The 45,402-nt window shown below is 60.9% G+C and carries 41 protein-coding genes and 4 pseudogenes (1 of these 45 running past the window's edge); 19 read left to right on the forward strand and 26 right to left on the reverse strand.

Annotated features, from left to right (window positions below; all coding sequences use genetic code 11):
* The 5 genes from ACTV8E_RS12220 to ACTV8E_RS12240 form a co-directional block, all read right to left on the reverse strand.
* Positions 1 to 336: the 5' portion of a CHAD domain-containing protein gene (locus tag ACTV8E_RS12220; RefSeq protein WP_443199674.1), read on the reverse strand. 429 nt of this gene lie to the left of the window's left edge; 336 of the gene's 765 nt are visible here — the first part of the coding sequence; its start codon is at positions 334 to 336; its stop codon lies off the left edge, out of view.
* Positions 323 to 2,344, reverse strand: a complete 2,022-nt coding sequence (locus ACTV8E_RS12225; RefSeq protein ID WP_443199675.1) for a transglutaminase TgpA family protein — start codon at positions 2,342 to 2,344, stop codon at positions 323 to 325. Before ACTV8E_RS12225 ends, ACTV8E_RS12220 begins: the two co-directional genes overlap by 14 nt.
* Positions 2,341 to 3,318, reverse strand: a complete 978-nt coding sequence (locus ACTV8E_RS12230; RefSeq protein ID WP_443199676.1) for a DUF58 domain-containing protein — start codon at positions 3,316 to 3,318, stop codon at positions 2,341 to 2,343. Before ACTV8E_RS12230 ends, ACTV8E_RS12225 begins: the two co-directional genes overlap by 4 nt.
* The gene (locus ACTV8E_RS12235; RefSeq protein ID WP_443199677.1) at positions 3,318 to 4,235 is read right to left on the reverse strand and encodes an AAA family ATPase; all 918 of its coding nucleotides are present in this window, start codon (positions 4,233 to 4,235) and stop codon (positions 3,318 to 3,320) included. Before ACTV8E_RS12235 ends, ACTV8E_RS12230 begins: the two co-directional genes overlap by 1 nt.
* Before the next feature lie 104 nt (positions 4,236 to 4,339).
* Positions 4,340 to 4,618: a hypothetical protein gene (locus ACTV8E_RS12240; RefSeq protein WP_251836274.1), complete on the reverse strand. Its 279-nt coding sequence runs from the start codon at positions 4,616 to 4,618 to the stop codon at positions 4,340 to 4,342.
* Between the two features lie 185 nt (positions 4,619 to 4,803).
* Here ACTV8E_RS12240 and ACTV8E_RS12245 point away from each other — a divergent pair, with 185 nt between their 5' ends.
* Entirely contained in the window at positions 4,804 to 5,814 is a 1,011-nt protein-coding gene (locus ACTV8E_RS12245) for a patatin-like phospholipase family protein (protein ID WP_443199678.1), read from the forward strand.
* 1 nt (position 5,815) lies between these two features.
* On the opposite strand, the gene ACTV8E_RS12250 is transcribed toward ACTV8E_RS12245, so the two are convergent.
* The 10 genes and pseudogenes from ACTV8E_RS12250 to ACTV8E_RS12295 all read right to left on the reverse strand — a co-directional run bounded on the left by ACTV8E_RS12250 (position 5,816) and on the right by ACTV8E_RS12295 (position 14,608).
* Positions 5,816 to 6,874 carry an AI-2E family transporter gene (locus ACTV8E_RS12250; RefSeq protein WP_251836276.1) on the reverse strand — a complete coding sequence of 353 codons (1,059 nt, stop codon included), beginning with the start codon at positions 6,872 to 6,874 and terminating at the stop codon, positions 5,816 to 5,818.
* 203 nt (positions 6,875 to 7,077) lie between these two features.
* Positions 7,078 to 7,881, reverse strand: coding sequence for a DUF4892 domain-containing protein (locus ACTV8E_RS12255; protein WP_273534964.1), 804 nt, complete (start codon positions 7,879 to 7,881; stop codon positions 7,078 to 7,080).
* A 7-nt stretch (positions 7,882 to 7,888) separates the two neighbouring features.
* Entirely contained in the window at positions 7,889 to 8,557 is a 669-nt protein-coding gene (locus tag ACTV8E_RS12260) for a glutathione S-transferase family protein (RefSeq protein WP_443199679.1), read from the reverse strand.
* A 51-nt stretch (positions 8,558 to 8,608) separates the two neighbouring features.
* On the reverse strand, positions 8,609 to 9,472 hold the full coding sequence (locus ACTV8E_RS12265) for an alpha/beta fold hydrolase (protein ID WP_273534962.1): 864 nt from the start codon (positions 9,470 to 9,472) through the stop codon (positions 8,609 to 8,611).
* Positions 9,469 to 10,269 carry an alpha/beta fold hydrolase gene (locus ACTV8E_RS12270; RefSeq protein ID WP_273534961.1) on the reverse strand — a complete coding sequence of 267 codons (801 nt, stop codon included), beginning with the start codon at positions 10,267 to 10,269 and terminating at the stop codon, positions 9,469 to 9,471. The genes ACTV8E_RS12265 and ACTV8E_RS12270 overlap by 4 nt, the downstream gene beginning before the upstream one ends.
* Positions 10,270 to 10,451: 182 nt before the next feature.
* A complete protein-coding gene (locus tag ACTV8E_RS12275; protein WP_251836281.1) occupies positions 10,452 to 10,895 on the reverse strand; it encodes a hotdog fold thioesterase in 444 nt (147 codons plus the stop codon).
* A 34-nt stretch (positions 10,896 to 10,929) separates the two neighbouring features.
* Positions 10,930 to 12,582: pseudogene (locus ACTV8E_RS12280) on the reverse strand (AMP-binding protein); the annotation flags it as partial.
* A 109-nt stretch (positions 12,583 to 12,691) separates the two neighbouring features.
* Positions 12,692 to 13,153: a phosphohistidine phosphatase SixA gene (gene sixA / locus ACTV8E_RS12285; RefSeq protein ID WP_273534960.1), complete on the reverse strand. Its 462-nt coding sequence runs from the start codon at positions 13,151 to 13,153 to the stop codon at positions 12,692 to 12,694.
* Positions 13,150 to 13,497 carry a DUF4389 domain-containing protein gene (locus tag ACTV8E_RS12290; RefSeq protein WP_273534959.1) on the reverse strand — a complete coding sequence of 116 codons (348 nt, stop codon included), beginning with the start codon at positions 13,495 to 13,497 and terminating at the stop codon, positions 13,150 to 13,152. The genes sixA and ACTV8E_RS12290 overlap by 4 nt, the downstream gene beginning before the upstream one ends.
* Positions 13,498 to 13,585: 88 nt before the next feature.
* Positions 13,586 to 14,608 (reverse strand): NAD(P)H-dependent glycerol-3-phosphate dehydrogenase, encoded by a 1,023-nt coding sequence (locus ACTV8E_RS12295; RefSeq protein ID WP_273534958.1) that lies wholly within the window; start codon positions 14,606 to 14,608, stop codon positions 13,586 to 13,588.
* 140 nt (positions 14,609 to 14,748) lie between these two features.
* On the opposite strand from ACTV8E_RS12295, the gene ACTV8E_RS12300 reads away from it, so the two are divergent.
* The 5 genes from ACTV8E_RS12300 (at position 14,749) to fabB (ending at position 21,518) form a co-directional block, all read left to right on the forward strand.
* Positions 14,749 to 16,752 (forward strand): TonB-dependent receptor plug domain-containing protein, encoded by a 2,004-nt coding sequence (locus tag ACTV8E_RS12300; RefSeq protein ID WP_273534957.1) that lies wholly within the window; start codon positions 14,749 to 14,751, stop codon positions 16,750 to 16,752.
* Between the two features lie 5 nt (positions 16,753 to 16,757).
* On the forward strand, positions 16,758 to 17,669 hold the full coding sequence (locus ACTV8E_RS12305; protein WP_273534956.1) for an ABC transporter substrate binding protein: 912 nt from the start codon (positions 16,758 to 16,760) through the stop codon (positions 17,667 to 17,669).
* Complete coding sequence (locus ACTV8E_RS12310; protein WP_273534955.1) at positions 17,666 to 19,594, forward strand: response regulator; 1,929 nt, start codon at positions 17,666 to 17,668, stop codon at positions 19,592 to 19,594. Before ACTV8E_RS12305 ends, ACTV8E_RS12310 begins: the two co-directional genes overlap by 4 nt.
* 176 nt (positions 19,595 to 19,770) lie before the next feature.
* A complete protein-coding gene (gene fabA, locus ACTV8E_RS12315; protein WP_273534954.1) occupies positions 19,771 to 20,286 on the forward strand; it encodes a 3-hydroxyacyl-[acyl-carrier-protein] dehydratase FabA in 516 nt (171 codons plus the stop codon).
* An 11-nt stretch (positions 20,287 to 20,297) separates the two neighbouring features.
* Complete coding sequence (gene fabB, locus ACTV8E_RS12320) at positions 20,298 to 21,518, forward strand: beta-ketoacyl-ACP synthase I (protein WP_251836289.1); 1,221 nt, start codon at positions 20,298 to 20,300, stop codon at positions 21,516 to 21,518.
* Between the two features lie 78 nt (positions 21,519 to 21,596).
* On the opposite strand, the gene ACTV8E_RS12325 is transcribed toward fabB, so the two are convergent.
* Positions 21,597 to 22,034 (reverse strand): DUF6306 domain-containing protein, encoded by a 438-nt coding sequence (locus ACTV8E_RS12325; RefSeq protein ID WP_273534953.1) that lies wholly within the window; start codon positions 22,032 to 22,034, stop codon positions 21,597 to 21,599.
* A gap of 15 nt (positions 22,035 to 22,049) precedes the next feature.
* A complete protein-coding gene (locus tag ACTV8E_RS12330; protein ID WP_443199680.1) occupies positions 22,050 to 23,048 on the reverse strand; it encodes an NAD(P)H-dependent flavin oxidoreductase in 999 nt (332 codons plus the stop codon).
* Between the two features lie 362 nt (positions 23,049 to 23,410).
* Between ACTV8E_RS12330 and ccoN (ACTV8E_RS12335) the strand changes: the two genes are divergently transcribed.
* From ccoN (ACTV8E_RS12335) to ACTV8E_RS12345, 3 genes are all read left to right on the forward strand, one after another.
* Complete coding sequence (gene ccoN, locus ACTV8E_RS12335; protein WP_443199681.1) at positions 23,411 to 24,847, forward strand: cytochrome-c oxidase, cbb3-type subunit I; 1,437 nt, start codon at positions 23,411 to 23,413, stop codon at positions 24,845 to 24,847.
* Between the two features lie 4 nt (positions 24,848 to 24,851).
* A complete protein-coding gene (locus ACTV8E_RS12340) occupies positions 24,852 to 25,058 on the forward strand; it encodes a hypothetical protein (RefSeq protein WP_251836293.1) in 207 nt (68 codons plus the stop codon).
* Positions 25,059 to 25,163: 105 nt separating this feature from the next.
* A complete protein-coding gene (locus ACTV8E_RS12345; RefSeq protein WP_443199682.1) occupies positions 25,164 to 26,348 on the forward strand; it encodes an HPP family protein in 1,185 nt (394 codons plus the stop codon).
* 1 nt (position 26,349) lies between these two features.
* Here ACTV8E_RS12345 and ACTV8E_RS12350 read toward each other — a convergent pair whose 3' ends face one another.
* The 4 genes and pseudogenes from ACTV8E_RS12350 to ACTV8E_RS12365 form a co-directional block, all read right to left on the reverse strand.
* Complete coding sequence (locus ACTV8E_RS12350; protein ID WP_251836295.1) at positions 26,350 to 27,213, reverse strand: LysR family transcriptional regulator; 864 nt, start codon at positions 27,211 to 27,213, stop codon at positions 26,350 to 26,352.
* 149 nt (positions 27,214 to 27,362) lie between these two features.
* On the reverse strand, positions 27,363 to 28,424 hold the full coding sequence (locus ACTV8E_RS12355) for a methyl-accepting chemotaxis protein (RefSeq protein WP_443199695.1): 1,062 nt from the start codon (positions 28,422 to 28,424) through the stop codon (positions 27,363 to 27,365).
* A gap of 30 nt (positions 28,425 to 28,454) precedes the next feature.
* Positions 28,455 to 28,988, reverse strand: a pseudogene (locus tag ACTV8E_RS12360) (MCP four helix bundle domain-containing protein); the annotation flags it as partial.
* A 92-nt stretch (positions 28,989 to 29,080) separates the two neighbouring features.
* Positions 29,081 to 30,055 (reverse strand): amidohydrolase family protein, encoded by a 975-nt coding sequence (locus ACTV8E_RS12365; protein ID WP_443199696.1) that lies wholly within the window; start codon positions 30,053 to 30,055, stop codon positions 29,081 to 29,083.
* Between the two features lie 178 nt (positions 30,056 to 30,233).
* On the opposite strand from ACTV8E_RS12365, the gene ACTV8E_RS12370 reads away from it, so the two are divergent.
* Positions 30,234 to 31,163: an AEC family transporter gene (locus ACTV8E_RS12370; protein WP_443199683.1), complete on the forward strand. Its 930-nt coding sequence runs from the start codon at positions 30,234 to 30,236 to the stop codon at positions 31,161 to 31,163.
* 76 nt (positions 31,164 to 31,239) lie between these two features.
* Here the strand turns inward: ACTV8E_RS12370 and ACTV8E_RS12375 are convergent.
* Positions 31,240 to 32,947: pseudogene (locus tag ACTV8E_RS12375) on the reverse strand (DEAD/DEAH box helicase).
* Between the two features lie 466 nt (positions 32,948 to 33,413).
* On the opposite strand from ACTV8E_RS12375, the gene ppnP reads away from it, so the two are divergent.
* Positions 33,414 to 33,695, forward strand: coding sequence for a pyrimidine/purine nucleoside phosphorylase (gene ppnP, locus ACTV8E_RS12380; protein ID WP_251836299.1), 282 nt, complete (start codon positions 33,414 to 33,416; stop codon positions 33,693 to 33,695).
* Between the two features lie 135 nt (positions 33,696 to 33,830).
* Positions 33,831 to 34,010: a PA1571 family protein gene (locus ACTV8E_RS12385; RefSeq protein ID WP_273534945.1), complete on the forward strand. Its 180-nt coding sequence runs from the start codon at positions 33,831 to 33,833 to the stop codon at positions 34,008 to 34,010.
* A gap of 140 nt (positions 34,011 to 34,150) precedes the next feature.
* Here the strand turns inward: ACTV8E_RS12385 and pdxB are convergent, their stop codons facing one another.
* The gene (gene pdxB, locus ACTV8E_RS12390) at positions 34,151 to 35,296 is read right to left on the reverse strand and encodes a 4-phosphoerythronate dehydrogenase PdxB (protein ID WP_443199684.1); all 1,146 of its coding nucleotides are present in this window, start codon (positions 35,294 to 35,296) and stop codon (positions 34,151 to 34,153) included.
* Positions 35,297 to 35,453: 157 nt separating this feature from the next.
* On the opposite strand from pdxB, the gene ACTV8E_RS12395 reads away from it, so the two are divergent.
* Complete coding sequence (locus ACTV8E_RS12395) at positions 35,454 to 36,866, forward strand: MATE family efflux transporter (RefSeq protein ID WP_443199685.1); 1,413 nt, start codon at positions 35,454 to 35,456, stop codon at positions 36,864 to 36,866.
* 35 nt (positions 36,867 to 36,901) lie between these two features.
* On the opposite strand, the gene tusA is transcribed toward ACTV8E_RS12395, so the two are convergent.
* Complete coding sequence (gene tusA / locus ACTV8E_RS12400; protein WP_251836303.1) at positions 36,902 to 37,144, reverse strand: sulfurtransferase TusA; 243 nt, start codon at positions 37,142 to 37,144, stop codon at positions 36,902 to 36,904.
* 70 nt (positions 37,145 to 37,214) lie between these two features.
* Between tusA and ACTV8E_RS12405 the strand changes: the two genes are divergently transcribed.
* Positions 37,215 to 37,388: a hypothetical protein gene (locus ACTV8E_RS12405; RefSeq protein ID WP_443199686.1), complete on the forward strand. Its 174-nt coding sequence runs from the start codon at positions 37,215 to 37,217 to the stop codon at positions 37,386 to 37,388.
* On the opposite strand, the gene rlmM is transcribed toward ACTV8E_RS12405, so the two are convergent.
* Positions 37,363 to 38,412, reverse strand: coding sequence for a 23S rRNA (cytidine(2498)-2'-O)-methyltransferase RlmM (gene rlmM, locus ACTV8E_RS12410; protein WP_443199687.1), 1,050 nt, complete (start codon positions 38,410 to 38,412; stop codon positions 37,363 to 37,365). The genes ACTV8E_RS12405 and rlmM overlap by 26 nt on opposite strands.
* A 120-nt stretch (positions 38,413 to 38,532) precedes the next feature.
* Between rlmM and acnA the strand changes: the two genes are divergently transcribed.
* From acnA to ACTV8E_RS12425, 3 genes and pseudogenes are all read left to right on the forward strand, one after another.
* Positions 38,533 to 41,208, forward strand: coding sequence for an aconitate hydratase AcnA (gene acnA, locus ACTV8E_RS12415; protein WP_443199688.1), 2,676 nt, complete (start codon positions 38,533 to 38,535; stop codon positions 41,206 to 41,208).
* Positions 41,209 to 41,357: 149 nt separating this feature from the next.
* Positions 41,358 to 41,681: pseudogene (locus ACTV8E_RS12420) on the forward strand (PAS domain-containing protein); the annotation flags it as partial.
* Positions 41,682 to 41,852: 171 nt separating this feature from the next.
* Positions 41,853 to 42,926, forward strand: coding sequence for a methyl-accepting chemotaxis protein (locus ACTV8E_RS12425; RefSeq protein ID WP_443199697.1), 1,074 nt, complete (start codon positions 41,853 to 41,855; stop codon positions 42,924 to 42,926).
* On the opposite strand, the gene ACTV8E_RS12430 is transcribed toward ACTV8E_RS12425, so the two are convergent.
* On the reverse strand, positions 42,916 to 43,635 hold the full coding sequence (locus ACTV8E_RS12430; protein ID WP_443199689.1) for an alpha/beta family hydrolase: 720 nt from the start codon (positions 43,633 to 43,635) through the stop codon (positions 42,916 to 42,918). The genes ACTV8E_RS12425 and ACTV8E_RS12430 overlap by 11 nt on opposite strands.
* 92 nt (positions 43,636 to 43,727) lie before the next feature.
* Here ACTV8E_RS12430 and ccoN (ACTV8E_RS12435) point away from each other — a divergent pair, with 92 nt between their 5' ends.
* Together ccoN (ACTV8E_RS12435) and ACTV8E_RS12440 are read left to right on the forward strand one after the other, a co-directional pair.
* Positions 43,728 to 45,167: a cytochrome-c oxidase, cbb3-type subunit I gene (gene ccoN, locus ACTV8E_RS12435; protein ID WP_443199690.1), complete on the forward strand. Its 1,440-nt coding sequence runs from the start codon at positions 43,728 to 43,730 to the stop codon at positions 45,165 to 45,167.
* Positions 45,167 to 45,402, forward strand: a 236-nt coding sequence (locus tag ACTV8E_RS12440) for a cbb3-type cytochrome c oxidase subunit II (protein WP_443199691.1), incomplete at its 3' end; no start/stop codon positions are given. The genes ccoN (ACTV8E_RS12435) and ACTV8E_RS12440, both read left to right, overlap by 1 nt.

Raw genomic sequence — 45,402 nt, forward strand, 5'->3', positions numbered from 1 at the left:
CTCACCACGCAAGAGCCGGCGATAGCCTTTTTCCAGCTCGGCTCGGCGCCAGTGGACCGCCTCGTGATGCGCCCACTTGTCCAGCTCGACCAGCAAGACTTCCCGCTCACGCAGCGGGCCACTCACCTCACCCAGCGCCTTGGCAGCTTGTTCCAGCACCTCGACACCGGGCAAGCCACGAAGCGGGCGCAGCCGACTGCGCAACTTGCGCAAGGCAATGCGCACATCATGCAGTGCCTCGTCATCAGTACCTGCCGCCAGACGTGCTTGGCACGCCTGCAGTCGAACCTGGGTTCGGATCACTTCGGCGATCAGGTCATCGCTAAAGGACGCCATGGTTCTTTCTCCGCCATTCACGTCGGCCCGCCCCGACATGCCAGGGCAGGCTACGCCGTACCCGGCGCAGGGCCATGCGCATTTGGTCGACCGCTACCTGCTCGCCGGCATACCGCTGAGCCTCGAACACCGCCATGAAGGCCAGAATCGCTTCCGCCTGCTCCGGCAGCGCCGCGGCTGCACGCTGAGCATAGGTGCGCACGCCTTCCCCCGGTTGCCTGGCCACACCCCACCGGGCGAGCAGCCGTTCGAAGCGGATCAGCAGGCGCAACGATACATCCGCTTTGCGCTGCCACGGTTTGAACAAGCCGAGCGCCAGCAGCCCCAGCAACAACGCGCCGCCGCCCAACAACGGCCAACCGATCTGATGCAATTCGAAACCGCCGAACCAGCGCTGCAACAAGCGCAACTGCAGCTCAGCCTGGTAGCCCAGCACCCAGCGTTGCCAGCCATAGTTGGCCCGGTCCCAATTCAGCCGCAATCCATTGAGCCAGCCGACATCGCGGTAGCGCAGCAGGCTTAGCGGGGCGTCCTCCAGAAAACTCTGCTCCTCGGCCAGCGCCTCTTCCAGCCCGTACTCGATACGTTCCGGCGCTACCTGAAACGTTGGGTCGATACTCAGCCAACCCTGCCCCGGCCGCCAATATTCAACCCAGGCATGAGCATCGAACTGGCGAACGGCCAGGTAGTTGCCCGCCGCGTTGTACTCGCCACCGTGATAACCGGCGACCATACGCGCGGGAATGCCAGCGGCGCGCAGAACGAACGTCATGGCCCCGGCGAAATGCAGACAAAAACCCTGGCGGCTGGCGAACAGGAAGTCATCAATGATGTGCACACCCACCGGTGGCGGACGCAGCGTGTAGCCGTAAGGCTCTCGGTTGAAGTGCACCAGCAAGGCCTCAACCAGCGCCGCGGGGTCGGGATGATCCCGGCGCAATTGCTCGGCCCAGGCTCGTGTCTGCGGATTGCCTGACAGCGGCAATTGCAAGGTGCGTTGCTGCATGGCAGGCGACAGCGTCGGCTCTCGCAAGGCCGCAGGCCAGGACGTCACGTCGTACAACAGCGCCTGTTCCACGGGTCGATAGTGCTCAAGACGAAAATCCTCATACATGCGCACGCGCGGCAGCGGTGACTGCGGCACATCCAGGGCGAACAGCCAGGGCTTGCCGCTGGGCTGCATCACAATGCTGTATTGCAGAGCCTCGCCACGCTTGCTCCAGCCCGGTTCAGCGGCCGAAAACCCCAAAGGCGTCTTGCTCCACTCACGGCCATCGAACTGGTCCAGGGTTAGCGCCCGCCAGTACAACTGGTCACGCGCCGGCACCGCACCCTCGAAACGGGCCCGAAATACCAGGGCATCGGAACGGCCGAGCTCAACGATATCCCCCGGCGCCATACGGTCCGACAATCCGGTCAAGCCTTGCTGGCTCGCCTGGGGCAGTGACCAGATCGGCCCAAGGCGGGGAAAGAACACAAACAGCAAAAGCATCAAGGGCAAGGCCTGCAGCAACAGGCTCCCCGCCAGGCGCAGCGTGGCCCAAGGCCGTTCGCCGTCGCCTTCGTGCAAGCCGATCAAGGCCGCCAGCAGGGCGGTGACCGGCAACAGACTATACAGCGCGGCAAACATGCTGCTCTGGAATAGATAACCGGTGACTACGGCGAAAAATCCGAGGTAAATGACAATCAGCGCATCACGCCGGCTGTGCATCTCCACAAGTTTGAGAATAAAGGCGGCAATCAGCAGCGCGCTGGCCACTTCCATGCCGATACGGCCTCCGCTGAACAGATAGACCCCAACAGCCGAGCCCAGCAGCAATACGAGCTTGATTCGGGCCGTAGGAAAGGTGGCGCGCATGCGAAAGATTTGCACGCGCCACGCCGCGCAGCCCAGCCATAGCGCCGCCAGCCAGACCGGCAACTGAGTCAGAAAAGGGGCAAGGACCAGCAGTTGCGCAACCAACAGCCACACCAGGCTGATGCGCGGGATGCCGCCCGCCCCGCTCATGGCCTGTCCTCTCTGCTGCCATACAGCGCCAACGCGCGCAAACACACCTCACGATGCCCTTCACCACGGTCCGGGCCGAGCGTCACGCCCGGCAACCGCAAACAGAAGCGCAATCCTTGTTCAGACAGTTCCAGCACGCCCTGGCACAAACGCGACAAGCACTCCTCCAGCGGCCCGCTGAGGGTTTGTAAATCCAACAGCCATTCTTCGCCCGTTTCCTCGGCGAAGGCTTTTACCAGCAGGCCCTGACCGCGGGAAAACGCTTTCCAGTGCAAGCGCCGCTGGCCATCGCCGGGCTGATAAGTATGCAATCCCTGGAAGTCGTCACAGCCTTCGGCCTGCAACTGGCTGCCCTGGCTTCCCTCGCCAGCGCCCCGCCTGCCGGGTAAGACGCCAACCACGGGCTGCGGATACACCAGCACCCGCTGTTGCAGATCAACCCAGCTCCAGGCCACCAGCAAGCCCAGCGGAAAACGGCTCTCCACCCGTATTCGCGGTGCGACCAGCCAGCCCCGGCGTGACGCGGGCAAGCGCAGATCGCAGTCCGTCTGCCCGAGGGCAGGGACATGCCAGGTTCCTTGCCTGGCGTGGCTCCAGCCCAGACTCACCGCTCGATGGCTACGTGCCCCAGCCTGCAGTACGACCCGTATACGTGCCTGTGTCCCTGCAAACACGGCCGGGGCCGATCCGGCGCTCAACTGCAGGCCAGACAGGTTGCGGTAGGTGTGCAGGATGGCCACGACAAACACCGAGGCGAGCAGAAAGGTGAGCGCATACGCCAGACTGTGCTGGTAGTTGATCGCCAGCAGCAGCATCAACAGCAGCACGCCGGCAAAGGCCACGCCGGCACGACTGGGCAGGATGAAAATGCGCCGCTGGTTCAGGCGCACCTGTCGGGCTGCTGGAATACGTCGCGCCAACCAGCGATCGCCGCGTATGCGCACCTGTTCTGCAAAGGTGGATTCGCCGGCCATCAGACGGCCGGGACGTGATCAAGCAGCCAGCGCACCAGCCCGCCACCATCCTGTTCGCCCTGCTGCGCACGCTCCCGCAGACGATGCCCCGCCACAGCCGGCAGAACCGCCTGGACATCCTCGGGAATCACATAGTCACGCCCGGCCAGGTAGGCCCAGGCGCGCGCGGCGCCGAGCAAGGCCAGGCTACCGCGCGGCGACAGTCCGCAGGCGAACTGCGACTCGCGGCGGGTCGCCTCGGCCAGACGCAGCACATAGTCCACCAGGGCATCGCTGACCCGCACCAGGGCCACGCTTTCCTGGACGCGGGCCAGCTCGGCATGGTCCAGCAACGCTTGCAGGCGTGGCAGCAAATCGCGTCGTGCGGTGCCGAGCAGTAAGGCCCGCTCTGCAGAGCGGGCCGGATAGCCCAGCGACAAGCGCATCAGAAAGCGATCGAGCTGCGATTCAGGCAAGGCGAACGTGCCGCCTTGGTTCGCGGGGTTTTGCGTGGCGATGACAAAGAACGGCTGCGGCAATGCGCGAGTCGCCCCTTCAATGGTCACCTGGCCTTCTTCCATCGCCTCGAGCAAGGCGCTCTGGCTTTTTGGCGTGGCGCGGTTGATTTCATCGGCCAGAACCAGCTCAGCGAAAATCGGTCCCGGATGGAAGATGAATCCCCCACTGGTCTTGTCGAATACCGAGGTGCCGAGAATATCGCCGGGCAGCAGATCGGAGGTGAACTGGATACGCTGGAATTCCAGGCCCAGAACCCGCGCGAGCGCGTGGCTAAGCGTGGTTTTGCCCATGCCGGGCAGGTCCTCGATCAGCAGATGCCCACGAGCCAGTATGCAGGCCAGAGCCAGGCGCACCTGTGGCTCCTTGCCCAATATCACCTCATTGATCGCCGCCAGGCAGCTTTCCAATTGTGCGCGCATGCAGCCTCCTCAGTGAACGACCGATGCTACTGGCCGCTGGAAGCCGCGCAAAGCGCCCCGGGCTGCTACCGGCCATTCCTGTGAACCAGGTTGCGCTTCGCTTACTAGCGCCCCTCGCGGGATTCGCGAATATAGAACCGGGCTTTTTCAGCTTTCTCGGCACACCCCTGGAAGGCTTCGAACTGCTGCTGGGTTTTCGCCGCTGTCAGCAAGGACACCGCCTTGGAATAGCTGACGCTGCCCGCGAAGCCTTCTACCTTAGCGATATCCAGCTCCTTCCAGGCGGCATCCAGATGATTGGCGCAACTGTCACGATACGAGGTTTTCGCTGCGCAACCACCCAGGGCAACGGCGAACAGTGCCACACTGATCCAGACGTTCATTGGTCATGTCTCCGCGCTCAGGTACCACGCTGAGTCTAGGTCTGTTCCCCATTTCGGCGCGAATGTCCTTTGCGCAGCCGTAAGCAAAACGGGAACCGACCCTAGCCCTCGCCCATAACTCTCAGTGCCCTGCTTGGCGCGATACGTTCGGACGCGTATCGTCTTTTTGAAATAAGGAGGTAAGCATGTCGAAACGAGTTGCCCTGGTACTGGGCTCAGGTGGGGCAAGGGGTTATGCGCATATCGGCGTGATCGAGGAACTGGAGTCGCGGGGCTATGAGATTGGCTGCATTGCCGGGTGCTCGATGGGCGCCGTGGTCGGCGGCATCTATGCTGCTGGAAAATTGCCCGAATACCGGGCCTGGACCGAAAGCCTGGATTACCTCGATGTGCTGCGCCTGATGGACGTGAGCTTTTCACTGGGCGCCCTGCGTGGCGACAAGGTCTTCGGCAAGATCCACAGCATGCTCGGCGAAATCAATATCGAAGATCTGCCGATCCCCTATACCGCGGTGGCCACCGACCTCACCAACCAGCAGGAGCTGTGGTTTCAAGAAGGCAGCCTACACCAGGCGATGCGCGCCTCGGCAGCCATTCCCAGCCTGTTCACGCCGGTGATGCAGGGCAATCGCATGCTGGTGGACGGTGGCCTGCTCAATCCGTTGCCTATCGTGCCGGTGGTCTCGAGCCATTGCGACCTCATCGTGGCCGTCAACCTCAACGCCTCGGGGCAAGCCCGCTATAACTTGCCAGTCATCGAACGTCCTCCCGCCATGACCAAACGGATGGATGCCGTGCTCAGGCGCTTGCCCTTCCTACGCGGCAATGGACTCAACGGCAATGGCCATCATGGAGCAGCAGAGCTGTCCTCTGCGACGCCCCCCGAGGACGCGCACCCCGAAGCCCAGCAGCCTGCCGCCGCGCCAGAGCGCGCCGGCGCACCCAAGTCGGCCAGCGGCTCGCGCATCGTCGACCAGGTGGGGCCGGCTTCATTATTGGACTTGATCAACCAGAGCTTCGAGGTCATGCAGACCTCCCTCGCCCAGTACAAGATCGCGGGCTATCCCCCGGATGTGCTGATCAACATTCCCAAGCGGGTGTGTCGCTTCTTCGAGTTCTACAAAGCCCAGGAGTTGATTGTCCTGGGCCGGCAGATCGCCAGCGATACGCTGGATCGTTATGAGGCGAAGCACTGACTTACGGCCGCGGGTTCTGCGACTCCGGCTCTGCCTTGCTCACCCAGTCGTGCAACAGGCTGTAAGCGACCGCCAACAGGGTCGGCCCCAGGAACAATCCCATGAAGCCAAAGGCCAGAAGACCGCCGAAGACCCCGAGCAACACCACCACCAATGGCAGGTTGCCGCCTCGGCTGATCAGATAAGGCTTGAGCACGTTGTCCACGCCGCTGATTACGAAGGTGCCCCAGATGGCCAAGAAGAGTGCCATGCCATACGCCTCCTGACTGACCAGCCAGGCTGCCGCCGGAATCCACACCAGCGGCGGCCCCATGGGAATCAGGCTGAACACAAAAGTGAGCACGCCGAGAATCAGGACACCCGGCACCCCGGCAATCCAGAAGCCGATCGCCGCCAGCGTACCCTGCGCCGCAGCCGTGCCGATCACACCATTGACCACCCGCTGCACGGTGCCGGCGACAAGATCCAAGTAGTGGTCAGCCCGTGCGCCAATCAACCGTTCCAGCATGCTATGGATGAATGCCGCCAGGCGCGGGCCATCGCGATAGAAGAAGAACACCAGAACCAGGCTCAATGCCAATTCCAGCACGCCGCCGGCGATTTGCGCGCTGCGCGCCAACAGCCAGTTGCCGACTCGACCGACATATGGACGCACAGTGTCGAACAACGCCGCCCCTTGGGCGTCCAGGTCGAGCCAGGTTTCCGCCAGCCAGTCGCCAATGAGCGGCACATCCACCAGCCAGGTCGGCATGGTGGGCAATCCGGCACCCTTCAGGTCATTGATCAGGCCCGTGACATCACGAATGTGATCGGCCAGGTTGAACCCCAGCATGACCAGGGGGACCGCTACCAGCAGCATCCAGCCGGCAGTAAGTAACCCGGCGGCAGCGGTTTCCCGGCCCGGCAGCAAGCGGGTGAGCAGGCGCATCAACGGCCAGCTGGCAAATGCCAGGACCGCAGCCCAGAACAAAGCCGACCAGAACGGCGTCAGGACCCAGATGCAGGCGCCCAGCAAACCCAGGAGAAGAATTTGTACCAACAAGCGGTCATTGTTCAGCATCGCATAGGGGACCTGCGCACGTGGGCGTCAACGGCAATAAGGGAAGAATCGCGGACGGCCAGGAAGGCCGCCCATGACAAGATACGGAGTCTACACAGTGTGCTCGGCTATTTTCCGGACCTCTTGCCAGGCCGTTGAAAAATATGCCAAAGCGGCTGCTCGGCGTTTGACAAGCCTGTTGGGTTGCCGAGGATTTCAGCCCATCAACGCAACAACTCGACGTGCAGGCCATCGCCGGAGGTTTTGCCCACTTCCAAGCGGGTAGTCAGAACGCCCCGAGCCACCAGCGCATCGCGCCAGGCCGCTGAATTACTGCCGGACAGTCGGACGCGAGCGGTGGTATCCAGGTTGAGCATCCGCACCAGCACCTCTACCCAGGTCTGGTTCGGCTCCCCTTCAAGCAACCCCAGATCCAGCTCACCCACTTCGCGCAGCTGCAATTGCAACGTGGCCGGTGTCGGCAACAACACACCCAGCTCGGCTTGTGCGTCCAGTCGTTCGGCATGCAGGTAGGCGCGGCGGTTGCCACGGGTGATCGCATAGAGCGCTATAAGGCTGTCCTCCTTGGGCTCGGCCTGCCGCAACAGCGCATAGGCTTGCTGCCCATCAGGGCCATACAAGGTGGCATTGCCGAAGACCGAATTGGCCCACAGGCTGCTGGAGCCGCAGTCGCGCGCCTCGCACCAGTAGAGCAAATGCGCGCCCTGCTCCATCAAAGCCAGTCGGGCAGCTGTGAAGGCCTCTTTCGAAGCGCCCTCCGTGGGCAAGCGATAGGTGACTCTGGTCAAGTCGCCCTGGGCTATCACGGCACGCTCGTAACGCAAGCGGCCACTGATACGGCTGATCGAGCTTTGCGGGTATAGCCGCTCTTCGCTGGCCTGGTGGGTGAAATCGACGATTTCCGCGCGGGGATACCGCGGCAGTTCATCCAGATCGTGACTGCCCGGTACGTCGGCCAGCAGGGAAACGCTATACAAGGCCGAAGCCATCACTAGGAAAAGACGCATTCGGCCCTCAGCGCATCAGCATGGTTTGGGCAGATTTCACCTGCTCGTCTTCATTGCCGCGATCACTGCGCGGGGGAATTTCCAGGCCGCGTTGAACCGCCGGGCGAGCCGCCATAGCGCTCATCCAGCGCTGCAGATGATCGAGGCCATCGACCGGCACGCCGGCCCACTCATGCACGCTCACCCAGGGATAGGTGGCAATATCGGCAATGCTGTAGTCACCGGCCAGGTAGTCGACCTGAGCCAGCCGCCCATCCAGCACCTGGTACAAACGTCGTGTCTCGTGCTGGTAACGCTCGATGGCGCTCGGCAGTTTTTCCGGAAAGTAGCGGTAAAACACGTTGGCCTGGCCCTGCATGGGACCGACCCCGCCCATCTGGAACATCAGCCATTGGATGACCGTCGAGCGGCCTTTCACATCTGCAGGCAAAAGTCGTCCGGTTTTCTCCGCCAGGTAGAGCAGAATCGCGCCGGATTCAAAAACTGCAAAATTATCGTTGTCACGGTCAACAATGGCCGGGATCCGGCCATTGGGGTTGATCTTCAGGAATTCAGGGGACTTTTGTTCCTGCTTGTCGAAACTCAGCACATGAGTTTCATAATCCAGCCCCAGTTCCTCCAGGGCGATGGAAATCTTGTGGCCATTGGGCGTGGCGGCGGTGTACAGATCGATCATAGGAGCTCTCCCGTGGCAATGTGCCCAGCCTCGCCACTTGCCACGGGCAAGTCAAGGCGTCTGGAAAGCACGATTGAAACAGTCTGCTACCAATTGCGCGCCGGCCTCGTCATCCAAATGCAGATGATGCCCTCCGGCCAGACGATGCACCTTGAGTGGCAGATGATCCAGCCAAGCACGCAACAACGGCTCGCCGTTCAACATACCCTGCTCGGCCAGGACGAGATCGACCGGGCATTGCAGCGCTTCGACAAACGCCTTCGCATGGGCACGGGTCAGCCGCACCGGGCTGGGCAGGGTCAGTCGCGCATCGGTGCGCCAGGTGTAACCGCCCGCAGTTGGCATCAACCCGCGACCGGCCAGCAGCTCGGCGGCTTCACGACTGACTGCGCCGACACCCTGCATGCGGGCATCCACGGCACGTTCGATTTGGGCATACACCGGTTTACGCTTGGCGCGCAGGTCGAGCTGCGCCTGCAAGGCTTCGCCAAGCTTTTCGGGGGAGCGATCCGCTTCGCCAACATAGGGCACCAGGCCATCGATCAACGCCAGGCGCTCGATGCGCTGAGGCATGGCGGCCGCCAGCAGCACGGATACGATAGCGCCCATGGAGTGACCGAGCAGGGAAAAACGCTGCCAGCCCAATTGCTCAGCAACCATCAAGACATCGAGGGCGTAATCCCAGAGCAGGTAGCTCGCGCCGGGCGCGCGGTGTCCGGAATGGCCGTGTCCGGCAAAATCCAGCGCCACGATGCGCAACCCCTCCAGCTTCGGCGCCAGACGGCTGAAGCTGGCGGCGTTATCCAGCCAGCCATGCAGGGCCAGCACTGGTTTGCCGTCTTCCGGGCCATAAAGATGAGCCGCCAGCTCGATATGCGGCAGGTTTAAACGAATTTCCTCGACCTTGGCACTCATGGAATTGCTCTCTCGTTCGTCCAACGTTGGAACAGGCCGCGAATCAGCTCGGCGGTTGCCTGCGGTTGTTCAAGGGGAAACATATGCCCGCCCGGCAATGACAGCGACTCGCCCCTTGGCATACGCCGCACCTGGCGGATCTGATGAGGCAGCACGGTACGGCTATGTTGCCCGCGGACCATGGCCAGCGGCACAGCCAAGTGCGGTGCGCGGCCAGGATTGCTATGGGGCACGCTGCGGTAGATACCGATTTCAGTGGCAGGATCAAATTTCAAGCGCAGTCCCTGCTCGCAGGGAGTCAGGCCATGGCGAACGTAGTCGTCCAAGCAGTCGGGATCGAAACGCCTGAACAAACGCTTGCCGGCAAAATAAGCCTGCGCCTCGGCGTGATCAGCAAAGGCTTCGCGCCGGCCCAGGGTACGCCCTGCCGGCGTCAGTCGATCAATGAAGCCAAAACGCTTGGCCGCGCGCACCAGCCAACGGTCAGGCAGGGTCAGCAATGGTGAATCAAGCAGCACCAGGCCCCGATAGAGCTCCGGGCGGCGTAACGCTGCATGATAGTGCAGCACGCCCCCCAGCGAATGACCAACGCCCCACACAGGCTCATCCAAGGTTTCCAGGTGATAGAGCAGCTCGGCAACCAGATTTTCCCAATTGTCATTCACCGGGAAGCGTGGATCGTGAGCGTGCTGCTCCAGATGATGGACGCGATAGTCCGGTTCCAGGGCGGCAAACAGCTTGCCGTAGGTGGCTGAGGGAAAACCGTTGGCATGGGCAAAGAACAGGGTGTCAGACATGAGGAATGGCCACTGGCAGTCGAAGGCGAATTGTCAGCAGTGACGTTCGACGCAACAATGACCATAAGCGCCCATCAGCAGGGCTCTATGGCCAAAATGCGCCGGCAAGGCCATCACTGGCTGCCAACCCAGCGTCAACCACCGGGTTACATGTGCACCTTCGGCCAAATCCCCCTTCCACATCATGTCTTTGGCGGCGCTTCTCCATGGGGGACTACAGCAACAGTAAGCCGAGAAATACAGCTGGCTTTGCGGTCCTCGCCGCTCAGACGAATATCCCACACATGGGTCGTACGGCCCAGATGCACCGCCCGCGCCACGGCCGTCACCCGACCGCTGCGCAGGCCGCGTAGGTGATTGGCATTCACCTCCAGGCCGACGCAGTAAAAGCGCTCGGGATCGATACACAGGTAACTGGCCATCGAGCCTACCGTTTCCGCCAGCACGACCGAGGCGCCGCCATGCAGCAGGCCATAAGGTTGATGGGTGCGCTTATCCACCGCCATGCTGGCGGTGAGGGTCTCGTCATCGAACGCCTCGAAACGGATATCCAGCACTTCACCTATGGTGTTTTCTAACGCCGCAGTGAGTTGCTCAGGATTGGGGGTTTGACGCCAAATTGCCATGGGAACGCTCCTGTGTGTGCGACTTATCGGATTCATCATGCCAATGAACCGGCGTGCCGTACTCCATCCATTCGTGGAAACGTGGCCCGTAGACGCCTTCAATGACGGCCCGCTTGATTTTCAGGGTGGGAGTAAGAAAGCCGTTCTCCACCGCCCATACGTCATCGATCACGATAAGCGCACGCAATCTCTCATGCTTGTCGAGGCTGTCGTTGATCCTTTCCAGCAACTCCACCAAGCTGCCCTGCAACGACTCTCGCAGCTCCTTGCGCCCGGCCTCGGACAATACGCACAACGCGATCGGCTGCGGCAGGCCATCACCCACCACGCACACCTGTTCGATCTCCGAATGTGCCGCCAGGCGATTCTCGATGGGCGCCGGCGCGACGTACTTACCCTTGCTGGTCTTGAAAATTTCCTTGATTCGTCCGGTCAGGCGCAGGTAACCGTCGCCGTCCTGTTCGCCCTTGTCGCCGGTGCGTAGGAAGCCATCCTCGGTGATGGTTTCTGCAGTCAGTTGCGGTTGCTTGTAATAACCTTGGGTGACGGAGCCGCTGCGCACCTGAACTTCACCCTGCTCACTGATGCGTACGTCCACACCGGGATTGCTCTGGCCGATCCAGCCGGATTTACGGCTCCCCGGCCGACCTACGTGGGAATAACCGCAGTTTTCGGTCATGCCATAGACTTCGAGGATTTCCAGGCCCAATCGCTGATACCAGTCCACCAGCGCATCCGGCACCGGCGCCCCGCCGGACATGGCATAGCGCACCGCATCAAGGCCCAAACCGGCCAGCACTTTGCGCGCCATCACCCGTCCCAGGAACGGGATCTTCAGCAGCCGATCAAGTTTCTTGGGCGGCAACTTGCTGAACACACCCATCTGGAATTTGCCCCAAATACGGGGAACACCGAAAAACACTGTGGGCCGAGCGCGGCGAATATCGTGAACGAAGGTGTCCAGGCTTTCGGCAAAGAAAATCGATTGCCCTGCGTAGATCGATACCATTTGTACGAACATGCGTTCGGCCACATGGCATAGCGGCAGATAGGACAACACCCGGTCATCGGCGCCTACATCGAATAGTTCCACGGCCTGGCTGCCGGTGTAGCCGAAGTTGGCGAAGGTGTGCATCACCCCTTTGGGCATGCCGGTGGTGCCAGACGTATAGATGATCGTGGCTAATTGGTCGGCCGCTGGCTGCGGGTTGTCGCTGATGGGCTCAAACGCTTGCAGATCGCTCCACAGGCTGTCGAAACGACCCGCTGGGCGCAACGGCAGACCTACCGTGGGCACACCTTCCGGAACGCCGCCGGACATGGCTGGCCAATCATCCAGCTTGCCGATAAAAGCCAGCACGCTTTCCGAATGCTCAAGTATCTGACGGACCGATTCGGCCGTGAGGTTGGGGTACAACGGCACCGACACATGCCCCGCCATCCAGATCGCCAGGTCGGCAATAATCCAGTGTGCGCAGTTTTTCGAGATGATTGCGATGCGACTGCCCGGCTCCAGCTCCTGGGCGCGCAACCAGGCTGCGGCACGTCGAGCCTGATTTCCGACCTGGGCCCAGCTCAATTCTTCGATCTGCCCTCCGACTTGCGGCTGGACCATGTAGCGTTTATGGGGATGAGTGGTTTCACGCTGATAAAACGCGTCGAGCGGCAATCGTTGCACCATAGCCACGAGGATTCCTCCTTTTTTATTTTTATAAGCAACCAAGCACTTGCTTGGTCGAATATTCCACGCAGGAGGCGTTTGTGCAAGCGGCACGCAACAAGGTTGCTGCCGTCGATCAGCAGTGAGGGTGATGCAGATGGCTCAGAATCAGCCCTCCGGCCAGTATCATTTCTCCTTCCAACCCAGCCAGACTTCCCGTTTGCATGGGCAGTGGCGCTTGGCGATGCCCATGCATCAGAAGACCGGCCAACGCGCCCACCAACGGCTGATGGCTGACCAGCAGAAGTTCGTCTTCTTGGCGTTCGGCCAACCTATCCAGCGCATGCCTGACGTCGCTGTCGGGCGCCAGCCAGTCATGGATTTCAATGATGCCGCGATAATCCAGCGCCTGGCAGACCCTATCCGCTGTTTGTCGGGCGCGCACAAAAGGGCTCACCAGTATGGCCTGCAAGGGTCGACCCAACAGCTGACCGGCACTGTCGAGAGCCTCCTGACATCCATGCTGCGTCAGTGCACGCAACGCATCGCGCGGCGCCTGTTGTACCGCCTGGCCATGGCGCATCAACCAAAGCTTCATGGCTTGGGCTGCGCCTCGGCAGCCTGTGCAGGAGCAGAAGTCACGGCTGGCTCGGTTTCGCACTGCGGTTCACGGGGAGCAGGCCAGTCGGCAAAGGGCCACGGCTTGATCTCGCTGTGGAAGGTCCCGAAGCGGCCAATTTGCGCCAGGTACTGGCTCAGGCTGTCGCCAAAATCCATGACGCTGCGCTTGGGCGCGCCCTTTACCAGCCTGAAACCCAACTGGACCAGCACCACGCCGAGTAGCAGCAGTTCAGCCAGCTGCCAGACAATCATGAAAAACACCATCCAGAGGATGCGCAGCAGCAGCGCTTCGCGCTGCAGTTCGGCTTTGGGGTCTTGCATGGAAAAAACTCCTAATAGATGACTGTCAGCACATTGCACGCTCCGGCAGGCACTTTGTGTGAACTACCCGCCGAGCTTCTACGGCCGGCTAAAAACCGCTGGCTGAAATGAAATCCACATCCGTTTTGGGTTCACCACTCATCAGAGCCTCGATGACCTGTTCCAGTGTACGTCCCTCGAACAAAATGGCATGCAGGCCGGTCACCAGCGGCATATAGACCTGCAACTCATCGGCCTTGGCCTTGAGGACCTTTATGGTATTTACCCCTTCGGCCACTTCGCCGATACGCCCAACCGCGTTTTCCAGGCTCAAGCCTTCGCCTAGCGCATGGCCCACTTGATAATTGCGGCTCTTTGGCGAGGAACAGGTGACAATCAGGTCACCCACGCCGGCCAGGCCCAGGAAGGTCATCGGGTTAGCGCCCAGGTTCACGGCGAAGCGGGTCATCTCCGCCAAGGCGCGGGTGATCAGCATGCTTTTGGTGTTTTCACCCATACCCAGTGCCGCAGCCATGCCGGACATGATCGCGTAGACGTTTTTCAATGCGCCACCCAGCTCGACACCGAAGCGGTCTCGGCTGGCGTAGACGCGAAACGTCCGCCCGTGCAGGGTTTCCTGCACCTTACGACACAGTGCCTCGTCTTCGCTGGCAATCACCGAAGCAGTCAGCGCATGCTCGGCCACTTCGCGCGCCAGATTCGGGCCCGATAGCACGCCGATGCGCGCATCCGGGGCGATTTCCTCAAGGATCTGGCTCATCAGCTTGAAGCTCTGCGCCTCGATGCCCTTAGTGGTACTCACCAGCATTTTCCCGGTCAACGCTGCGCAAACCGGCTGCAGGGCCTGGCGCAAGGCACTGGACGGCAGCGCCACAAATACCAGCTCGCAGGCGGCGAGCGTGGCTGGCAGATCACTGGTCGGTTGAACGCCGTCGAGAATCCTTACCCCTTTCAGATAACGCGGGTTCTCGCGGTTGCTACGAATCGCCTCGGCCTGCTCAGGATCGCGCATCCACAGATGCACAGCCTGGCCGTTTTCCGCCAGCAGATTGGCTATGGCCGTTCCAAAGCTGCCGCCGCCGATCACTGCTATGGGTTGTTGTACTGTCATTCGTTTCCATCTCCAGCCACCGGGTGGCAATACCGGGCATTATACGGTGACAACCTGCCACGACCAGCCACTGGCCTACCGGAAAAAACCATCGGACTCGGTTAACATGCCCGCCTGTTTTTTTGGCCTGAGCTCTCCCCTTGCCCAACCACGCATTGCGCCTCGCTTCCCTTGTGTTCGGCCTGTCAGCAAGCAGTCTGGCTGGCGCCTATGAATTGTTTCTCGATAACCCGCCGCTTCCCGAGGTTCTCACCGCCACTCGTCTGCATCAGGCCCCAGCGGCGGTGCCGGGCAGTATCAGCGTAATCGATCGACAGTTGATCCAGGCCAGCGGCGCGCGGGAGCTGACCGAACTGCTGCGTCTGGTGCCGGGGATGCTTGTTATTCCGGAAGGCAGTGCCACTAATGTTAACTACCACGGAGGCCTGGGCGCGGGCGCGCGGCGCCTGCAAGTTCTGGTGGATGGTCGCTCGGTGTATCGCCCGGCGCTGGCGCAGGTCGACTGGGTGGACATTCCCGTGGCGCTGGAAGATATCGAGCGCATCGAGGTGTTTCGTGGCCCCAACACGGTCAGCTATGGAGCCAACGCCCTGCTGGGCGTGATTAATATCATTACTCAGAAACCGAGCGACAGTCAGGGTAGCCGGCTGTCCTACACCACCGGTAAGCGGGGCATCGAAGACTGGTACGCCCGGCAGGGTTTCGGCTGGGAAAACGGCGCCATGCGCGTCTCACTCTCGGGATTCGATCATGATCGCTTCGACTTGGATCGTCGTGGCAATGACTTTCCCGATAGTCAGCGCCTGTCGCGCTTTAATCTACGTGCCAATCATGAGCTGAATAGCCAACATTCCTTTGACTGGCAACTGGCGTTGAAGGACGGTATTAATCAAGAGCCCAACTATGAACTCATCACGGGCGATGCTCTTTTCAAAAATCACGCAACCCATGAGGACGCAGCCATAGTTGCTGCGCAGGCACCACGAACTGAAATCCAAGCCCGCGACTACGCCGCCAGCCTACGCTGGAATCTCGACTTGTCTCCCCATCACAGCCTGTCTGTACTTGGCGCGGCGCAACATTGGGAACGCCTTCAGGAATGGCGTGCTTGCTTCGAAACGGGCCTGTCTGCCCCTGCATATTCCTGCGGCTTAATTAACAAAAACAGCCGGGAAACCCGCTACGACCTGGAAATCCAAGACATTCTCAGCCTATCGGACAACCTGCGTATTATCAGCGGTGCAGGCTATCGTCACGACGCAGTTGACTCGGAAACATTTTTCAACGGCTCACGCAGCAAGGACATTGTCAGATTATTCGGCCAGTTCGAGTGGTACATGAATCGTCACTGGCTACTGCAGGGCGGCGCCATGTACGAAGATGACAGCATGATCGGCGACTCGCTATCGCCGCGCCTGGCTCTCAACTACTTGTTCTATCCAGGCCATGGCATTCGTGTGGTTTACTCCGAGGCGGTACGCTCGCCGGACATGTTTGAGGAAGCGGCCGATTGGCAGTTCTACATACGCGACCTCACTCCAGCCATCATGGGCCAGACAGCGATGTATTACCCGGCGCGCAGCAAAGTTTCTGGCGGCTTGGTGCAAGAACGGATCATTTCTCGGGAACTGGGTTACAACGGCCACTTTTCCAGCTTGGGCCTGCACCTTGATTTGCGCCTGTTTAACGAAGACATCACTGACCTGATCACCCACTGGCCTGAAATTGGCAATTTCAGCCCTGGCAATGACGACCGTCTGAGCTTCAAGGGCTGGGAAGCTGAAGGCGACTGGCGACTCGGTTTACGTGACCGCCTCCGGTTGAGCTACGCCTATATCGAATTCGAGGCTACCCATCACTACGATAGCGAGCTGACCCCGCGACACAGCGGTTCTTTGAGCTGGCTGCGTGACTGGAGCCGGGGCTGGAACAGCGGCCTGACTTACCTGGGAGCCAACAGCCTCAATACCCTGCGTTTCGAGCGAGTCGATTTATATGTTTCCAAACGCCTGCAGGTCGGTTCGACCCAGACGACGCTAAGCGGTACCTGGCAGCAACGCCTCGACGACAACCACCTCGGAGGAAGAAACACCAATTACAGGCAGCGACATGTCTTCTGGCTGTCAGCGGGACTGGAAATCTAGTCGACATGCCAACATTTTCAGGGAAGAAACAAGTCAATCTATGCCTGCTTCTGGGGCTGATGCTCTGGCTAGCAACGGCCAGAGCGCTCGATATAACGGTTGCGGCCTATAGCAACGGCCCGGCCATGCAGGCGTTCATCGACAGCCTGACCGTAGCCAGGCCCCAGGACCGGGTGCGCTTTATCGCCACCCACGAACTGCCTCCCAGCGCGCAAATGAATCACGACAGCCGTCTGATCCTTATCGGTCCGCAATTACTCGACTGGAGGCAACGCTCCGTTCAAGGCCCTCCCACCATCGTGCTGCAAGTCAGCCGAGTACAGGCACGCAAGATTCTCGACAAGCGCGAACCGCCTGGCATCATTCTGCTCTGGAGCGATCCACCGCTTGCTCGCCAATTGAACCTGATTCGTGAAGCGCTGCCCCACGGCCAGCGAATCGGCGTGCTCTATGGCAATGACAGTGGCTTTTTGGTCAATGAGCTTCGCCAGGCCGCATCGGATCATGGACTCCAGATCAATGCCCAGTTCTGGCCCAACAGCAACGACACACGTCCGTTGCACCGCGTGCTCGATCACAGCGATGTGCTGTTCGGCCTGGATGACGCCCAACTGTACAATTCCTCTACCATCAAGACCCTGCTCCTGAGCAGTTATGGCCGGCGCATTCCCCTGATTGGCCCAACCGCCGCTTTTATCCGCGCAGGAAGCCTGGCCAGCACCTACAGCAATCAGGAAGACTGGCTGAAAAGCATCAATCAGTTGCTTGATCGCGATCCGCTAAGCTGGCCCGCCAGCATTTATCCCGAATCCTTCCAGATTATGCGCAACCTGCAAGTTGGCCGGTCGCTCGGCATTTCGCTCGGCGATAAACACGCTCTGGTCAACCGCCTGCAACACTTGGAGATCACCCCATGAAAAGTTGGGGAAAGGGTTGGTATCACAGCAATATTCACACTCATACTTTATTGGTCAGCTTGGTCCCGGCCCTGTTGTTGGGCGTGATGCTGACCTTGTATTTCACCTTTACCCGGCTGCATGAGCTGCGCATTGAGCTTAATGACACTGGCCAACTGATCGCTAACCAGTTGGCCCCGGCAGTAGAATATGGCGTCATCACCGGCAACGTGGCGGTACTCGACGGCCTTCTCAAGGCCACTCTGAGTACGCCTCATGTGCGCTATGTGGAAGTGCTCAATCGCCAGGAAAGACTGCTGGCTCATGCGGGCACGCCCCCCACCGAAACGGTGGATCGTCAGCTGTTTTTTCGGGCGCCAATCCGCCGACAAAAAATCCTCTTGCACGACCCCTTTCTGTTCCAGCCTGCTGCCAAGGCATCCAGCAGCGACGATCAAGTGGGCTGGGTGAACGTCTACATGACCACCGATGCCGTTTCCCAACGCCAGCAACACCTGCTCCTGCGCGCCGGCCTGTTGGCCATATTCGCGCTGGCCTGCACGTTATGGCTGGCCCGGCGCTTGGCAAGCAGCCTGTCCAAACCGATCAGTGCAATGGGCCGTGCGTTGCAAGCCATCGAGAAAGGCGACTATGCGACGCCCTTGGCTGAGCCTCGCCAGCGGGAACTCGGCGACCTGAGTCGGCACATAAACCAGTTGGCTTCAGCCCTTGATCAGGCCAGCCAAGATCAGCGGCAGATCATTGGTGAGCTGGTCGAGGCGCGAGAAGAGGCTGAAGCAGCCAACCGCACCAAGTCAGAATTTCTGGCCATGATGAGCCACGAACTGCGAACCCCGATGAATGGCGTGCTGGGCATGTTGCAGCTGCTGGAAACCACTGACATGAACTGTGAACAGGCTGAATACACAGCGCTGGCCAACCAGTCCACCGAACATCTGCTCAGAGTGATCAACGATATCCTCGACTTTTCACGCCTCGAGCGCGGCGCTCTGCACTTTGAATCCATTCCTTTCAAGCTGGAAGAGTTGCTTCAAGACACGCTACAAGCCTTCCGGCACTCCGCCTACAAACAACAGCTGAGCCTGGCGCTCACTGCGCAACCGAGCTTGCAAGGCCTGGAAGTCTACGGAGACCCAACGCGCATTCGGCAAATTCTGGTCAACCTGCTGGGTAATGCGTTGAAGTTCACCGAGAGTGGCGGCGTACAAGTGGACGTTCGCTGGCATGCGCTAAACGAGCAACAGTTGTACCTTCGTTGCGCGGTGCATGACACAGGTATCGGCATTTCCAGTGAACGCCTGGAAAACATGTTCGATCCATTTCAACAAGCGGACAATTCGATCTCCCGTCGGTATGGCGGGACCGGGTTGGGACTGTCCATTGCACGCACGTTGGCAGAGGGAATGGCAGGCCGGCTATATGCGCAGAGTCAGCCGGAACAGGGCTCTACCTTCATCCTTGAACTGGAGTTGGCATTTGCGCAATCAGCGCAGCCGACACCCCCGCCCAGCACCCTGGAGCCACTGGGGCATGGCCAATCCGTACTGCTGGTGGAAGACAACCCGGTCAATCAGACCGTCATCGAGGCCATGCTGCGCAGCCTCGGTTATCAGGTGACAATGGCAGGCGATGGCTTGCAGGCCCTGCACTTGGCCAAGCATGGCCGATTTGCGGTCATCTTGATGGACTGCCAGCTACCCGACCTGGACGGCTATGCAACAACCCGACGCATACGTCAGTTGAGAGAACATTTCGCCACACCAATTATCGCCCTGACTGCCAGCGCCCAGCATGAAGACCGGGAGCGCTGCCTGGCTGCGGGGATGAACGATTATCTGGCCAAACCCTTCAAACGGACCGATTTGCATAAAATACTGCTGCACTGGCTTCCTTGCCCAACCAAAGCCGTTAGCGAGGAATGCTAAAGTAAGCCAAATACAAACAAGCTTGTGCACAGTTAAAGTGAACAACTGTACTCTGTTCGCTGTGACTTTCATCCCAAGCTGGATGTCTCTAAGGCTAAGCCGCCCAAGGGACTGCGCCGGCAGAACGCTTGACCCAGCACAGACTAGGTGCCAGGGGATTTTTTTGAGGAGCACGCATGACACAACAGAACGCATTCACTCGGGAAGAGTTGCTGCTTTGCAGCCGCGGTGAGCTGTTTGGCCCGGGTAATGCTCAACTGCCCGCTCCGAACATGCTGATGATCGATCGAATCACTCATATCAGTGAGAATGGCGGCAAATACGGCAAGGGTGAAATTGTTGCCGAGCTCGATATTCATCCTGACTTGTGGTTCTTCGGTTGCCATTTTGAAGGCGACCCGGTCATGCCAGGCTGCTTGGGCCTGGATGCCATGTGGCAACTGGTCGGATTTTTCCTCGGCTGGCAGGGCAACCCTGGGCGAGGCCGTGCGCTGGGCTCGGGCGAAGTGAAATTCTTCGGCCAAGTACTGCCTACCGCCAAGAAAGTTACCTACAACCTGCACATCAAGCGCACCATCAATCGCTCGCTGATCCTCGCCATCGCCGATGGTACTGTCAGCGTCGATGGCCGCGAAATCTACAGTGCCGAAGGCCTGCGCGTCGGTCTGTTCACCTCCACTGACAATTTTTGAAGGGTATCCGCATGCGTCGCGTCGTGATTACCGGTCTGGGCATCGTTTCCTGCCTGGGCACTGACAAAGCCTCTGTTTCCGCCAGCCTGCGCGAAAGCCGTCCGGGCATCCGTTTCAACCCGTCCTATGCCGAAATGGGCTTGCGCAGCCAGGTTTCCGGCTCGGTGGACCTGAACCTGGAAGAGCTGATCGACCGCAAGGTCTACCGGTTCATGGGCGACGCGGCGGCCTATGCCTATCTGTCCATGCAACAGGCCATTGCAGATGCCGGTCTGAGCGAAGAGCTGGTATCCAATACGCGTACCGGCCTGATCGCCGGCTCCGGCGGCGCATCCACCTTCAACCAGATGGAAGCCATGGACATCCTGCGCGAGAAAGGCGTCAAGCGCGTCGGCCCATACCGTGTACCGCGCACCATGGGCAGCACCGTTTCCGCCTGCCTGGCCACGCCCTTCAAGATCAAAGGCGTGAACTACTCGATCTCCTCTGCCTGCGCCACCAGTGCCCACTGCATCGGTAACGCCGTGGAACAAATCCAGCTGGGCAAGCAGGACATCGTCTTTGCCGGCGGCGGTGAAGAAGAGCACTGGAGCCAGAGCTTCCTGTTCGACGCCATGGGTGCACTGTCCACCCAGTACAACGAGACGCCGGAAAAGGCCTCCCGCGCCTATGACGCCAAGCGTGACGGTTTCGTCATCGCCGGCGGCGGCGGCATGGTGGTGGTCGAGGAGCTCGAGCACGCTCTGGCACGCGGCGCCAAGATCTACGCCGAGATCGTCGGCTACGGCGCCACCTCCGATGGCTACGACATGGTTGCCCCGAGCGGCGAAGGCGCGGTGCGCTGCATGCAGCAGGCACTCGCCACTGTCGACACACCAATCGACTACCTGAACACCCATGGCACTTCGACCCCGGTTGGCGACAGCGCCGAAGGCCGCGCGGTGCGTGAAGTGTTTGGCGACAAGGCACCGGCCATCAGCTCCACCAAGAGCCTGTCGGGTCACTCGCTGGGGGCAGCCGGTGTGCAGGAAGCCATCTACTGCATGTTGATGATGGAAGGTAACTTCATCGCCGGCTCGGCCAACATCGACGAACTGGACCCGGAAGTCGCCGACCTGCCGATCCAGCGCAAGACCGTCGAAAATGCCAAGATCGACACCATCATGAGCAACAGCTTCGGCTTTGGCGGTACCAATGCCACGCTGGTACTCAAGCGCTGGCAGGGCAAGTAAGCCCACCACGCCATGAACGTAAAAAGGCGCCTTGCAGGGCGCCTTTTTACGTTCAGAATGTGCAACCTACAGGAGTAGTTACCGCAGTTGCTCGAGCTGGGCCGCATAGTCGTCGCTATTTATTTCATGCGTATCCAGCACGGCTTGCAACTCCTGACGAATCTGCGGATGGGTAATCTCCACCAGCAACGCCTCCACTTTGCGAATGACCCATTTCTGCCCGCGATCTACCAGGGCCAGGCGTTCGCCCAGATCAGCAATCGCCATGCATTTCTCATAGAAAGCACCCCGTTCCCGGCTCGGCTCGGCGCCCAGCAGCAGCACACAATCGCGCAACCGCCTGCAGCTGTCTGCCTCACCGCGATGCACCTGCTGCAGCACGCTGCGCTGTCGGTCTTTAGTGGCTTCCTTGAGGCTGGCGGCGGCGACCTGCGCACCGGCCCGCTCCGCGCTCAGCAATTCATTGAGTGCCTCGATCAACGTGTCACGCTCGATTCCCAGCGTTTGCGTCTGCATAACCTGCTCCTTGTGTCAGAACTGGTCAAAACGCCCCAGTACACATTCAGCTTGATGAACCAGTTGCTCCAGTCGCTCGGCGGCGCTGCAGATCTGGTGAATCTGCCCACAGGATTGGCCAGCATAAATCGGCATATCAGCCAATTTTCCTTGGGCACCCTTCAAGGGTGAATCGGTGGAGAACAGGTGGACCGGCTGGCCGTCCTGCTCACCGATCACAGGTGTTTCCCGCTTGGCGTACAAGACATCGTATTCGCCACGGGTTACCGCGTTGGGCAGTACCCGCACCGGCGCAGTCATCGGCCAATTGCGAAAGAAACGCTCGCTGAGCACGGTGTCCTCAGCGCCCGCCTTCACCAGCTGCTGCTTGTGGTAGTCGTGGGCATTGGCCTCATGGGTGGCCAGGAATGCCGAACCGCAGCACACTCCCTGGGCACCCAGCGCCAAGGCGGCCACCAGCGCCTCGCCACTGGCGATCCCGCCACAGGCCACAACGGGAACCGAGCTAAAGCTAACGATTTCACCCAGCAACGCCAAGCTGCCCGTCGTGCCCCAAACATGCCCGCCGGCCTCGCTGCCCTGCGCGATCAGCGCATCCACGCCAGCCTCCAAGGCCTGTTCGGCATGGGCCCGAGCGGCAATCTGTTGCATGACCAGAACACCCTCGGCCTTGAGGAGGCGAATCAAGGCACTGTCTACATCCCAGAACAGCACGACGGCCGGCACCTTCAGCTCCAGGCAGGCGTGCACCTGGGCGCGCAGCAGCTCGGCCGGTGTCGCGGCGGGAATCAAGTTGACTGCAAAAGGCCGTTCGCTGAGCTGGCGATAGGCAGCCACTTCTGCGCGGATTCGGGCGACTGGCTCGCGCACCATACCCAGACAACCGAAGCCGCCGGCGTTACTGACGGCGGCCGCCAATTGATGACGAGCCACGCCGCCCATTCCGGCGCACAAGACAGGCACGTCACAGCCCAATAGATCAATCAGGGCAGTGTGCAAGGCAGGATGGCTCATATCGCTCAGGCTTCATGAGTGGGCAGGCAGTCATCCTAACCGTCAGTCAGGCACAGGTGACAATGAAATTTACTGCTGCTTAAGTTCAGATTTATTGCATCGCCCCTGCTAGACCATCCCGCGGTAGAGGGTACTAACAGGACATTTAAACGTTTGTATCAAAAATAATGAACTAATCGCTCATTATTATTAGTTTGTTGCGGCACTCCGGGAAGCTCAGACTTACCACCCCGCCAAACAGACACTCTCGACGAGTGCATTGACGCTTACGATCCACCGAGGTCCCCCGTAGAGGAGATCCACGGACCGGGAGCGAGCGGCGAACCTTGCATCCCCCCCTTGCGTGCATCTGGTATTTTCCCATGTTCAAAGAGACTCCACTTGATTCAGCGGACACCTACAACTATACGGTGGTCCGCCAGTTCACTCTGATGACTCTGATCTGGGGCATCGTCGGTATGGGCATGGGCGTATTCATCGCCGCCCAGTTGGTATGGCCGCAACTCAACTTCGACCTGTCGTGGACCAGTTTCGGTCGCCTGCGCCCCATTCATACCAATCTGGTGATCTTTGCCTTTGGCGGCAGTGCGCTGTTCGCCACCTCGTTCTATGTGGTGCAGCGCACCAGCAACGTACGATTGGTATCGGACAGCCTGGCCCGGTTGGTATTCTGGGGCTGGCAAGCAGCCATTCTGGCCATGCTGGTTACTTATCCATTGGGTTACACCACCTCCAAGGAATACGCGGAAATGGAGTGGCCTATCGCCTTGTTGGTCACGGTGGTCTGGCTCGCCTACGCCTATTTATTCTTTGCCACCATTGCCCGACGCCGGGTCAAGCACATCTATGTCGGCAATTGGTTTTATGGCGCCTTCATCGTGGTGACCGCGATGGTGCACATCGTCAACCATGTGCTTATTCCGGTGACTGCGCTTAAGTCCTATCCGCTGTACTCTGGCGCCACCGATGCGATGATTCAGTGGTGGTATGGCCACAGCGTGGTTGGCTTCATTCTCTCGGTCGGCTTTCTGGGAATGATGTACTACTTCGTGCCCAAGCAGGCCGAGCGCCCGATCTATTCCTACCGCCTGTCCATCGTGCACTTCTGGGCGATCATCTCGCTGTACATCTGGGCCGGCCCGCACCATCTGCACTACACCGCGCTCCCGGACTGGGCGCAGTCCCTGGGCATGGTGATGTCGATCATCCTGCTGGCGCCCAGCTGGGGCGGCATGATCAACGGTATGATGACCCTGTCGGGCGCCTGGCATAAGCTGCGCACCGACCCGATCCTGCGTTTCCTGGTCGTGTCCCTGGCGTTCTACGGCATGTCCACCTTCGAAGGTCCGATGATGGCCATCAAGACCGTCAACGCCCTGTCCCACTACACCGACTGGACCATCGGCCACGTACACGCCGGCGCCCTCGGCTGGGTGGCGATGATCAGCATCGGCACGCTGTATCACATGATCCCCCGCCTCTGGGGCCGTGAACGCATGCACAGCGTGGCATCGATCAATACCCACTTCTGGCTGGCCACCATCGGCACCGTGTTGTACATCGCCTCCATGTGGGTCAACGGCATCACGCAGGGCCTGATGTGGCGCGCAGTCAACCAAGACGGTACCCTCACCTATTCCTTCGTTGAAGCGTTGGAAGCCAGCCATTTCGGTTACCTGGTCCGCCTCGGCGGCGGCGGGATCTTCGCCTCAGGTATGCTGCTGATGGCCTGGAATACCTGGAAAACCGTCCGCACCAGCGAACGCGCCCCGTCGTCGCTCGTCGCCGCAGTGAGCTAAGCCCATGTGGTCGCTGATTTTTCTCACTGGCATGCTGATGTACTGCGCAGCTCTTAGCCTGTTGCGCCTGTCGGGTCACGATGAAGAGCAAGCCGCGTTGCTGCCCTTCGCCGACGATCCCGAGGCGGCCCGACTGATGACTGCCGAGACCGGGAGAATCTGCGAGCGGGTGGAATCCCACCCGCAGGCCGACGGGCATTTCGACGCCTAAAAGAGGCCTCGCAACGCCTCTCCTTAGGAGTTTCCGGCACGCTCCACGCACCGCCTTTTCAGGGCACCTCGGTGCCCTCTGTGTTTTATTTCTTACTTAGTGACCATGACTCGACCCACTTCTTCGCTACGCACCTGGCTCGGCGGTTTTCTTCCGGCCCCCACCACAACCCGCCCACGTGAATGGCTGCGCGCCTCCTTAGGCGCAGCACTGGCCATCCTGTGCAGCGCTGAAATCTGTCGCCAGTTGTTCGGCGAGGCGATCACCCTGCAACTGATCGGGCCGCTGGGCGCCTCGGCGATTTTGCTGTTTGCGGTGTCATCTGGTGCCCTGGCACAGCCCTGGTCCATCGTTGGCAGTTATCTGACGGCCTCGCTGGTCGCCAGCGTGACCGTGCATGTGGCCGGCCAAACCCTGTATGCCGCAAGCCTTGCGATTGGCGCATCGTTGCTGCTGATGTACCTGCTGCGCTGCCTGCATCCGCCAGGTGGCGCGGTGGCACTGTGCGTAACGCTGGGCAGCCCCGCTAGCGAGCAGACCTTTTTTGCGCTGCTGCCCGTGCTGGTGAACGCCGCGTGCCTGCTCTCCTGCGCATTGCTGTACAACAACCTGACCCGGGTGCGTTATCCCAAGGCGCCCACGGTGGCTGCCGACCTGCACCACACCTTGGACCCCGACCCACAAACCCGCGCGGGCATTTCCAGTGAAGACCTGCAGCAGGCACTGGAGGACTTTGGCGAATTCGTCGACGTCACCCGCGAGGATCTCGAAGAGATCATGCGCAGCACACAGCGTCACGCGCTGCGGCGCAGCATGGGTGAAATCCGCGTGAGCCAGATCATGTCCCGCGATTTGCGCTGCGGCACGGTGAACACCACCGTCGACCAGGCACTGGCCACGCTCAAGCAGCACCGCTTGCGCAACCTGCCGGTGCTGGACGAGGCCGGACATCTGGCTGGCATCATCAGCATCGTCGACCTGATCGGAAAATCCTCAGGCAGCGGCCGTTTCAGTTTGCTGGGCCGGCTGAGACGCCGACGGGAAACGCTGCTGGGCGAAGTGATGAGCAGCCCGGTGACCACCATCGACAGCAATGCACACGTTGTCGAGCTGATTCCATTGCTGTCCGGCCAGGGCCTGCATTGCCTGCCGGTACTGGAACAGGGACGCCTGGTGGGCATGCTTACCCAGACCGACCTGATTGCCGGCTTGCAGCAGCACCTGTTGCGTAACCTGGACTTTCGCTTTCCGTTGGAAAGCGACCACAGGCAGAAACTAGCAAGCGCCTGAACTAAATGACCGGGTCCCAGCGCTGGGACCAGTCCTGGTCGCGCTGCACCACCTCTCGGAGGACTCGCAGGGCCTGCTGCAACACGTCCGAGTCGCGCTCGCGCGAATACACCAGCCAAGTGGGATAACTGAACTCTGGCGCGGCGGGAACCCGCGCCAGTACGCCACTCTCCAGATAGCTCTCCACCACCCGGCGGCGAAAATAGCCTGAGCCGCCACTGTCGAGGATGTACTGCAAGGCCAACGGGCCAAGATTGAAACTGATCGCCGCCCTGGCCTTGTCCGGCAAGGCCGCATTGTGCTGGTGTCGAAAGCCTTCGCCCCAGTCGACATACACATAAGGCTCCGGCATCGCCGGCTGGCACACCTGGATCAGTTTTTCCTCCAGGATCTGCTCGACCTGCAACTCTGGCCAATAGGCCGGCTGGTAAACCAGCGCAGCGTCCAGCATGCCCTGCTCGATCTGTCGCAACAGGGTCGGGCCATCGGCTATTTCAGCGCGAGTCGCATGGGAAGGAATCGCCGTGCGCAACGCGCGCACCCAGTCGAGCATCAACGGATTACACAGACTGATTTCGCCCCCCACCCGCAGGATGGTGTGAAACCCCTGGGGCAACGGCAAGTCTCGCTGGGCGGCTTCCCAGGTTTGCACCAGTTGCCTGGCATAGACAATGAACTTGTCGCCATTGGCGGTCAGGCGGGCACCTGCCCGATTGCGTACGAACAGCGTGCAGCCTAGATGGCTCTCAAGTTTCTGCACCCGCGCAGTGATAGCCGTCTGGGTGACGTGCAAACGCTCGGCGGCAGCGATGAAGCTGCCACAGCGGGCAATTTCAATGAAGGTACGGGCAAGCTCAATATCCATTCATACCCCAGGCGCAGAAAGAACGCGCCATTGTAGGCGAGCCTCCTTCTGCGGGGTGAGTCGAATGGCGATGTGGCCCAAGTCTGGAACGGCCAACGGGTTGGCCGGTTTCCGGCACGCCTTATTCAACCAAAGGCGCACCGGTCAGTTTACAACCGGAAACGTGTCACCAGACCATTGAGGTCCACGGCCAGGCGCGAAAGCTCTTGGCTGGCAGCGCTGGTCTGATTGGCGCCCGCGGCGCTTTGCAGTGACAGATCGCGGATATTCACCAGGTTGCGGTCCACCTCCCGCGCCACATGGGCCTGCTCTTCGGCGGCGCTGGCGATCACCAGGTTGCGCTCGTTAATGCCCATGATGGCCGAGGCAATGCGCTCCAGCGCTGCGCCGGCAGCCTGGGCCACTTCCAGACTGCCACGCGCACGCTGGGTGCTGTTCTGCATGGAACTGACCGCCTGGTCGGTTTCGGCATGGATACCCCCGATCATCTGTTCGATTTCCTGGGTGGACTGTTGGGTACGGTGTGCCAAAGCACGCACCTCGTCGGCCACCACCGCAAAACCCCGCCCGTGTTCGCCGGCCCGTGCAGCCTCGATGGCCGCATTGAGCGCCAGCAGGTTGGTCTGGTCGGCAATGGAACGAATTACTTCGAGCACCTGAGCGATGTCTCGCACATTGGCGGCCAGCTTCTCCACCTGGCTGGCGGTGCCGTTCACATCGGCGGCCAGTTGACCGATCGAATCCACCGTCTGCAGCACCTGCTCGCGACCCTGCAGCGCCGTGGTATTGGTTTCGCTGGAGGCTTCAGAGGTGCTAACCGCATTGCGCGCTACCTCCTCTACCGCGCTGGTCATTTCGTTGACAGCGGTAGCCGCCTGCTCGATCTGCTCGTTCTGCTGGTGCAGGCCGCGTGAAGAGTCTTCGGTAACAGCGTTGAGCTCTTCTGCGGCAGAAGCCAGCTGATTGGACGAATCGGAAATCTGTTGCACAGTCGCGCGCAGCTTTTCCTGCATGGTCTGCAGCGCCTGCAGCAGGCGGGCGGGCTCGTCACGTCCCTCTACTTGAATGCTTTGGCTCAGGTCGCCATCAGCAACGCTGCCAGCCACACGCACGGCCTGGTTAAGGGGCTGGACGATGCTGCGGGTAAACAACACGGCAAGCAACACGGTGAGCAAAGCGGCCACTATGATCGCCACAATCACGCCCAGCACCGCGCTTTCGTAGACTTCGGTGGAATAGTTAGCCGCGGCTCTGGCGCCTTGAACATTCATTGTTCTCAGGCTGTCTAGCGCCGAAGTAATGGCATCGGCGTGATTGTTGATCACGCCAGCACCCACTACAGCGGCGCCCTGGACGTCGCCTACCTGCAAACGGGCGATGATTTTCTGCTGCTCGCCGAAATATCTTTGCTGGGCATCCTGAAATCGCGCGAAAGCAGCCTGCTCATTTGGCGAAGAAATGAGGTCATCGAACGTTGCCTGCAGAACATCCAATCCACTGCGAATCTCCTGTAACTGGGCCAGCGTCGTGCGTGTGGTAGCGTCATCACGCTGAACCGACAGACGCAACGTCAACGTCCGGATGCGCTGCATGGACTGCTCCAGTTCACCCAGGGTCACAACGCTCGGCAACCAGAGCTCGTCCACTTCTTTGGCCTGAGTGCGCATGCCCGCCATCTGATTGAGGGCATACAGCCCCATCAACAATACGATGAAGGCAATCAGCCCGAACCCTAGTGCGGCACGAGGGGCGATATTGAGATTTCGAAGCGACATGACAACGTCCTAAAATGATTCACGCCTAGATATCGACCGTGCCCAGCCAACCTGAAAGATAATGACCTACCGTTCGTCAGATGAATTATCAGTCACAGACCCTGTTTACCCGGGAGAATCGCCAGGAAATTATCCCGCGCCACCCGCTGCGCCACCTTGGCGGGCAATGCATCAAGGAACGGCTCGAAGGCTCTCAGGTGTTCCCCCAGATTGCCGAAGCTGCCCACCAAGTCGGAACCGAGCATGAAACGCTCGGGATAGCGCTCTACCAGCGCCAGCCAGTGCGGATCGGGCGTGCCCTCTTCGTCGAGCAAATAGGGCCGCAACAGGGTCCAGGACAGATCGATATACAGGTTGGGATAGTCCGCCAGCAGGCGCTCGAGTGTTGGCCTTAGAAAGGCCAGCTTTTCCTGGTGGCGGTGCAATTCCATGCTGGTGCCAGCGTGGGCCCAGATGAAACGCACATGGGGATGGTTGCGCAGAGGCGCTTCGATTTCCGCCAGGTACAGCGGATTGCGCTCGCGCTTGGAGGTGATATTGGAATGCACCATCACCGGTAAATCATACTCGGCAGCCAGGTGATAGATACGTGTCATCGCCTCGTTGTTGGCCCGGGGAATGTCTCCATAGGTCAAGGCGGTCAGATCGTCGTGGCGGGTGAAGACTTCTCCCAGGCCCTGCCAGAGGCCCGGGTCCAATTCCAGCATGCGCCGCACATGGGCATCGGCATTCTTGTCTGCCGGGTTGAACCCGGAGAGAAAAGGATGCACGCGGCGACGGCGCTCAGGCGGCAACTGCTTCACCGCGGCGGCAACCAGCACATCGGTGGCGCTGTACCAATAAACCCCCGCGTCATCCCCGGCGTAGTAACGCGGCCGTTTCGGCTCGTCTTCGTGCCATTTCTTCGCCACCGGAATACCGGCCAGCATCACATGCTCGGCCCCCGCCGCGTTCATCGCCTTGAACAGGCGGTCCATGCCCTCGCTCTCCTGGAAGAAATCCACATAGTGCAGATGGGCGTCGCTGTAGCGGTAGTCACGGGCCTGCATAGCGGCGCTGCAAGTCATCAGCCAGACGATCAATAACAGACGGAGCACAGGGCTTCTCCTAGGGGATTCGGGGAATAGACAGGGTGCCCAGGCTCCGGTTCGACCAAAACCGTGATGGCTCCGGCAGCATGGCAATTGGCCTTGTCTCCGCGGTCGGGTAGCCTGCAGCTTTCACTGTCAGGTCAATGCCGCCCCTATGTCCTCGGTCATCAATGTCATCCTGCCGATTTTTGCGCTGATTCTGATCGGCTATGTGTGCCGCAAAACCAACCGCCTCGGCCCGCACGCCGCCTCGGAAATCAACCGCTTCGTGGTTTGGCTGGCGCTGCCGGCACTGCTGTTCAGCGTCACGGCCAATTCCAGCTGGGAGAGTCTATGGCAACCAGGCTTTCTGCTCGCCTTCGGCGGAGGCAGCCTCGCGGTATTCATTTTGACTTTGCTCTATCGCCTCAAACGCTCCGCACCGTTGGCCGACGCCAATATCGATGGGCTCAGCGCGGCCTACGCCAATACCGGTTACGTCGGCATTCCGCTGTGCATTCTGGTGTTTGGCGAAGGCGGACTGGAGCCGGCGTTGATCGCCACCCTGGTGGTGGTCTGTGGACTTTTTGCGATCGCCGTGGTGGGCATTGAAGTGGCGCTGCAAGGCGAAAAATCCCTGGGCGCGGCGGTGCGCAAGGTCAGCCTGGCGCTGCTGAAGAATCCGCTGGTGATCTCGCCGATACTCGGCGCGCTCTGGGCCGCAGGCGGCCAGCCGCTGCCCCAGGCTTTGGCCGAACTGCTGCGCCTGCTCGGCGCGGCCACCACGCCCTGCGCACTGGTCTCACTGGGCCTGTTTCTAGCTCACGAGCAACGCGGGGACAGTGAAGGCAGCCTGGCTCTGACGGGCATGAAACTCATTATTCAGCCGCTGATTACCTGGTACGTTGCCTTTCAGCTGCTTGAACTGCCGTCCCTGTGGGCGCACGCCGCCCTGCTGCTCAGCGCCCTGCCCACCGGCACCGGCCCCTATATGCTGGCCGAGTACTACCAGCGCACCGCGACGCGGGTGTCCCGCGCCGTGCTGTATTCGACGCTGGGCTCGCTGGTCACCTTGTCGCTGTGCCTGTACTGGCTGGGTTATTGAAGGGTCCGTAACACCGTCAGCAGCAAATTCCCATAAAAAAACCCCGCAAATGCGGGGTTTTTCGTTCAGCCGAGGATCAATCCTCGCGATAGCGACGCAGCTTGAGAGCCTTGCCAGCAACGCGGGTGTCCTTGAGCTTACCGAGCAGACGGTCCAAACCGTCTTCCGGCAGTTCGATCAGGCTGAAGGTTTCGCGAATCTGGATGCGGCCGATGGCTTCGCGAGCCAGGCCACCTTCGTTGAGAATCGCGCCAAGCAGGTTCTTCGCGGCGATGCCGTCGCGGGTCCCCAGCGAGGTGCGGCAACGTGCGCGACCCTCAGTCAGCTGTACAGGAGCGCGACGCTCACGGTATTCGCTGCGCTCACTGCTGCGATCGCCATCACGTTCGCGACGTTCACGCGTTGCGGACGGCACCAGTGGCTGCTCGCTCTGCACTTCAGCCAGGCTCAGCGCCTGACCATTAGTGGCCTTGCGCAGCATGGCCGCGGCAAGAGCACGCGGACTGCAGTCGAGGTCAGCAACCAGGCGGTCAAACAGCTCGCCGTGACTGACTTCAGCATCAGCAATCAGCGGACGCAGGCTGTTGGTCAGTTTCTTGATACGTGCATCCAGCACCTGCTGCGCGTTGGGCAGCTGGGCTTCGACAACCTTCTGGCCGGTGACACGCTCAATGACCTGCAACATGCGACGCTCACGCGGGGTAACCAGCAGCAGCGCGCGACCTTCGCGACCGGCACGACCGGTACGACCGATACGGTGTACATAGGACTCCGGGTCGTAGGGCATGTCAACGTTGAGCACGTGAGTGATGCGCGGCACGTCAAGGCCACGGGCCGCCACGTCGGTGGCAACGACGATGTCCAGACGGCCATCCTTGAGCGAGTCGATGACGCGCTCACGCTGGTTCTGGGCGATATCGCCATTCAGCGCGGCAGCCTTGTAACCCTTGGCTTCCAGCGCGGCGGCTAGATCCAGAGTGGCTTGCTTGGTACGCACGAAGGCGATCAGCGCATCGAAGTCCTCGACTTCCAGCAGACGGCACACAGCCGAGATCTTCTGGTCGGCGTGAATCATCAGGTGCGCCTGATCAATGCGCGCCACGGTCTGGGTCTTGGCGGCGATCTTGATGTGCTTCGGCTCGCGCAAGTGCTTTTCGGCGATGGCACGGATCGAGTGCGGCAGAGTGGCGGAGAACAGCACGCTCTGACGGCTTTCCGGCATGGCCTCGAAGATCACCTCCAGGTCATCCATAAAGCCCAGCTTGAGCATTTCGTCGGCTTCGTCGAGCACCAGATACTGGATGGTCGAGAGCAGTTTGTCGTTACGGCTCAGGTGATCGACCAGACGGCCCGGCGTCGCCACCAGCACCTGAGCGCCTTGACGAATGGCCTTGAGCTGCGGGCCCATGGGCGCGCCGCCGTAGACGGCAACCACGCCGAGGCCGGGCATCTGGGTGGAATAGGTTTCAAACGCGGTGGCCACCTGCAGGGCCAGCTCGCGGGTCGGCGCGAGGATCAGCGCCTGGGGTTCACGCTTGGCCGGGTCGATCTTGGACAGGATCGGCAGGGCAAACGCGGCGGTCTTGCCGGTCCCGGTCTGCGCCTGGCCGATCATGTCGTGGCCTTCAAGGATCATCGGGATCGCTTGAGCCTGGATCGGAGACGGCTCTTCGTAGCCTGCGGCGATGACTGCAGCGAGAACGGAAGGATTAATACCGAGCGCGGCGAAGCCGACGGTTTCTTGGGTCATGGAGTTTGCCTCAAATGCATCCGCAAACACCCATGAGCCAAAGCTGCGCATGCCATGTACTGACCTTTTGGGTCACCCTGGCAGCCTTGTCGGCGAGGATTTGCGAGAACGCGTGATGATTATGAATGTAACGTCAAGGACGTCCGAAGGGCGGACATACAGCGGAAGCGGCGCTTCGTGGAATTGCCTACCTGAACGGGGCCGAATGATCGACCGGCGAGCACTATACCGGAAACGTTTACGCTTTGCGCCAGCTTTTTGGCTTTTGCACACAACATTTTACGTTTCTAACGCACCAGGTAGCCCGTGGGCAGCCAGTGATCGACTCTTGTTCAAGCACAGCCATTGCATTGCCGGTGCGAGCGCGGGATCTGATTTTAGTCATATCCATACGCTCTAACCCGTGACACACAAGCATATCGCAGCACTGTAAAGCAGATGACGCCGCACGGGCGGCTGGGCATACTGGCGAGCGTTTTTTACCTCAAGGAAGCCTTCCCATGTTCAAAGTCAACGAGTATTTCGACGGCACCGTCAAGTCCATCGCTTTCGGCCTGAATCAAGGCACCGCCACCATCGGCGTCATGGCCCCCGGCGAATACGAATTCGGCACCGGCAAGAGCGAGATCATGCACGTGGTCGCCGGCGCCCTGACCGTCAAGCTGCCGGGCAGCGACAGCTGGGAAACCTACCAGGCTGGTAGCCAGTTCAACGTACCAGCCGATAGCAAGTTCCAGCTGCGCGTCGCCGTGGACACTGCTTACCTGTGCGAATACCACTGAAATAGTAGCTCCGGGGTCGGCCATGCCCGCCCCGGCCGTTGCTGATAACTGTGACTTGCTGTCATGACAGCTTCATCTAAAGTTCCTAGTCTGTATCTGACGTCGATCGATGTGGAACACTGATAAGGAGCCGCCATGAATCCACAAACCAGCACCTCCCAGCGCCCGGATCTCGCTCTGGATCTGCAATCCGTCGCCTTTGGCGCCATCATCGACGAATTGGGGCGTGAAGTTCCGATCACCGAGTCGATGATCCAGCAAGCCTGTCGCGAACTCGACGAAAGCCAGCAACGACAACAGCCCCCAAAAGACTGAACTACCCAGCGTGACCCCTCCAGGTCACCCGCGAAATGATCAAGGCCGGCAGCCTCATAGGTGCCGGCCTTTTCGTATATTCCTATGAATCGCGCCGCCGCGCCCAACCGCAGCCAATGTGGGCCTCGCCCGTTCAGGTATCAGAGCAGTTCTGCCCCCAAGGCCCTCACCAGTCCAGCCAGTTCTGGCGCATCGCCTTGCAGCCGAACCTGCAGCCCGTCGATTTCACGGCGAGGTGGATAATGTTTGCGCAACGCATCGAATCCCAGCCGCCGAGCCTGTGCGTTCCCCACCAACGAGCGACGGAAACTCGCATCGTCGCGCCGTGGGTCATAAACCACACGACACAGCGCAGCCAGTGCCCACTCCAGATCCGCACCCGCCTGCAAGCTCAGCTGCGGCAACCAGGCAGGCGGCAGCAAGGTTTCCAGACTCACCGTGGGCGCCACGCCCAGATGCTCACAGAACGCGCGGTAAATCTGCGCGGTGCCGCGCGCCTTGCCTTCCAGGCTGTAACCGGCGATATGCGGCGTAGCGATACGGCAACGCTGAGCCAGAACGACATCCACCTGCGGCTCACCCTCCCAGACATCCAGCACCGCCTCCAGATCGGGGCGTTGCTGCAGCACGTCAAGCAGCGCCGCGTTATCGACCACCTCGCCACGGCTGGCGTTGATCAGCCAGGCGCCGGGCTTGAGACGCGCGAGCTGTTCAACACCAAACAGATGACGGGTTGGCCACTGCCCCTCGCCGGTCAGCGGCGTATGCAGGCTGATCACATCGCACTCCGCCAAAATGGTTGGCAAGTCGACAAAGTCACCCCCCTCTTCACGCGCTGCCCGGGGCGGATCGCAGACCAGCACGCGCCACCCCAGACCACGCAGCACCTCGACCAGCCGCCCGCCCACCTGCCCGGCGCCGACCACGCCGTAGCAGCGCTCGCTTAACGGCACGCCCTGCGCCTCGGCCAGCGCCAGCAGGCTGCCGAGAACATAATCCACCACACCGCGCGCATTGCAGCCTGGCGCGCTGGCCCAGGCAATGTCGGCGTCCGCCAGGTAATCCAGATCCAGGTGATCGGTGCCAATGGTGCAGGTGCCGACAAAACGCACTGGACTGCCCGCCAGCAACCGAGCATCGACCTGGGTTACCGAACGCACCAGCAGCACATCGGCACGAGCCAACGCCTCGGCCGTGAAGGCGCGTCCCGGCTGGCGCTGGATGCTGCCAAACGACGCGAAGAACGCCTCAACCAGAGGAATATTTTCATCGGCAAGAATATGCATGGCATGGGTCTCCGAAAACGAGGCCGACATTCTAGGCGCAAAACGCGACAGGCGTTGTCAGAGGTCATCGGCTCCCACGCTGCGGCGAAACCGCGCGCAGCTTCCTGCGGCACTCTCCAACGCGTAGAATCGGCGTTTTTCCGCAGTTTGCTCCCACATGCCCGCCCAGTCTCGCAGTACCCGAGTGCGTCGCGAAGTTCGTGCCCTGCTCACCCTCGCCACGCCGATTATCATTGCTCAGCTGTCCACTACCGCCATGGGCTTCGTCGACACGGTGATGGCCGGTCGCGTCAGCCCCCATGACCTGGCTGCCGTGGCGCTGGGCAATTCGATCTGGATGCCGGTCTTTCTGCTGATGACCGGTATTCTGCTGGCCACCACGCCCAAAGTGGCGCGGCGCTTCGGCGCCGGCCAGGAGGCCGAGATCGGCCCGCTGGTGCGCCAGGCACTGTGGCTGGGGCTGTCGATCGGCTGCGCAGCCGCCGTATTGTTGTGGAACGCCGAGCCGGTTTTGCACTGGATGAACGTGGAGGCCGAACTGGTCGAGTTATCCATGGGCTACCTGCGCGGGGTGGCCTGCGGCTTCCCCTTTGTGGCCCTGTATCACGTGCTGCGCTGCTTCAGTGATGCCCTAGGGCATACCCGCCCGAGCATGGTGATAGGCCTGCTGGGCCTTCTACTGAACATTCCCCTCAACTACATCTTCATCTACGGCAAGCTCGGCGTGCCGGCCATGGGCGGAGTGGGCTGCGGCTGGGCCACGGCCATCGTCATGGCCGCCATGCTGTTGGGCATGCTCGTCTGGGTGAAGTGGGCACCGTATTACAAATCCTGCGGGCTGTTCCTGCGCTTCGACCGCCCCCATTGGCCGAGCATTCGCCGCTTGCTGACCATTGGTGTACCCATTGGCATCGCGGTATTCGCCGAAGCGAGCATCTTCTCGGTAATCGCCCTGCTGATTGGCAGCCTGGGTGCCAGCGTGGTGGCCGGGCATCAGATCGCCCTGAACATTTCGTCGATGATTTTCATGGTGCCCTACTCCCTGGGCATGGCGGTAACCGTTCGGGTCGGCCAGGCCCTGGGGCGTCAGGAGCCTCGCGAAGCACGCTTCTCAGCAGGCGTAGGGATTGCCGTGGCGCTGTGCTACGCCTGTTTCTCCTGCAGCCTGGTGTTGCTGTTTACCGAGGAAATCGCGCGCATCTATACCCCTGACCCGGCCGTACTCGCCGTGGCCACCTCGTTGCTGATTTATGCTGCGCTGTTCCAGTTCTCCGACAGCATCCAGGTCACTTCTGCTGGCGCGCTGCGCGGCTATCAGGATACCCGCGCGACCATGCTGATTACCCTGTTCTGCTACTGGGGCATTGGCTTGAGCATGGGCTACAGCCTGGGGCTCACCGATATCTGGGGCGAGCCCAGCGGTCCGCGCGGGCTTTGGCAGGGGCTGATCATCGGCCTGAGCTGCGCCGCGCTACTGCTTGGTTGGCGCTTGGCACGCAGCGCGCGACGAGTGATTCGCGAGGCTCGGAGCAAGGGAGAGGCAAAAGCCGCCATGCTGAGCGCCCAATAAGCGCCCAGGTCGGTGGCTCGGCGCACCACGCCCTTTCAGTCCACCTTCTTGCGAATCCAATACAGGTACTGGCCGTCCTGTTCTGCCTGCTCCAGCAGCTCATGACCGAGGAACACGCAGAACTTGGGAATGTCGCGGCGAGTGGACGGGTCGGTGGCGATCACCTTGAGCAGGTCACCGCCGTGCAGATCGCGCACCTTGTTGTGCAGCATCATCACCGGTTCCGGGCAATTGAGCCCGCTGGCGTCGAGAATGGCGTCGGGTTGCAAAGAAGTCATGGGCTACTCCAGAAACAGGCCGCTATTGTGGCGCAAAGCCCGTTGCGAGCCCAGACAGGAAAGCAACGCCATGGACACATCCTGGTGCGTCAAACGCCTGGACGACAACGGCAACGAATTCGTCCTGCAAGCCAACCTGAGCCGCGAACAGGCTGAGCGCCTTGCTCGCGACTACCAGTCACGCGGCCACAAACAGAGCTACTGGGCGTGCCGACAGGTTACAAACGGCGCAGGTGGCAGGTAACCTCCTCGCGGTCGTGATACAGCTGCTTGCACGCGATGGAGACTTTCACACCACGCGCCTTGAGCCCCTCCGCAATGCGCGCCAGCAGGCGCTGCACTTCCACGTAACGCTGCTTCATGGGCAACTTTAAATTCACCACCGCCTCGCGGCACCGCCCTTCGCCGATCCAGGTTTCCAGCAAGGCGGCATTACGCGCCGGCTTCTCGACGATATCGCAGACCATCCAATCCACCGGATGGCGCGGCTTGAACTGAAAGCCATCGGCCTGCAAATGTTCGACCAGGCCGCTGTCCATCAGGCTCTCGTCCATCGGACCATTGTCCACGGCGATGACACTCATCTGCCGCTTGACCAGTTGCCAGGTCCAACCGCCCGGCGCGGCGCCCAGGTCCACGGCCGTCATCTCAGAAGACAAGCGCTCCGGCCATTGCTCGTGCGGAATGAACTGGTGCCAGGCTTCTTCCAGCTTGAGGGTCGAACGGCTCGGTGCTTCGCGAGGAAATTTCAGACGCGGAATGCCCATGGGCCAGAGGGCTGCATTTCCCGCCTCGGCCAGCCCCACGAAGACTTCCCGCCCGCTCTTGAACGTCAGCTGCAGGCGCGGCTTGCGCGCATCCTCGACCAGCCGACCAGACTTGCTCAAGGCCTTGCGCAATGGCCCTTCGAACCGCTTGCAGAAGGTCGACAATTCCTTGCCGTCGTTGGTGTCCAGCACCTCCAGCCACAGGCTGCCGCACACCGGGTAGGCAATCAGATAATCCAATAACACACTGATGCGGTCGCTTTCCGGCAATTGCAGCCAGCTACCGCGCGCCCACTGGCGGGCAAAGATCAGGTCAGAAAAACGCAGTTTGCGCATCAGGCGCTCGCTGTCACCGTTGCCCTGGCAGATAAACTCGGTAAAGCCGCCGCCCGCCTTGCCCTTGGCATAACATGGGACTTCCAGACGGGCGGCGTGGTGGGAGATTTCAGCGCAGACCTCGCCCTCGAAACCGGGGCGGCAATGGAAAAGCAGGGTATTCATGGAATGTCTCCTTGGAGGGGAGCGCATGATAAAACGGCAGGGGAACCCTTGACGCGCACTTCCGGTCAAGTGCAGAGCAAGCCTGTCGACAGTGTCGCCACCCAGCCAGGAGCCCTCCTCATGCCGTCAAAGGACAGCCTGAACTGCCGCCGCAGCCTTGAAATCAGCGGCCAGACCTATCACTACTTCAGCTTGCCGGAAGCGTCAAAAAGCCTGGGCGATATCAGCCGCCTGCCCCTTTCGCTCAAGGTCTTGCTGGAAAACCTGCTGCGCTGGGAAGACGGAACGACCGTACAGGCCGAGGATTGCCAGGCCATCGCCGACTGGTTGCAACGTCGCTGCTCGGACCATGAGATTGGCTACCGCCCAGCCCGCGTGCTGATGCAGGATTTCACCGGTGTACCCGCCATCGTCGATCTGGCCGCCATGCGCGATGCCATGGCCAAGGCCGGCGCCGACCCGCAGCGCATCAATCCGCTAACCCCAGTGGACCTGGTCATCGACCACTCGGTGATGGTCGATCGCTTCGCCGATCCCAGCGCCTTCGCCGACAACGTCGCCATCGAAATGCAACGCAATGCCGAGCGCTATGCCTTCCTGCGCTGGGGCCAGCAGGCCTTCGCCAATTTCCGCGTGGTGCCGCCCGGCACTGGCATCTGCCACCAGGTCAATCTCGAATACCTGGCCCAGGTAGTGTGGACCCGTGAAGAAGAGGGCCTGACGTACGCCTACCCCGACACCCTGGTCGGCACCGACTCGCATACCACCATGGTCAACGGCCTCGGCGTGCTTGGCTGGGGCGTGGGCGGTATCGAGGCCGAAGCCGCCATGCTCGGCCAGCCGGTGTCGATGCTGATTCCTGAAGTGGTCGGTTTCCGCCTCACCGGCCAATTGCGCGAAGGCGTAACGGCAACCGACCTGGTACTGACCGTCACCCAGCAGTTGCGCAAGCACGGGGTAGTGGGCAAGTTCGTCGAATTCTACGGCCCTGGCCTGGATAGCCTGCCCCTGGCCGATCGCGCCACCATTGCCAACATGGCACCGGAATACGGTGCCACCTGCGGCTTTTTCCCGGTGGACCAGATCACCCTCGACTACCTGCGCCTCTCTGGTCGCGACGAACAGCGCATCGCCCTGGTTGAGGCCTATTGCAAAGCCCAGGGTCTGTGGCGCGATGCAACGGCTCCGGAACCGCTGTTCAGCGAAGCACTGAGACTCGAACTGGACAGCGTGCAACCCTCGCTGGCCGGCCCCAAACGACCGCAAGATCGTGTGTCGCTTCCCGACATTGGCCGCAACTTCGATTTGCTATTGGAAACCAGCGGGCGTATCCGGCAAGCCGAAAGTGCCTTCCCCGTCGCGGGTGAAGAGTTCGCCCTCAAACACGGCTCAGTGGTGATCGCGGCGATCACGTCCTGCACCAACACCTCCAACCCCAGCGTGTTGATGGCTGCCGGCCTGGTGGCGAAAAAAGCCGTCGAACGCGGCCTGCAACGCAAACCCTGGGTCAAATCCTCGCTGGCACCCGGCTCCAAGGTGGTCACCGACTACCTGGACAAGGCGGGCCTGACGCCCTACCTGAACAGCCTGGGTTTCAACCTGGTAGGCTACGGCTGCACCACCTGCATCGGCAACTCCGGACCGCTGGACGAGCCGATTGGCCAAGCGATCATCGACAACGACCTGATTGTTTCCTCGGTACTGTCCGGCAACCGCAACTTCGAAGGCCGCGTGCACCCGATGGTCAAGGCCAACTGGCTGGCCTCGCCCCCGCTGGTGGTGGCCTTTGCGCTGGCCGGGACCACGCGCATCGACATGACCCAGGAACCGCTAGGCTTCGATCCACAGGGCCAGCCGGTGTTCCTGCGCGACCTCTGGCCCAGCAATGCCGAAGTCGCCTCCGCAGTCAGCGCCGTGGACGGCGCCATGTTCCGCAAGCAATACGCCGACGTGTTCAGCGGCGATGCCCACTGGCAGTCCATGCCAGTGAGCGGCGGCGCCACCTACCAATGGGCTGCCGATTCCACCTACGTGCAGAATCCGCCGTATTTCACCGAAATTGGCCAGCCCGCCCGCGAACCGACGGATATCCTCGGCGCGCGCATCCTGGCCCTGTTCGGCGATTCGATCACCACCGACCATATTTCGCCAGCTGGCAATATCAAGGCCAGCTCTCCTGCCGGGCTTTACCTGCAATCCTTGGGCGTTCCGCCACAGGACTTCAACTCCTATGGCTCCCGGCGCGGCAACCATGAGGTCATGATGCGCGGCACCTTCGCCAACATCCGCATCAAGAACGAAATGCTCGGCGGGGAGGAAGGCGGCAATACCCTGCTGCAACCTGGTGGGGAAAAACTGTCGATCTACGACGCCGCCATGCGCTACCAGACTCAGGGCACACCGCTGGTGGTGATTGCCGGCCAGGAATACGGCACCGGCTCATCGCGCGACTGGGCGGCCAAAGGAACTACGCTGCTCGGCATCAAGGCCGTGATCGCCGAAAGCTACGAACGCATTCACCGCTCCAACCTGATCGGCATGGGCGTGCTGGCCCTTCAGTTTGTCGAGGGGCAAAATCGCCACAGCCTGGGCCTGAGCGGCCGGGAAACCCTCAATATCCGCGGGCTCTCCGCGCACCTGGAGCCGCACCAGCAACTGACTGTTGAAGTCCTGCGCGAGGATGGCACGCAGAGCAACTTCCCGGTGCTATGCCGCATCGACACCGCCAACGAAGCCCGCTTCTTCATGGCGGGCGGCATTCTTCATTTTGTCTTGCGTGAATTACTGGCACATTGACGAATTACCCGCCGCTAGCACATAGCCATTATCAAGAAAAATGATTTTGGACAAATGGCTCATTTTTTTTTGCGTCTGGCCGATTTAATAATGACGTCAACTTCTTGCTCCAGCCCATCCGGGAGGAGCCGCCACACGGATACCTACCCATGCGCAACAATCAGCCCATCACTCAGCATGAGCGGAGTTTTCCTGCGCATCAGCGACTGATCTCCACCACCGACCTCAAAGGTCAGATCACCTACTGTAATGATCACTTCATGCACATCAGCGGGTTCACCCGCGAAGAGCTGCTGCGGGCACCGCACAACCTGGTACGCCACCCGGATGTTCCGGCCGCGGTATTCGAGCACATGTGGGCAACCCTGAAAAAAGGCGAGCCGTGGATGGGCATCGTCAAGAACCGTTGCAAGAATGGCGATTTTTACTGGGTCAATGCCTACGTTGTTCCCGTCCTGGTTGATGGCCAGACGATTGGTTACGAGTCGGTACGCGTCAAGCCCACAAGCGAACAGATCCAGCGTGCCGAAGCCCTCTATCAGCGCATCAACGCCGGCAAGCCGCCGGTGCCGCGCCGTGATCGCTGGCTGCCGGTTTTGCTCAACTGGCTGCCGTTCATTCTGGTCAGCCAGATCGGCTTTGCCGTGGGCGCGCAGCTAAACAGTTTCTGGGGGTTTGCGGTCGCCGCCGTGCTCAGCGTTCCCCTGGGCTTGATCGGTTTGCGCTGGCAGACCCGTGGCCTGCGTAGACTGCTGCATCTAGGCCAGCAGCAAAGCATGGCCGACCCCTTGATCGCCCAGATGTATACCGACAGCCGAGGAGTGCAAGGGCGCATCGAACTGGCCATGCTCAGCCAGGAAGCCCACTTGAAAACCTGCCTGACCCGCTTGCAGGACAACGCCGAGCGGCTCACCCGCCAAGCGCTGCAAGCCGACGGGCTGGCCAACAGCAGCTCAGCGGGGTTGAAGCGCCAACGTCAGGAAACCGAAGCCGTCGCGGCCTCGATCCACCTGCTGAGCAGCGCCACTCAGGAAGTTGCACGCAGCATTGGCCACACGGCGACCGCCACTCAGCAAGCCAACGCCTTGGCCAACGAAGGCCGCGCGATTGCTGCGCATGCCAGCCAGACCATTGAGCAGCTGTCCAAAGCTGTGGGGGAATCCAGCACCACCGTCGCCCGACTGGCCGATGACAGCACCGAAATCGGCGGCATGGTGGATGTCATCAAGGGCATCGCCGACCAGACCAACCTGTTGGCGCTCAACGCCGCCATCGAGGCCGCCCGTGCTGGCGAGATGGGACGCGGCTTCGCCGTGGTGGCCGATGAGGTTCGCTCGCTGGCCAAGCGCACCAGTGACTCCACCGAGCATATTCACCAATTGATCGTGAAATTGCAGAGCAATGCGGCGGCCGCGGTTTCTGCCATGGAAAACGGCCGACACCAGGCGGATGCCAGCGTCAGTGAGGTGCTCAAGGCCGATCAGGCGCTGGTGGGCATTGGCGATGCCGTTCACAGCATTTCCACCATGGCCAGCCAGATCGCAACCGCGGCCGAGCAGCAAAGCTCCGTGGCGGAAGAAATCAACCGCACCATCGACACCATCGCCCAGCTTGCCGAGCAGACCACCACCGAGGCCAACAACACGGCGCTGCTCAGCGAAGCGCTGACCAAGACCGCCCAAGGGCAGCATGCGCTGGTGGAGCGCTTCAATCGTTAAAAAAACCCGCAGCAGTGGCAGGGACGAGAAACTCGGCAATCGCCTCGGCACTGCTCTGCAGATGCTGTGTATGGGTGAAACCTGAGCGTTTCAACGGCTTGAGGTCATGGTCGGCAGCGGCGAGCCACTCGATGCGGATCGTCGCCGCCAACCGGTAATTCGCCACTTCGTCACGCGAACCCAGCGCGTCGCGCTCGCCCTGTAAAATCAGCGTCGGCGTACGCAGTTCGGCCAGGTGTTCCACGCGGGTTTTCTCCGGCTTGCCGGCGGCGTGGAAGGGATAACCCAGGCAGATCAGCGCGTCGGCCCGCAGCTCATCGGCGAGCATGCTGGCCATGCGTCCGCCCATGGATTTGCCGCCAATGGCCAGCGGCCCCGTGACCTGTTGCCGCACCCGGGCATACACCTGCCGCCAGTGATCGAGCAACTGCCCTTGCGAATTAGGCGGTCGGCGCGTGCCGTCCACCCTGCGCGCCGCCATATAGGAAAACTCGAAGCGCACCACGGCTACCCCGCAGGCCACAAGGCGTTCAGCCATTTCGTTCATGAACGGGCTGTCCATCGGCGCGCCCGCGCCATGGGCCAGAATAAGCGTGCACAGCGTCTCGGCGGCAGGCCGCGACCAGCACAGACTTTCCTCTCCCGCTTGCCCCTGCCCCTTCTGTGGACATTGACCCGGATCAATATCGGCCATTGTGCCTTTCACCATCCTTACCGCGCTGCAAAAGCTGACGAATCCGGGCTTCTCCGGTCAAGACAGCGCGCAGCTATCTGCCCAAAACCGTGGATGGAAGCCCATACATGAACACAGCAACCAGTACCGCCTATAACTATAAGGTGGTCCGCCAATTCGCCATCATGACGGTGGTGTGGGGCATCGTCGGGATGCTCGTCGGCGTTCTCATCGCCGCCCAATTGGCTTGGCCACTTCTCAACTTCGACCTCCCCTGGACCAGCTTCGGACGCCTGCGTCCGCTGCACACCAATGCGGTGATCTTCGCCTTTGGCGGTTGCGCCCTGTTCGCCACCTCCTATTACTCGGTGCAGCGTACCTGCCAGACCACCCTGTTCGCCCCCAAACTGGCGGCGTTCACCTTCTGGGGCTGGCAACTGGTGATTGTGCTGGCGGCGATTACCCTGCCGCTGGGCCTGACCACCTCGAAAGAATACGCCGAGCTGGAATGGCCGATCGATATCCTGATCGCCGTCGTCTGGGTCAGCTACGCCATCGTGTTCTTCGGAACGCTGCTCAAGCGTAACGTTAAACACCTGTATGTCGGCAACTGGTTCTTCGGCGCCTTCATCCTTGTGGTGGCGATGCTGCACATCGTCAACAACCTGGAAATCCCGGTTACCTGGAGCAAATCCTACTCCCTGTACTCCGGCGCCACCGACGCCATGGTGCAATGGTGGTACGGGCACAACGCCGTGGGCTTCTTTCTGACCACCGCGTTCCTGGGCATGATGTACTACTTCGTGCCCAAGCAGGCCCAGCGTCCGGTCTACTCCTATCGCCTGTCCATCGTGCACTTCTGGGCGCTGATCACCCTGTATATCTGGGCCGGTCCGCACCACTTGCACTACACCGCGCTGCCGGACTGGGCTCAATCCCTGGGCATGGTGATGTCAATCATCCTGCTGGCGCCCAGCTGGGGCGGCATGATCAACGGCATGATGACCCTGTCGGGCGCCTGGCATAAGCTGCGCACCGACCCGATCCTGCGCTTTTTGGTGGTGTCCCTGGCGTTCTACGGCATGTCGACCTTCGAAGGTCCGATGATGTCGATCAAGACCGTAAACGCCCTGTCCCACTACACCGACTGGACCATCGGCCACGTGCACGCCGGCGCCCTCGGCTGGGTGGCGATGATTTCCATCGGCTCCCTGTACCACCTGATCCCGAAAGTGTTCGGCCGCGACGAGATGCACAGCATCCCACTGATCAACGCCCACTTCTGGCTCTCCACCATCGGCACCGTGCTGTACATCGCCTCCATGTGGGTCAACGGCATCGCCCAGGGCCTGATGTGGCGCGCAGTGAACGAAGACGGCACCCTCACCTACTCCTTCGCCGAAACCCTGGTGGCCAGCCACCCAGGCTTTGTGGTGCGGGTAATCGGTGGTGCCCTGTTCTTCTCCGGCATGCTGCTGATGGCCTGGAACACCTGGAAAACCGTCCGTGCAGCCAAGCCTGAAGACGTTGCCGCTGCCGCGAAGTACACGGTCGAAGGAGCCCATTAATGAAATCGCACGAGAAACTCGAGAAGAACATCGGTCTGCTGACCCTGTTCATGATCCTCGCCGTGAGCATCGGCGGCCTGACCCAGATCGTCCCGCTGTTCTTCCAGGACGTGGTCAACGAGCCGGTGGAAGGCATGAAGCCTTACACCGCGCTGCAACTGGAAGGTCGCGACCTGTACATCCGTGAAGGCTGCGTCGGCTGCCACTCGCAGATGATCCGTCCGTTCCGTGCTGA

Source organism: Pseudomonas sp. B392_1p (assembly GCF_052245235.1).
GTDB classification, from domain to species: Bacteria; Pseudomonadota; Gammaproteobacteria; order Pseudomonadales; family Pseudomonadaceae; genus Serpens; species Serpens gallinarum.

Coding starts and splice junctions, on each gene's coding strand:
- ACTV8E_RS12225 (WP_443199675.1), bottom strand. CDS start 2,344: ATGAGCGGGGCGGGCGGCATCCCGCGCATCAGCCTGGTGTGGCTGTTG.
- ACTV8E_RS12230 (WP_443199676.1), bottom strand. CDS start 3,318: ATGGCCGGCGAATCCACCTTTGCAGAACAGGTGCGCATACGCGGCGAT.
- ACTV8E_RS12235 (WP_443199677.1), bottom strand. CDS start 4,235: ATGCGCGCACAATTGGAAAGCTGCCTGGCGGCGATCAATGAGGTGATA.
- ACTV8E_RS12240 (WP_251836274.1), bottom strand. CDS start 4,618: ATGAACGTCTGGATCAGTGTGGCACTGTTCGCCGTTGCCCTGGGTGGT.
- ACTV8E_RS12245 (WP_443199678.1), top strand. CDS start 4,804: ATGTCGAAACGAGTTGCCCTGGTACTGGGCTCAGGTGGGGCAAGGGGT.
- ACTV8E_RS12250 (WP_251836276.1), bottom strand. CDS start 6,874: ATGCTGAACAATGACCGCTTGTTGGTACAAATTCTTCTCCTGGGTTTG.
- ACTV8E_RS12255 (WP_273534964.1), bottom strand. CDS start 7,881: ATGCGTCTTTTCCTAGTGATGGCTTCGGCCTTGTATAGCGTTTCCCTG.
- ACTV8E_RS12260 (WP_443199679.1), bottom strand. CDS start 8,557: ATGATCGATCTGTACACCGCCGCCACGCCCAATGGCCACAAGATTTCC.
- ACTV8E_RS12265 (WP_273534962.1), bottom strand. CDS start 9,472: ATGAGTGCCAAGGTCGAGGAAATTCGTTTAAACCTGCCGCATATCGAG.
- ACTV8E_RS12270 (WP_273534961.1), bottom strand. CDS start 10,269: ATGTCTGACACCCTGTTCTTTGCCCATGCCAACGGTTTTCCCTCAGCC.
- ACTV8E_RS12275 (WP_251836281.1), bottom strand. CDS start 10,895: ATGGCAATTTGGCGTCAAACCCCCAATCCTGAGCAACTCACTGCGGCG.
- sixA (WP_273534960.1), bottom strand. CDS start 13,153: ATGAAGCTTTGGTTGATGCGCCATGGCCAGGCGGTACAACAGGCGCCG.
- ACTV8E_RS12290 (WP_273534959.1), bottom strand. CDS start 13,497: ATGCAAGACCCCAAAGCCGAACTGCAGCGCGAAGCGCTGCTGCTGCGC.
- ACTV8E_RS12295 (WP_273534958.1), bottom strand. CDS start 14,608: ATGACAGTACAACAACCCATAGCAGTGATCGGCGGCGGCAGCTTTGGA.
- ACTV8E_RS12305 (WP_273534956.1), top strand. CDS start 16,758: ATGCCAACATTTTCAGGGAAGAAACAAGTCAATCTATGCCTGCTTCTG.
- ACTV8E_RS12310 (WP_273534955.1), top strand. CDS start 17,666: ATGAAAAGTTGGGGAAAGGGTTGGTATCACAGCAATATTCACACTCAT.
- fabA (WP_273534954.1), top strand. CDS start 19,771: ATGACACAACAGAACGCATTCACTCGGGAAGAGTTGCTGCTTTGCAGC.
- fabB (WP_251836289.1), top strand. CDS start 20,298: ATGCGTCGCGTCGTGATTACCGGTCTGGGCATCGTTTCCTGCCTGGGC.
- ACTV8E_RS12325 (WP_273534953.1), bottom strand. CDS start 22,034: ATGCAGACGCAAACGCTGGGAATCGAGCGTGACACGTTGATCGAGGCA.
- ACTV8E_RS12330 (WP_443199680.1), bottom strand. CDS start 23,048: ATGAGCCATCCTGCCTTGCACACTGCCCTGATTGATCTATTGGGCTGT.
- ccoN (WP_443199681.1), top strand. CDS start 23,411: ATGTTCAAAGAGACTCCACTTGATTCAGCGGACACCTACAACTATACG.
- ACTV8E_RS12340 (WP_251836293.1), top strand. CDS start 24,852: ATGTGGTCGCTGATTTTTCTCACTGGCATGCTGATGTACTGCGCAGCT.
- ACTV8E_RS12345 (WP_443199682.1), top strand. CDS start 25,164: ATGACTCGACCCACTTCTTCGCTACGCACCTGGCTCGGCGGTTTTCTT.
- ACTV8E_RS12350 (WP_251836295.1), bottom strand. CDS start 27,213: ATGGATATTGAGCTTGCCCGTACCTTCATTGAAATTGCCCGCTGTGGC.
- ACTV8E_RS12365 (WP_443199696.1), bottom strand. CDS start 30,055: ATGACTTGCAGCGCCGCTATGCAGGCCCGTGACTACCGCTACAGCGAC.
- ACTV8E_RS12370 (WP_443199683.1), top strand. CDS start 30,234: ATGTCCTCGGTCATCAATGTCATCCTGCCGATTTTTGCGCTGATTCTG.
- ppnP (WP_251836299.1), top strand. CDS start 33,414: ATGTTCAAAGTCAACGAGTATTTCGACGGCACCGTCAAGTCCATCGCT.
- ACTV8E_RS12385 (WP_273534945.1), top strand. CDS start 33,831: ATGAATCCACAAACCAGCACCTCCCAGCGCCCGGATCTCGCTCTGGAT.
- pdxB (WP_443199684.1), bottom strand. CDS start 35,296: ATGCATATTCTTGCCGATGAAAATATTCCTCTGGTTGAGGCGTTCTTC.
- ACTV8E_RS12395 (WP_443199685.1), top strand. CDS start 35,454: ATGCCCGCCCAGTCTCGCAGTACCCGAGTGCGTCGCGAAGTTCGTGCC.
- tusA (WP_251836303.1), bottom strand. CDS start 37,144: ATGACTTCTTTGCAACCCGACGCCATTCTCGACGCCAGCGGGCTCAAT.
- ACTV8E_RS12405 (WP_443199686.1), top strand. CDS start 37,215: ATGGACACATCCTGGTGCGTCAAACGCCTGGACGACAACGGCAACGAA.
- rlmM (WP_443199687.1), bottom strand. CDS start 38,412: ATGAATACCCTGCTTTTCCATTGCCGCCCCGGTTTCGAGGGCGAGGTC.
- acnA (WP_443199688.1), top strand. CDS start 38,533: ATGCCGTCAAAGGACAGCCTGAACTGCCGCCGCAGCCTTGAAATCAGC.
- ACTV8E_RS12430 (WP_443199689.1), bottom strand. CDS start 43,635: ATGGTGAAAGGCACAATGGCCGATATTGATCCGGGTCAATGTCCACAG.
- ccoN (WP_443199690.1), top strand. CDS start 43,728: ATGAACACAGCAACCAGTACCGCCTATAACTATAAGGTGGTCCGCCAA.